General features: G+C 43.7%; 49 protein-coding genes (2 of these 49 cut by a window edge). 26 read left to right on the top strand and 23 right to left on the bottom strand.

The genetic code is table 11. The annotated features are described in order from the left end of the window. Both ACOOE0_RS10715 and ACOOE0_RS10710 read left to right on the top strand, forming a co-directional pair. A protein-coding gene (locus ACOOE0_RS10715; protein WP_420398922.1) for a Nif3-like dinuclear metal center hexameric protein crosses the window boundary here: on the top strand, nucleotides 1–817 show its 3' portion. 278 nt of this gene lie to the left of the window's left edge; 817 of the gene's 1,095 nt are visible here — the last part of the coding sequence; its start codon lies beyond the left edge, outside the window; the stop codon is at nucleotides 815–817. A gap of 3 nt (nucleotides 818–820) precedes the next feature. After that, nucleotides 821–1,600, top strand: a complete 780-nt coding sequence (locus ACOOE0_RS10710; RefSeq protein WP_420398921.1) for a zinc ribbon domain-containing protein — start codon at nucleotides 821–823, stop codon at nucleotides 1,598–1,600. A 34-nt stretch (nucleotides 1,601–1,634) separates the two neighbouring features. Here ACOOE0_RS10710 and ACOOE0_RS10705 read toward each other — a convergent pair whose 3' ends face one another. Together ACOOE0_RS10705 and ACOOE0_RS10700 are read right to left on the bottom strand one after the other, a co-directional pair. After that, entirely contained in the window at nucleotides 1,635–2,993 is a 1,359-nt protein-coding gene (locus ACOOE0_RS10705) for an FAD-dependent oxidoreductase (protein ID WP_420398920.1), read from the bottom strand. 270 nt (nucleotides 2,994–3,263) lie between these two features. Beyond that, nucleotides 3,264–3,812, bottom strand: coding sequence for a ClpP family protease (locus ACOOE0_RS10700; RefSeq protein WP_420398919.1), 549 nt, complete (start codon nucleotides 3,810–3,812; stop codon nucleotides 3,264–3,266). 450 nt (nucleotides 3,813–4,262) lie between these two features. Here ACOOE0_RS10700 and ACOOE0_RS10695 point away from each other — a divergent pair, with 450 nt between their 5' ends. The 3 genes from ACOOE0_RS10695 (at nucleotide 4,263) to ACOOE0_RS10685 (ending at nucleotide 14,893) form a co-directional block, all read left to right on the top strand. After that, the gene (locus tag ACOOE0_RS10695; RefSeq protein WP_420398918.1) at nucleotides 4,263–11,723 is read left to right on the top strand and encodes a Calx-beta domain-containing protein; all 7,461 of its coding nucleotides are present in this window, start codon (nucleotides 4,263–4,265) and stop codon (nucleotides 11,721–11,723) included. A gap of 279 nt (nucleotides 11,724–12,002) precedes the next feature. Then, nucleotides 12,003–12,911 carry a type IX secretion system membrane protein PorP/SprF gene (locus ACOOE0_RS10690; protein ID WP_420398917.1) on the top strand — a complete coding sequence of 303 codons (909 nt, stop codon included), beginning with the start codon at nucleotides 12,003–12,005 and terminating at the stop codon, nucleotides 12,909–12,911. A gap of 11 nt (nucleotides 12,912–12,922) precedes the next feature. Continuing rightward, entirely contained in the window at nucleotides 12,923–14,893 is a 1,971-nt protein-coding gene (locus tag ACOOE0_RS10685; RefSeq protein WP_420398916.1) for an OmpA family protein, read from the top strand. Nucleotides 14,894–14,952: 59 nt separating this feature from the next. Here the strand turns inward: ACOOE0_RS10685 and ACOOE0_RS10680 are convergent, their stop codons facing one another. Genes ACOOE0_RS10680 through ACOOE0_RS10670 form a run of 3 tightly spaced genes read right to left on the bottom strand, consistent with a single transcriptional unit; the run spans nucleotide 14,953 to nucleotide 16,621 of the window. Beyond that, a complete protein-coding gene (locus ACOOE0_RS10680) occupies nucleotides 14,953–15,780 on the bottom strand; it encodes a mechanosensitive ion channel family protein (protein ID WP_420398915.1) in 828 nt (275 codons plus the stop codon). 24 nt (nucleotides 15,781–15,804) lie between these two features. Then, a complete protein-coding gene (locus ACOOE0_RS10675) occupies nucleotides 15,805–15,993 on the bottom strand; it encodes a hypothetical protein (RefSeq protein WP_420398914.1) in 189 nt (62 codons plus the stop codon). Between the two features lies 1 nt (nucleotide 15,994). After that, a complete protein-coding gene (locus tag ACOOE0_RS10670) occupies nucleotides 15,995–16,621 on the bottom strand; it encodes an RNA polymerase sigma factor (RefSeq protein ID WP_420398913.1) in 627 nt (208 codons plus the stop codon). Between the two features lie 101 nt (nucleotides 16,622–16,722). On the opposite strand from ACOOE0_RS10670, the gene ACOOE0_RS10665 reads away from it, so the two are divergent. Beyond that, nucleotides 16,723–17,397 (top strand): hypothetical protein, encoded by a 675-nt coding sequence (locus tag ACOOE0_RS10665; protein ID WP_420398912.1) that lies wholly within the window; start codon nucleotides 16,723–16,725, stop codon nucleotides 17,395–17,397. Nucleotides 17,398–17,408: 11 nt separating this feature from the next. Here the strand turns inward: ACOOE0_RS10665 and ACOOE0_RS10660 are convergent, their stop codons facing one another. Further along, nucleotides 17,409–18,557, bottom strand: a complete 1,149-nt coding sequence (locus tag ACOOE0_RS10660; protein ID WP_420398911.1) for an MFS transporter — start codon at nucleotides 18,555–18,557, stop codon at nucleotides 17,409–17,411. 111 nt (nucleotides 18,558–18,668) lie between these two features. Between ACOOE0_RS10660 and ACOOE0_RS10655 the strand changes: the two genes are divergently transcribed. Continuing rightward, on the top strand, nucleotides 18,669–19,535 hold the full coding sequence (locus tag ACOOE0_RS10655; protein WP_420398910.1) for a helix-turn-helix domain-containing protein: 867 nt from the start codon (nucleotides 18,669–18,671) through the stop codon (nucleotides 19,533–19,535). Here ACOOE0_RS10655 and kynU read toward each other — a convergent pair. Both kynU and ACOOE0_RS10645 read right to left on the bottom strand, forming a co-directional pair. After that, on the bottom strand, nucleotides 19,524–20,792 hold the full coding sequence (gene kynU / locus ACOOE0_RS10650) for a kynureninase (protein ID WP_420398909.1): 1,269 nt from the start codon (nucleotides 20,790–20,792) through the stop codon (nucleotides 19,524–19,526). The genes ACOOE0_RS10655 and kynU overlap by 12 nt on opposite strands. A gap of 49 nt (nucleotides 20,793–20,841) precedes the next feature. Next, on the bottom strand, nucleotides 20,842–21,306 hold the full coding sequence (locus tag ACOOE0_RS10645; protein WP_420398908.1) for a GNAT family N-acetyltransferase: 465 nt from the start codon (nucleotides 21,304–21,306) through the stop codon (nucleotides 20,842–20,844). Between the two features lie 68 nt (nucleotides 21,307–21,374). Here ACOOE0_RS10645 and ACOOE0_RS10640 point away from each other — a divergent pair, with 68 nt between their 5' ends. Continuing rightward, nucleotides 21,375–22,016 carry an O-methyltransferase gene (locus ACOOE0_RS10640; RefSeq protein WP_420398907.1) on the top strand — a complete coding sequence of 214 codons (642 nt, stop codon included), beginning with the start codon at nucleotides 21,375–21,377 and terminating at the stop codon, nucleotides 22,014–22,016. Here the strand turns inward: ACOOE0_RS10640 and ACOOE0_RS10635 are convergent. The 6 genes from ACOOE0_RS10635 to ACOOE0_RS10610 form a co-directional block, all read right to left on the bottom strand. Beyond that, nucleotides 21,994–22,551, bottom strand: coding sequence for a phosphatase PAP2 family protein (locus ACOOE0_RS10635; RefSeq protein WP_420398906.1), 558 nt, complete (start codon nucleotides 22,549–22,551; stop codon nucleotides 21,994–21,996). The genes ACOOE0_RS10640 and ACOOE0_RS10635 overlap by 23 nt on opposite strands. Nucleotides 22,552–22,554: 3 nt before the next feature. After that, nucleotides 22,555–22,833, bottom strand: coding sequence for a Sec-independent protein translocase subunit TatA/TatB (locus ACOOE0_RS10630; RefSeq protein WP_420398905.1), 279 nt, complete (start codon nucleotides 22,831–22,833; stop codon nucleotides 22,555–22,557). 85 nt (nucleotides 22,834–22,918) lie between these two features. Then, nucleotides 22,919–25,231 (bottom strand): M1 family metallopeptidase, encoded by a 2,313-nt coding sequence (locus ACOOE0_RS10625; protein ID WP_420398904.1) that lies wholly within the window; start codon nucleotides 25,229–25,231, stop codon nucleotides 22,919–22,921. Nucleotides 25,232–25,293: 62 nt separating this feature from the next. Then, nucleotides 25,294–25,740 (bottom strand): DUF6702 family protein, encoded by a 447-nt coding sequence (locus ACOOE0_RS10620; protein WP_420398903.1) that lies wholly within the window; start codon nucleotides 25,738–25,740, stop codon nucleotides 25,294–25,296. Between the two features lie 187 nt (nucleotides 25,741–25,927). Beyond that, nucleotides 25,928–26,725, bottom strand: coding sequence for a hypothetical protein (locus ACOOE0_RS10615; protein ID WP_420398902.1), 798 nt, complete (start codon nucleotides 26,723–26,725; stop codon nucleotides 25,928–25,930). After that, nucleotides 26,715–27,455, bottom strand: a complete 741-nt coding sequence (locus ACOOE0_RS10610; protein ID WP_420398901.1) for a hypothetical protein — start codon at nucleotides 27,453–27,455, stop codon at nucleotides 26,715–26,717. Before ACOOE0_RS10610 ends, ACOOE0_RS10615 begins: the two co-directional genes overlap by 11 nt. A gap of 214 nt (nucleotides 27,456–27,669) precedes the next feature. On the opposite strand from ACOOE0_RS10610, the gene ACOOE0_RS10605 reads away from it, so the two are divergent. The 8 genes from ACOOE0_RS10605 (at nucleotide 27,670) to ACOOE0_RS10570 (ending at nucleotide 40,313) form a co-directional block, all read left to right on the top strand. Beyond that, nucleotides 27,670–29,751, top strand: coding sequence for a hypothetical protein (locus tag ACOOE0_RS10605; protein WP_420398900.1), 2,082 nt, complete (start codon nucleotides 27,670–27,672; stop codon nucleotides 29,749–29,751). 5 nt (nucleotides 29,752–29,756) lie between these two features. After that, nucleotides 29,757–30,923 carry a gliding motility-associated C-terminal domain-containing protein gene (locus ACOOE0_RS10600; RefSeq protein WP_420398899.1) on the top strand — a complete coding sequence of 389 codons (1,167 nt, stop codon included), beginning with the start codon at nucleotides 29,757–29,759 and terminating at the stop codon, nucleotides 30,921–30,923. Nucleotides 30,924–31,083: 160 nt separating this feature from the next. Continuing rightward, on the top strand, nucleotides 31,084–36,579 hold the full coding sequence (locus ACOOE0_RS10595) for a beta strand repeat-containing protein (protein ID WP_420398898.1): 5,496 nt from the start codon (nucleotides 31,084–31,086) through the stop codon (nucleotides 36,577–36,579). Nucleotides 36,580–36,589: 10 nt separating this feature from the next. Next, nucleotides 36,590–37,240: a hypothetical protein gene (locus tag ACOOE0_RS10590; RefSeq protein WP_420398897.1), complete on the top strand. Its 651-nt coding sequence runs from the start codon at nucleotides 36,590–36,592 to the stop codon at nucleotides 37,238–37,240. Nucleotides 37,241–37,243: 3 nt separating this feature from the next. Beyond that, complete coding sequence (locus ACOOE0_RS10585; RefSeq protein WP_420398896.1) at nucleotides 37,244–38,419, top strand: gliding motility-associated C-terminal domain-containing protein; 1,176 nt, start codon at nucleotides 37,244–37,246, stop codon at nucleotides 38,417–38,419. A 72-nt stretch (nucleotides 38,420–38,491) separates the two neighbouring features. After that, nucleotides 38,492–39,226 (top strand): M15 family metallopeptidase, encoded by a 735-nt coding sequence (locus ACOOE0_RS10580; RefSeq protein ID WP_420398895.1) that lies wholly within the window; start codon nucleotides 38,492–38,494, stop codon nucleotides 39,224–39,226. A 40-nt stretch (nucleotides 39,227–39,266) separates the two neighbouring features. Next, nucleotides 39,267–40,031 (top strand): M48 family metalloprotease, encoded by a 765-nt coding sequence (locus ACOOE0_RS10575; RefSeq protein ID WP_420398894.1) that lies wholly within the window; start codon nucleotides 39,267–39,269, stop codon nucleotides 40,029–40,031. A gap of 114 nt (nucleotides 40,032–40,145) precedes the next feature. After that, nucleotides 40,146–40,313: a DUF6747 family protein gene (locus ACOOE0_RS10570; RefSeq protein ID WP_313790998.1), complete on the top strand. Its 168-nt coding sequence runs from the start codon at nucleotides 40,146–40,148 to the stop codon at nucleotides 40,311–40,313. A gap of 94 nt (nucleotides 40,314–40,407) precedes the next feature. Here ACOOE0_RS10570 and ACOOE0_RS10565 read toward each other — a convergent pair whose 3' ends face one another. Further along, nucleotides 40,408–40,800 (bottom strand): ankyrin repeat domain-containing protein, encoded by a 393-nt coding sequence (locus ACOOE0_RS10565; protein WP_420398893.1) that lies wholly within the window; start codon nucleotides 40,798–40,800, stop codon nucleotides 40,408–40,410. A 207-nt stretch (nucleotides 40,801–41,007) separates the two neighbouring features. Here ACOOE0_RS10565 and gpmI point away from each other — a divergent pair, with 207 nt between their 5' ends. The 4 genes from gpmI (at nucleotide 41,008) to ACOOE0_RS10545 (ending at nucleotide 44,739) form a co-directional block, all read left to right on the top strand. Then, nucleotides 41,008–42,525 (top strand): 2,3-bisphosphoglycerate-independent phosphoglycerate mutase, encoded by a 1,518-nt coding sequence (gene gpmI / locus ACOOE0_RS10560; RefSeq protein WP_420398892.1) that lies wholly within the window; start codon nucleotides 41,008–41,010, stop codon nucleotides 42,523–42,525. A gap of 67 nt (nucleotides 42,526–42,592) precedes the next feature. After that, nucleotides 42,593–43,411, top strand: a complete 819-nt coding sequence (gene map, locus ACOOE0_RS10555; protein WP_420398891.1) for a type I methionyl aminopeptidase — start codon at nucleotides 42,593–42,595, stop codon at nucleotides 43,409–43,411. 72 nt (nucleotides 43,412–43,483) lie between these two features. Then, nucleotides 43,484–43,858: a GxxExxY protein gene (locus ACOOE0_RS10550; RefSeq protein ID WP_420398890.1), complete on the top strand. Its 375-nt coding sequence runs from the start codon at nucleotides 43,484–43,486 to the stop codon at nucleotides 43,856–43,858. A gap of 113 nt (nucleotides 43,859–43,971) precedes the next feature. Further along, the gene (locus ACOOE0_RS10545) at nucleotides 43,972–44,739 is read left to right on the top strand and encodes a class I SAM-dependent methyltransferase (RefSeq protein WP_420398889.1); all 768 of its coding nucleotides are present in this window, start codon (nucleotides 43,972–43,974) and stop codon (nucleotides 44,737–44,739) included. On the opposite strand, the gene ACOOE0_RS10540 is transcribed toward ACOOE0_RS10545, so the two are convergent. The 8 genes from ACOOE0_RS10540 to ACOOE0_RS10505 form a co-directional block, all read right to left on the bottom strand. Then, nucleotides 44,736–45,737: an FAD:protein FMN transferase gene (locus ACOOE0_RS10540; protein ID WP_420398888.1), complete on the bottom strand. Its 1,002-nt coding sequence runs from the start codon at nucleotides 45,735–45,737 to the stop codon at nucleotides 44,736–44,738. The genes ACOOE0_RS10545 and ACOOE0_RS10540 overlap by 4 nt on opposite strands. 3 nt (nucleotides 45,738–45,740) lie before the next feature. Then, nucleotides 45,741–46,106, bottom strand: a complete 366-nt coding sequence (locus tag ACOOE0_RS10535) for a Na(+)-translocating NADH-quinone reductase subunit F (RefSeq protein ID WP_420398887.1) — start codon at nucleotides 46,104–46,106, stop codon at nucleotides 45,741–45,743. Between the two features lie 82 nt (nucleotides 46,107–46,188). Further along, nucleotides 46,189–47,499, bottom strand: coding sequence for an NADH:ubiquinone reductase (Na(+)-transporting) subunit F (gene nqrF / locus ACOOE0_RS10530; RefSeq protein ID WP_420398886.1), 1,311 nt, complete (start codon nucleotides 47,497–47,499; stop codon nucleotides 46,189–46,191). Nucleotides 47,500–47,501: 2 nt separating this feature from the next. Next, nucleotides 47,502–48,242, bottom strand: coding sequence for an NADH:ubiquinone reductase (Na(+)-transporting) subunit E (gene nqrE, locus ACOOE0_RS10525; protein WP_420398885.1), 741 nt, complete (start codon nucleotides 48,240–48,242; stop codon nucleotides 47,502–47,504). Nucleotides 48,243–48,252: 10 nt separating this feature from the next. Next, a complete protein-coding gene (locus tag ACOOE0_RS10520; protein ID WP_138838421.1) occupies nucleotides 48,253–48,900 on the bottom strand; it encodes an NADH:ubiquinone reductase (Na(+)-transporting) subunit D in 648 nt (215 codons plus the stop codon). 1 nt (nucleotide 48,901) lies between these two features. After that, nucleotides 48,902–49,651, bottom strand: a complete 750-nt coding sequence (locus ACOOE0_RS10515) for a Na(+)-translocating NADH-quinone reductase subunit C (protein ID WP_420398884.1) — start codon at nucleotides 49,649–49,651, stop codon at nucleotides 48,902–48,904. A 2-nt stretch (nucleotides 49,652–49,653) separates the two neighbouring features. Continuing rightward, nucleotides 49,654–50,922: an NADH:ubiquinone reductase (Na(+)-transporting) subunit B gene (locus ACOOE0_RS10510; protein WP_420398883.1), complete on the bottom strand. Its 1,269-nt coding sequence runs from the start codon at nucleotides 50,920–50,922 to the stop codon at nucleotides 49,654–49,656. A gap of 2 nt (nucleotides 50,923–50,924) precedes the next feature. Beyond that, nucleotides 50,925–52,277 (bottom strand): Na(+)-translocating NADH-quinone reductase subunit A, encoded by a 1,353-nt coding sequence (locus ACOOE0_RS10505; RefSeq protein WP_420398882.1) that lies wholly within the window; start codon nucleotides 52,275–52,277, stop codon nucleotides 50,925–50,927. A 153-nt stretch (nucleotides 52,278–52,430) separates the two neighbouring features. On the opposite strand from ACOOE0_RS10505, the gene ACOOE0_RS10500 reads away from it, so the two are divergent. The 6 genes from ACOOE0_RS10500 to ACOOE0_RS10475 form a co-directional block, all read left to right on the top strand. Beyond that, nucleotides 52,431–53,675 carry a DUF5103 domain-containing protein gene (locus ACOOE0_RS10500; RefSeq protein ID WP_420398881.1) on the top strand — a complete coding sequence of 415 codons (1,245 nt, stop codon included), beginning with the start codon at nucleotides 52,431–52,433 and terminating at the stop codon, nucleotides 53,673–53,675. A gap of 30 nt (nucleotides 53,676–53,705) precedes the next feature. After that, a complete protein-coding gene (locus tag ACOOE0_RS10495; RefSeq protein ID WP_420398880.1) occupies nucleotides 53,706–54,887 on the top strand; it encodes a DUF3667 domain-containing protein in 1,182 nt (393 codons plus the stop codon). A 4-nt stretch (nucleotides 54,888–54,891) separates the two neighbouring features. Beyond that, complete coding sequence (gene apaG / locus ACOOE0_RS10490) at nucleotides 54,892–55,278, top strand: Co2+/Mg2+ efflux protein ApaG (protein WP_138838430.1); 387 nt, start codon at nucleotides 54,892–54,894, stop codon at nucleotides 55,276–55,278. A 61-nt stretch (nucleotides 55,279–55,339) separates the two neighbouring features. Continuing rightward, nucleotides 55,340–55,717, top strand: a complete 378-nt coding sequence (locus ACOOE0_RS10485) for a four helix bundle protein (RefSeq protein ID WP_420398879.1) — start codon at nucleotides 55,340–55,342, stop codon at nucleotides 55,715–55,717. A gap of 69 nt (nucleotides 55,718–55,786) precedes the next feature. Next, nucleotides 55,787–57,415 (top strand): L-glutamate gamma-semialdehyde dehydrogenase, encoded by a 1,629-nt coding sequence (gene pruA, locus ACOOE0_RS10480; protein ID WP_420398878.1) that lies wholly within the window; start codon nucleotides 55,787–55,789, stop codon nucleotides 57,413–57,415. Between the two features lie 13 nt (nucleotides 57,416–57,428). Then, nucleotides 57,429–57,671: the beginning of an arylamine N-acetyltransferase family protein gene (locus ACOOE0_RS10475; protein ID WP_420398877.1), read on the top strand. Its footprint extends 525 nt past the window's final position; only the first 243 of its 768 coding nucleotides appear in the window; it begins with the start codon at nucleotides 57,429–57,431; its stop codon lies beyond the right edge, outside the window.

Here is a 57,671-nt window from a genome sequence, read left to right as displayed (position 1 = left end):
TGCCATCTACAGCATGCATACGGCATTGGACAACAGTAAAATGGGAGTCAATGCCAAAATTTGCGAGGTGCTTGGTATCCAAAACCCAAAAATCCTGATTCCGAAACAAGGAACCATCAAAAAACTGACCACATATGCCCCTGTGGAAGCTGTGGAAACGGTTAAATCCGCTTTGTTCAAGGCAGGGGCGGGTGAAATTGGAAATTATAGCAATTGCAGTTTCAGTACGGAAGGTACCGGAAGCTTTAAACCAGGTGATGCAACCAACCCTTCTGTGGGGAGTATTGGCCAAGTACATAATGAAAAAGAGGTGCAAATCCATGTAATTTTCTCATTTGAAAAGGAAAAAGCCATCCTAAATGCCTTGTTTGCCAACCATCCCTATGAAGAAGTTGCCTATGAGATCACTACCCTTCAGAACGTAAATCAGGATATTGGTATGGGTATGGTGGGTACGCTGGAAAATGAGATGGAGGAAACCGCATTTCTTCAGCACTTGAAGGAAAAAATGAATGCATCCATGGTCCGGCATTCCGAGTTGTTGGGCAAAAAGGTGAAAAAAGTGGCTGTTTTAGGAGGCAGTGGAGCATTTGCCATTAAAGCGGCATTAAAGTCTGGAGCTGACATATTTGTGAGCTCGGACATCAAATATCACGAGTTTTATCAGGCCGAAAAGCGATTGGTCATTGCCGATATTGGGCACTTTGAAACTGAGCAGTTTACAAAAGATTTATTGGTTGATTATCTTATCAAAAAAATTCCTAATTTTGCAATCTCTTTATCGGAGAGCATTACAAATCCCATCAAGTATTTATAATATATGGCGAACAAAAGTGAAAACACCGTGGAAGAAAAGTTAAGAGCTTTATATGATCTACAACTTATCGATTCCAGGGTTGATGAAATACGCAATGTTAGGGGCGAACTTCCTTTGGAGGTGCAAGACTTGGAAGATGAGGTACTGGGGCTTAAAACCAGAATGGACAAGCTAAAGACCGACGTTGAAACCGTAAATTTTGAGATTGCGGCCAAGAAAAATCTCATTGAGGAGTCCAAAGCATTGATCAAAAAATATGCTGAACAACAAAAGAATGTTCGCAACAGCCGTGAGTTTAACTCTTTGAGCAAAGAGGTAGAGTTTCAGGAATTGGAAATTCAATTGGCTGAAAAGAACATCAAAGAATTTAAGGCCCAAATAGAGCAGAAAAAAGAGGTCATTTCCGAAACCAAGGAAAAATTGACGGAAAGAGAAGGTCACCTAAAGCATAAAAAAGGTGAGTTGGACGCTATTTTGGCCGAAACTGAAAAAGAAGAAAAAGCACTATTAAAGAAGTCCGAGGAATTTGAGGAGAAAATCGAAGAGCGCTTGATTCAGGCCTACAAGAGAATCCGCCACAATGTGAAAAACGGTTTGGCTGTTGTTCCTGTTGAAAGGGGCGCTTCCGGCGGTTCTTTCTTTACCATCCCTCCCCAAGTTCAGGTAGAGATTGCTTCCAGAAAGAAAATCATTACCGATGAGCATAGTGGAAGAATCTTGGTAGATCCATTATTGGCCGAGGAAGAGCAAGCAAGAATGCAAGAATTGTTTGCCAAAATCTAATTTGGACCATAAAGTAAAAAAACTAAGCCACCTTTTAGGTGGCTTTTTTATTGTTGAGCAGTTTCAAAATCTCTTTTTCAACCTCTTCAGAATCCCACTTGGATTCGATATCGGGAAGTTTCATTACCTCTTGCATGATTTTTTCTTGCTCGTCCCCTATGGCCAGGGCTTCTGCATAAGGCCTATCCGAAAAGGTAACCCTACTATACACCGGAATCCATCTATCAGGGTGCTTGGCCGCAAAATGTTTTTCAATTTTCTTTTGCAATAAGAACATGGGATCGGCAGTTTTACTGCTCATTTCCATGAAATTTCGGTAACTGAGCTCGGCAATGGCATCGGCATTGGGTTTGCGTATTTTTTGATACTCCCCAAAAATGCGGTCCCAATCATCACCATACTGGCCCATGAGCTCGTCCAACTGATAAATATCTTCAAATCCAGCGTTCATACCCTGTCCATAAAAAGGAACTATGGCATGTGCCGAATCCCCAACTAGGGCAACCTTGTTCCAATAGGTCCAAGGATAACATTTCATGGTAACCATGGCACTGGTGGGATTCTTAAAGAAATCCTGGGTAAGATTCTCTATTTCCTTCTGAACATTGGGAAAGTAGGTTTTGAAAAAAGTTTTCGCATCTTCCTCCGTTTTTATTTTATCAAAGGAGACCTCTCCCTCAAAAGGTAGGAACAGCGTACAGGTGAAACTCCCATCAATATTGGGCAAGGCAATGAGCATAAACTGGCCTCTTGGCCAAATATGGAATGAGTTTTTACCCAATTTATGGGTACCATCTGGATTGGGTGGGATGGTAAGCTCCTTATAGCCCACATCAATAAAATCCTGTGAGTAATCGAACCTACTACGGCGTTGCATTTTATGCCTAACCCGTGAAAAGGCCCCGTCACATCCAAAAATCAGGTCAAATTGATACTCCTTCCAAGCACTTTTAACGGTTTCCCCGGTATATATCTTAGCTTCAGGAAGATCCACATCCCACACTTTTTCGTTGAATCGAAACTCTGTCCCTGCCTCTTCCGCCAAATCGATCATTCTTCTATTGAGAATCCCTCTGGATATGGACCAGATGGCTTCCCCATCTTTGCCGTAATTCTGGTAATACACTGGCTTGTCGTAAACATGCATGGCCCTTTTGTCCATGGGAATGGCTATTTCCCTAATACTTTCTTCGAGCCCCACCTTGCGGAGCGACTTCCAGCCCCTATTGCTCATGGCCAAATTAATGGACCTTCCCGAGAATTCTATAGTTCTGATATCCGGTCTACGGTCAAATACCGTAACCGAATGTCCTTTTTTTCTTAAAAATATAGCTAAGAGGGAACCCACCAATCCTGAACCGATGATGGCAATATTTTTTGGAGTCTGTGTCATATGCCCGTGGGCCTATTCTAGTTAAGCTATAAAAGTACGGAAAATAGGCAGTATTTCATGCCGTATTGTCTCTTAGACGCCAGTGCCACCTAATGTGCACAGGTCTTTTTCTTGAAGAAAAATTTATGGTGAAAAGTTTTTTTTGGGTAGGGATAAACTTTTGGCACCATAGTTGCCGTATATATATTAAATATTCCGCTTCGGCGTCTCTATATATAAAAAGTCCTTCACAATTTATTGCGAAGGACTTTTTCCCTTTTAAGAAGAGTTTTATTCCAAAATGCCGTCCACTATTCCGTATTCCAGGGATTCATCGGCTCCCATCCAATAGTCGCGATCAAAATCTTTCATCACCTTGTCATAGTCCTGTCCACAGTTATCCGCTAGAATTTTAGCACCCAATTCCTTGGTCTTGATAATCTCCTTGGCCTGTATTTCTATATTGGAAGCTTGCCCTTGGGCACCGCCGCTAGGTTGGTGGATCATGACCCTGGCGTGAGGTTGGATAAATCGCCTTCCCTTCTCTCCTACCGAAAGTAAAATGGATCCCATGGAAGCTGCCAATCCTGAACATACGGTTGACACTGGACTTTTAATTTGTTTTATGGTATCATAAATAGCAAAACCTGAGGTTACATACCCACCAGGGCTATTGATAATCAGTTGAATTTCATCATTGTTTTGAAGATCCAAATACAACAAGCGATCAATAACATGTTTTGCCGAATCATCATCTACCATTCCCCATAAAAACACCTTGCGCTCATCCAATAATTTCTCTTGGATCAATTCACTAACCTTACCTTTTTTTGAACTCATTCTTTGTGTTTTGTAAAGTTCCAAAATTAATCAAATTATAAGTACCAAAATCCTTAACCCTAGGAAATATCCATAGCTAAACGGATTCCCATCCATGGGCTAAAAATGCCGGCAAAAGGGTTCCTCATCGATAATTTGCATACGTTTACCGATAAAACTAACGATATAAGTACCTGATTGACAGTTATCTATGATTTTGTCACCTTATCGAAAAACGGGTCGTACATCGATTTATCCAACACCTATATCGTGTAACTTTCCTATTCCAGTACATCCTGCATTTCTTTGAAACGAATTATGAACCCAAATCTTAATAATTCCAATCCAACAGTGAAAACCTTAACCTACAGCGATTTACTTCAAATCACATTTTTAGTGACCCAATCCTAGCAGGTTAAGCTTTCATAAAGTTTGGACGATCAAATAAGTGATCATCTCAAATCTAAACCTATGAAGAGCAAAACTACTTCTACAGTTAAACCGGTAATTGTTTCTTTCTTACTCTTGTTCTCGTTCAGCATGATGGGGCAGGTTAAAAAGGCATTTACCCCAAGGTATTCAGAAACCATTAAGGGTGATGTGACGATCATCGCCAATAATGTGCTTTCACGTCATGCTACAAATGCGTACAACGGAACGGATGGTAACCACGATTTCTCAAACAATGTTTTTGTAGATATCGATTCGGATGCCTCCACCTTTAATTCCAGTAGCGCCAATTTTTCGAATCCGGAACCAAGCCTTAGCTGTTTGAATTTCAAAAAGGTCTTGTTGTATTGGGCAGCAGCTGACAAAGAATATTCTGTTGATGACAATACAGGTAATGGCGGTGCTGAACCCGTTTGGAATTACAACCAGGTAAAGCTCATGCTACCTGGTCAATCTTCGTACAGCACGATTACGGCTGATGAAGTTATATATAGAGGAAGAGATGAGCATTTCGTAAACGACCCATACATCTGTGTAAAGGATATTACATCAGACGTATCAGGTTTGGCCAATCCTTATGGAAATTTCCAGGTAGCCAATGTGAAAGCTACTGAAGGAGATTTATACTCACATACAGGATCGCATACAGGTACCTCGGGAGGATGGCAAATTGTGTTTGTCTATGAAAACCCGAGCATGATTGGAAAAAACATCACCCTTTTTGATGGCTATGTGCACATTACACAAACACAAGGAGAGGTGGAATTTGATTTTAATGGGTTCCAAACAGTTCCTACCGGAAACGTAAATGCAGATATTGTTCTTGGATCTTTTGAAGGGGACAGGGATATCTCTGGTGACCAGTTGCAAATCTTCGATACCAACAGCACTTGGTCCAACATCTCCACTCCAATTAGAGATAGCAACAACTTCTTTAATAGTCGCATTACCATAGATGGGACAGATTTCACGGATAGAAATCCAGCGAGTACAAACACCCTAGGTTTTGACGCTGCCGTTTTTGATTTACAGAACACAGGTAATAAGTTTATAGACAACAACCAAACATCAGCTACCCTTAAAATTACCTCGGACCAAGAAAGTTATGGTCTTTATTTGCTTGGATTAAGTGTTGAGGTTTATGAACCCAGCCTTGGGGCCTTGAACTTTACTTCCTCAACTTCAGGTACAGGTTTTAACCCAGGTGACAACGTTCAAATGACACTTAGCGTTGAAAATTCGGGTAATGATGATATCCAAAACTTGGAAATTTATACCACCCTTCCACAAGAGGTGGATTTTGTGAATACAGAATCTTTGCCCGCTGGAGTAACATACAATTTTAATACTTCCACAAGGGAGTTGCGCTTTTTTGTTCCTGATGGCAATACCGATGTAGGAGATCCATTGTATACTTTGGATTTCAATGTTCAGATCAAGGACCAATGTCATTTCTTGGAAACTGCATGTTCCGCAAACTTCGCCATGCAAGCCACGGCAACCTTTAGTGGGGTAACCAATACCAATCCAGTGGTGGCCCAAAGTTCGGGAACACTGGATAGTTGTGGTATCGGTAACTTTGACCCTACTGTGGTGGACATCAATGAACCCAATCAGGTAAACTGGTCAACAGCGGCCAATGCATTGGATACTACAGTTTCTTGCGATGATTCTGATGCGTTGAATGCAGCCCAAAACCTTGAACCAGCTACTGAATTTTGCAATTTTACTTTGAACAAGGTTGCAGGTAGCTTTGTTGCCGACCCAAGTTGTCCTGGGGAAGGAACATACACCAATACTTGGACTTTTACAGATGCCTGCGGAAGAACCAGTGATACATTTACACAAGTCATTACGGTGGAAGATAACGCTGCACCAACCTTTGTGGAGACATTGCCAACAGATACCACTGTTTCCTGTGATAGCGTACCGGTTGCAGATGTATTAACCGCTACCGACAACTGTGACAATAGCGTTGCAGTAACCTTTGATGAACAAATTACAGACGGTGATTCCTGTCCTTCCGATTATATCATAACAAGAACTTGGTCTGTGGAGGACTGTGCTGGAAACACTACTGAGCATGTACAGACAATTACTGTTGAGGACATTACTGCGCCTACCTTCGTGGAAACGCTTCCTTCGGACACAGTTGCTGCTTACAATGCGATTCCAAGTGCAGAAACACTCACTGCAAATGACAATTGTGATACAAATGCCGGTGTAAGTTTTTCTGAAACTTATATTGGAGATAATACAAGTACTACCTACACCATTGTTAGGACATGGACTGCGTCCGATTGTACAGGGAATTCCATTGATCATACCCAACAAATTTTTGTTACTGAAAATGGAGATCCCGTTGGTTTGTACATCAATGATATTACGGTGGATGAAGATGCCGGAAATGCCACTTTGGAAGTATTCCATGTAGGTGAAGTAATTGGAGGTTTTACGGTAAATCATACTACTGCTGATGGAACAGCTGTAGAATCCTTGGATTACAGCCTAACTTCTGGCACATTGAATTTCAATGGAACGCATGGGGAATTGGTTTCAATTTCAGTTCCAATAAATGATGACAACATTATTGAAGCAACAGAAGCTTTCACCGTCCAATTGTCTAATGGTAGCAATACACCAGCTATTAATGACAACTCTGGAGAGATTACCATCAACGACAACGACGGGGGTGCGGGCAACGGGGTGTCCGTTGCGGGCTTCAGCGTAAACGAGGACGCCGGTACGGCAGACTTCGTACTGTCATTGAACGCAAACGTACAGGGAGGGTTCAACGTGGACTTTGACGTTGCCGACGGCACCGCCATCGCAGGCAGCGACTATACCGTGGCATCCGCCACCGGGAACATCGCATTTGCCGGTAACGCGGGCGAGCAGCACAGCGTGACCGTCACCATACTTGACGATACACTGATAGAGAACAGCGAGGACCTGTCCATAACGATATCCAACCTTTCAACGGGGCTTATAGGTATTTTGAACGCAAATGCCACAGGTACCATAAATGACAACGACGGCGGTGCGGGCAACGGGGTGTCCGTTGCGGGCTTCAGCGTGGACGAGGACGCCGGTACGGCAGACTTCGTGCTCTCGCTCAACGCCGACGTACAGGGAGGGTTCAACGTGGACTTTGACGTTGCCGACGGTACGGCCATCGCAGGTAGCGACTATACCGTGGCATCCGCCACCGGGAACATCGCATTTGCCGGTAACGCGGGCGAACAGCACAGCGTGACCGTGACCATACTTGACGACAGCCTTATCGAGAACAGTGAGGACCTGACCATAACGATCTCCAACCTTTCGACCGGGCTCATCTCCATCATCGATGGGAATGCAACGGGAACGATAGGTGACAACGACGGCGGGGCCGGGAACGGGGTGTCCGTTGCGGGCTTCAGCGTGGACGAGGACGCAGGTACCGCTGACTTCGTACTGTCGCTCAACGCCGACGTACAGGGAGGGTTCAACGTGGACTTTGCCGTTGCCGATGGCACCGCCATTGCGGGCAGCGACTATACCGTGGCATCCGCCACCGGGAACATCGCATTTGCCGGTAACGCGGGCGAGCAGCACAGCGTGACCGTCACCATACTTGACGATACACTGATAGAGAACAGCGAGGACCTGACCATAACGATCTCCAACCTTTCAACCGGGCTCATAGGTATTTTGAACGCCAACGCCGTTGGTACAATAAACGACAACGACGGCGGTGCGGGCAACGGGGTATCCGTTGCTGGGTTCAACGTGGACGAGGACGCCGGTACGGCAGACTTTGTACTGTCGCTCAACGCCGACGTTCAGGGAGGATTTGACCTGGACTTTGCCGTTGCCGACGGTACCGCCATCGCAGGTTCCGACTATACCGTGGCATCCGCCACCGGGAACATAACATTTGCAGGTAACGCGGGCGAGCAGCACAGCGTGACCGTCACCATACTTGACGACAGCCTTATCGAGAACAGCGAGGACCTGTCCATCGCACTTTCAAACCTTTCAACGGGACTTATAGGTATTTTGAACGCCAATGCCGTTGGTACGATAAACGACAACGACGGCGGGGCCGGGAACGGGGTGTCCGTTGCGGGCTTCAGCGTGGACGAGGACGCGGGTACCGCTGATTTTGTACTGTCGCTCAACGCCGACGTGCAGGGAGGGTTCAACGTGGACTTTGCCGTTGCCGACGGCACCGCCATCGCAGGTAGCGACTATACCGTGGCATCCGCCACCGGGAACATCGCATTTGCCGGTAACGCGGGCGAGCAGCACAGCGTGACCGTCACCATACTTGACGACAGCCTTATCGAGAACAGCGAGGACCTGTCCATAACGATATCCAACCTTTCAACGGGGCTTATAGGTATTTTGAACGCAAATGCCACAGGTACCATAAATGACAACGACGGAGGGGCCGGGAACGGGGTGTCCGTTGCGGGCTTCAGCGTGGACGAGGACGCAGGTACCGCTGATTTTGTTCTGTCACTGAACGCCGACGTACAGGGAGGGTTCAACGTGGACTTTGACGTTGCCGACGGTACGGCCATCGCAGGTAGCGACTATACCGTGGCATCCGCCACCGGGAACATCGCATTTGCCGGTAACGCGGGCGAACAGCACAGCGTGACCGTGACCATACTTGACGACAGCCTTATCGAGAACAGTGAGGACCTGACCATAACGATCTCCAACCTTTCGACCGGGCTCATCTCCATCATCGATGGGAATGCAACGGGAACGATAGGTGACAACGACGGCGGGGCCGGGAACGGGGTGTCCGTTGCGGGCTTCAGCGTGGACGAGGACGCAGGTACCGCTGACTTCGTACTGTCGCTCAACGCCGACGTACAGGGAGGGTTCAACGTGGACTTTGCCGTTGCCGATGGCACCGCCATTGCGGGCAGCGACTATACCGTGGCATCCGCCACCGGGAACATCGCATTTGCCGGTAACGCGGGCGAGCAGCACAGCGTGACCGTCACCATACTTGACGATACACTGATAGAGAACAGCGAGGACCTGACCATAACGATCTCCAACCTTTCAACCGGGCTCATCTCCATCATCGATGGGAATGCAACGGGAACGATAGGTGACAACGACGGGGGTGCAGGCAACGGGGTTCAATTCGATATCACCAACATCAACATTGATGAAGATGCCGGAACAGTTTCAGTACCCGTAAGCCTTAATGTAGACGTACAGGACGAATTTACCGTGGAGTTTTATACCACCAATGGTTCGGCTCAAGATGCATTTGATTACACTGGTATTCCCCAGAACACTCAGGTATTGACCTTTGGGGCAGCCAACAGTAACAATCAAAACATAATCATTCCGATTATTGATGATATCATTATTGAAAGTACGGAAGACTTCCAGGTAGTCTTGACCAATATTTCAACCACATTGGTCAATATCCTGGCTAACGATACCGCTACGGTTAACATTATCGATAATGATGGAAATGAAGGTTATCCAACTGATATTACGCTTGAAGCTTGTGATACGATTCCAACAGCAGAAGTAATTACCGTAAACAGTACCTGTGCAACTACGGTGGATTTCAACGAGTCCATTACAGGACAGGATGATGGCTGCGCCATGGATTATACCATTACGCGAACATGGACTTTTACAGATTGTGTTGGAAACGTACGTGAACACGTGCAAGTGATCACGGTGATAGATACCCAAGCACCATCATTTGTTGAAGTACTTCCGACGGATATTACAGTTTCTTGTGATAATATTCCAGTTGCTGATGTCCTAACGGCCATTGATAGCTGTGATCCAAATATCACTGTAGTATTTGACGAGCAAATCACGGATACTGATTCTTGTGAATCCAATTATATCATCACAAGAACCTGGGATGCAGCAGATTGTGCGGGTAACCCAATAAGCCATACGCAGGTTATCACTGTGGAGGACACAACTGCTCCTACATTTGTTGAAGCCTTGCCAATGGATGTAACTGTTTCCTGTGATGCTATTCCAACAGCAGAAATCTTGACAGCTACGGACAATTGTGACCCAAATATCACCGTAGTGTTCGATGAGCAAATCACTGATTCTGATTCTTGTGGTTCTGATTACATCATTACAAGAACATGGAGTACGGCTGATTGTGCAGGTAATCCTGTAAGTCATACCCAAGTTATCACGGTGGAGGATACTACTGCTCCTACATTTGTGGAAACATTGCCTCTGGATATAACTGTGTCGTGCGACAATGTTCCGACTGCAGAAATCTTGACAGCTATGGACAATTGTGATCCAAGTATCACCGTAGTGTTCGATGAGCAAATCACGGATTCTGATTCTTGTGGTTCCGACTACATCATCACTAGAACATGGAGTACGGCTGATTGTGCAGGTAATCCTGTAAGTCACACCCAGGAAATCACGGTTGAGGACACTCAGGCTCCACAATTTGTGGAAAACTTGCCACAAAGCATGACTGCAATGTGTAACGAGGTTCCTGATGCTATTGTTCTAACTGCGATTGACAATTGTGATACAACTACTGCGGTGACTTTCGATGAGATAATTACCAATGATTCCAATTGTGCAACTGGCTATACCGTTACCCGAACTTGGTCTACGGAAGATTGTGCGGGGAATGTCAATACCCACACCCAGGTTATCACGATAGAACCTACTGGTCCTATCACCTCAAGTGCTTACGAGGAGGAAATCAACCTAATTTGTGGTGATGAGATTCCAGAAGTTCCGCAATTGACCTTTATGGGTGGATGTGGTAACTATCAAGTAGAATTCTCTGAAGAGACCGTTAGTTTGGCAGATACTGAAGACTTCATGATTACCAGAACTTGGGACGTAACTGACTCCTGTGGTAATACTGCCTCTTTTGAGCAAGTGATTTTTGTTATGCAACCTCAACCTGAGGAAGTAGAAATCAACATTTGCGTTGAGGATGATGCCATTAACTTGATTAACTATTTACCAGAATCCTTTGATACCAATGGGGTGTTTGAGTTGATCAGTGGTAATGTTGTCTTGGATGGAAGCATCTTTAATCCAGCCAACCTGGAAGTTGGAGAATACCTGATCAGCTATAGTTCTACTGAAGGAACCTGCAAGTATTATGTAGACTTCACCATCATTGTAAACAGTGATTGTGTGCCTTGTGGTAGAGATGAGATCATTGTATCCAAAACGGTTACTGCCAATGGAGACAATATCAATGATATGTTCACCATTACTGGAGTAGAATATTGTAATTACTCTTTTGAGCTGATGATTTTCAACCGCTGGGGAGATAAAGTATACGAATCCAAGAACTATCAGAATGACTGGGGTGGTTTTGCTCCGAGCAATGCCTTTGGAAATTCCGGTATGCTTCCTTCAGGTACGTACTACTATATCATCAACGTGATAAATACAGATATTAAACCACTGAACGGATACATTTATCTGGGAACTGGTGCAAACTAAACAAACTGCAACTACTTTGAAAGGTCAGCCACACAGGCTGGCCTTTTTTTGTATCGATAATCGAACTATTTCTTAGACCAAAGCCCTTTTGTAAATCAGGTCATTTGCCGCATTCGTCCACAGAAAAATGCACTTCATCGAACCCTTTGTTTCAGGCCGATTATTCAAGTTCATTCAACGGCTATATTACTCAATAACACCCATTTGCCGTTGCTTTGATATAGAATTTAAACCCAAATTCCAGTCTGGGCAACCGGGCAAAACCTTAACCGAAACAATATGAAAACGCTTCGCAAGATTACCCTGTCATTGATGGCAATTGTTGGATCCAGCGCTATGGCCCAACAGCTTCCTCAGTTTACACAATATATGTTCAACACCATCTCTGTAAATCCCGCTTATGCAGGTAGCCGAGAGAGTATGAACATGACCGCCCTTCACAGGAACCAATGGGCTGGACTGGACGGGAATCCGACCACAAGTACATTCTCCTTCCACACTCCCATGAACAATGAACGTGTGGGATTGGGGATTTCCTATATCACGGACCAATTGGGTTTTGAGAGCACCAACTATGTGTATGGGGATTTTAGTTATACCATTCCCGTTACAGCCGAAGCAAAACTTTCTTTTGGATTAAAAGCCGGATTCACCAACTACCGTTTGGAAAATCCTGATTATAACGATCCCTTCTTCAATGCCAACTTTAACAGTTGGAAACCCAATTTTGGGGCTGGGGTTTATTTGAGTACCAATAGATGGTATGCGGGTATTTCCTCTCCTCGAATTTTGAACACGGATTTGAACGAAGGGGAGTTTGAAGCCTTGGAGCGTAATAGCTACTATGCTATTGGAGGTTTGGTTATTGATATCTCAGCTGATGTTAAATTACGTCCTGCATTTATCACCAAATTTACCAATGGAGCACCATCTACTTATGATATTACCAATAGCTTTCTACTGTATGAAAAAGTATGGTTGGGAGCTTCTTACCGATTCAATGATGCGTCCAATTTTGGAGCGTTTTTGGACTACCAGATTTCCAACAATTTTAGAATTGGCTATGCTTACGACCTTCCAACTTCTACCATTAGACCCTACACGGGTGGAACCCATGAAGTCATTTTGATCTTTGAACCAAGACTTTCTAAGAAAACCAATCTTTATAAGTCACCAAGATATTTTTAAAATCAATTCCAATGAAGCGCCACAACCTCATATCAGTTTTATTCATTGCCTTTTTTGGAGTGGTTTCCATGACCGCACAATCCACAGTCCAAAAGAGAGCGGACCAATTGTTCTATAAATTTGCTTACGCAAAGGCCATTCCCGAGTACGAAAAAATGGTCACTGGGAAAAACGCTGTACATGCCTATCAGCGGTTGGCCGAATGTTATTTGATGCTTCGGGATTTTGAAAAGGCTTTGCCCTATTTCAAAAGGTTTATCAACGAGCCCGAGACCCCGACCAACTATTACTTTAAGTATGCCATGGCGCTTAAAAGCTCCGGTCAGGAGAAAGAGGCTGTAAAATGGCTTAAACGCTATAGAAAATTCCATAAAAACGATGCACGTGTCAAACAGTTTTTAAAGGATGGAAACCTGGCTTCTGTGGTCTTCAACAGTAGGGAAAGATACGAAGTGGAGCCAGTACATTTTAATACGCGATACAGCGAATTTGGCGCCTTTGTCCATGACGGGCAGTTGTATTTCAGCTCCAGTAGAAAAGAGGTCGCTTCAGAAGATATTTACGGATGGAACAACGAATCCTGGTTGGATATTTTCCATGTTACCGAAGGAAGTACCATGGATGTTCCCAGAAAGTTTCAAGGCGAAATCAACTCCAAGTTCCACGAAAGTTCCTTGGTTTTTTCCACCGATTACAAAAACGATACCATTGTCTACTTTACGCGAAACAGCTACTTCCAAAATAAAGAAAGCTTTTTCACCAAGAAAAAGGAAGACAAGAACATAGAAAAACTAAACAACCTAAAAATCTACAAAGGGGAAAAAGTGGATGGTGTCTGGAAGGTTACCCGAAACCTTAAGACCAATGCCGACCACTACTCTACCGGTCACCCTACCGTAAACACTGATAGAACGCTATTGTACTTTGCTTCCGACAGACCCGGTGGCTATGGGGGTACCGACATTTATTACTGTAAAATACACCCAAGGGGTGGTGTGGGACTCCCAGTAAACGCTGGCCCCATAATCAATACCCCTGGGAACGAAATGTTTCCGTACATCAATAATGAAGGGCAGTTGTTCTTCTCTTCCGATGGACATGTAGGCTTTGGACAATTGGATGTCTTTGCTGCTATTTCGGACGAGGAAGGAAACATAAAGGATGTGATCAATTTAGGAAAGCCCCTAAATAGTGAAAAAGACGATTTTGGATACTACGCCATGGATAACGGTGTGGATGGATATGTAAGCTCCAACCGTAAAGGAGGCAAAGGAAGCGATGATATTTATCGTTTTAAGTTTATTCCTTCTTTGATGCTGGAGGGAACAGTCACGGATGCTATCAACCTTCAGCCGTTGGACAGTGTTGCCATCTCTTTGTACGATCAAAATACTGGGGAGTTGGTTCAAAAAACGATGACCAATGATCAAGGGCGTTATGAAATGTTTGTGAATCGTGGTCAAAATTACCTGATAGAAGCGGTTCGGAAAACGCACCCCCATAAGCACGTGTATTTTAGCACGCAAACGGTACAGCGCGTTACCAAAACAGTAGTTCAGAATATTGAACTGGAACCTGTAATGGATGTGAAGGTTTTGGCAGGACTCAATAAAATCTATTTTGACTTTAATAAAAGTAATATTAGACCTGATGCAGCCCGTGAATTGGATAAAGTGGTCAAGCTTATGTCGGAAACCTACCCTGAAATGGTTATCCGATTGGAATCGCATACCGATCCCGTGGGAAGCCACAATTACAATGACAAACTATCAGAACGAAGGGCTAAATCCACCTACGAGTATCTCATTGCCCACGGTATACCAAGACACCGAATTATCTCTTATAAAGGATTTGGAAAACGAAAATTGATCAACGATTGTAACGGTTTGGAAGACTGTGATCAAGAACAACTGGAATTGAACCGAAGAACCGAATTTCCGGTGGTTCAACTCAACAATAACTATTTGGCAAAATCAAAATAAATAGTAGAGGGATTCTTTTAAAAAGCCGCCCAAGAAGTAATTCTGGGCGGCTTTTTGTTTTAAGATTTTATCTCCACTTTACTCTCCACAACATCCTTAATGGGAATCACAAATTTTCCGTCTTTGGTTACCAAAGTCAAGCTGTTGTTTTCAATAGCTTCTACCGTTCCTGAGTGCTTGCCAATCACCAGTTTGTCGCCCACGGCAAATGTCCTACGGGTGTAAAAGGAACGTAACAAATCTGTGATCACATCGCGTGACCCCAAGCCCAAACCAATGGCAAAAGCCAATAGAAATGCGCCCAAGATCATGGTAACGTTGTTAGTAATAATCGTGGTATCTATTCCCGCCTGGTTCAAGGCCGTAATGGAAATAAATATCACAATGATGTAAAACAACATATTACTCACCAAGTTAGATCCCCCAAACTCTAGGGAGTCAAAGATTTTCTTGACCGTTTTCTTAATGAAGTTCCCAATGTAGAGCCCAATCATCATAAGAGCGAGTGCGCTGAACAATCTTGGTAAATAGCGTAGCAGATTGCCAATTTCGGTGGAGATGATCTCCCAGCTTAAAATATCCGCGGCCACAATCAAGAAGACCAATAACAATACCCATTTAACAAAGCCTAGGATTATCTTAAGGATATCAATTTTAAAATCCCCCTTGCCAAACAGTTCCATGTCGTTGATCTTATCGCTCAGGACATTTACCTTGGCCAACTTTAATATTTTGCCCAGGACAAAGAGTATGATTCTGGTTACGATCCAACCAATCAGCAGAATGATCAGTGCCCCAATAATCTTGGGGAGGGCCAATGCTATATCCCTGCCCATTGCAGCCAAGGAATCAAAGGTCAGGTTCTTCCATTCGTTCAGTGTTTCCATATCTTTAGTTTTATAGTGCAGTTATCAATTATTTCCCAAGGTTTTAAAAAGTTTTCGCAAAGCGGATCCCACATTGAACGAGAAGAGCGAGGCCATATCCATGATTAATTTGGCAGCCGCTATATCGTTCATTACTTTTTTCTTCATGCCTGGTGGAACTTCCCGTAACGAAGCTTCCAGTTCCTTAAACGGATTTCTAATTTTCTTTGCCATGTTACAAGGTTTTATAGATTTCCATTAATTTTTCTTTTGCTCTTTTTAACCGCATTTTTACGGCACTCTCCCCTATTTCCATAAGGTTTACCAAATCTTTAATGGAGGCTCCATCCTGATACTTCAGTAACAAGATGGACTTATCCTCTGGCGAAACCAATTCCAAGGCTTTTTTCAATTTCTTGGTCTTCATTTCAAAAAGGCTGTCATCGGGTATTTCCGCTGTCAATTTGTATTCCGAGTCCTCCACAGGCACGGATTTATCGCTCATCTTTCGCTGCTTGTTCCTATTCACATAGTTCACACAGAAATTATAGGTAAAGGAGTACAGCCAAGTGGAAAACTTGGATTTCCCTTTGAACATCTTCAGTTTTATGAACAATTGCAGGAACACATCCTGGGTCAAATCTTCAGCCTCATCTTCCGATCTGGCAAATCCGTAGCATTTGTTGTAGACCATTTTTGCATACCGGTCGTACAACTTGCCAAAGAGCAACGGATTGTTGTTGGCAACAATTTTCTGCACCAGTTCCTCATCCGTCAGATGGGCATATGGGTCATCTGTTTCCAATGAATTCTTATCAATGTAATGTATAAGAGTTAGAAACAGTCTTCTGATAAAAGTCACTGGACGAGGTTTGTTCGGGTTCTTTTTATGAAGTTTTCCCTTTTAGGGAATATCTCACCAAGATAATTGAAATTGACCTTATATTTATGGAAAATTAGCAGATGAAATACTACTTCTTTTTAGCCTTGATTAGCTTTACATTGATTTCAGCTTGTAAAACTGAACCCAAAGCTGAGCCCACTCCTGAAAAAGAACTGTCAATTCCAGAAAAAATAGCCCAAGCACATGGATACGATGCTTGGAAATCCGTGAAGGAAATCACGTTTACATTTAATGTGGATAAGGATACCACCCATTTTGAACGTACCTGGGTCTGGGAGCCTAAAACCAATAAGGTCACTTCAATTTCCTCGGACACTTTAGTTTACAATCGAAAATCCATGGATAGCGTTGCCCTTGAACGCAATAGCGGTTTTATCAATGACAGATTCTGGATTTTGGCGCCGTTCAATCTAATTTGGGATGCCAACAATTATACTTCGGAACACAAAGAAGGTCAAAAGGCACCTATTAGTGGAGAATCCATGCAGAAGCTGACCATAGTATATGGCAACGAAGGTGGGTATACCCCTGGAGATGCCTATGATTTTTATTTTAAGGACGACTTTGTTTTGCGTGAATGGGTATTTAGAAAAGCCAACCAAGCAGAACCTTCCATGACCACTACTTGGGAGGATTATGTGACTATGGAAGGACTGAAATTAGCCCAAGATCATAGAAAATCAGAAGAAGAATTCAGCTTGAATTTTACCAATCTATCCGTAATCAAAGAGTAATTCCAGGATTTCTAAGCTCTCTTTTTCTGAAGGAACAAGCTAGTTCCCAAAACCAGTAGAATGCAGCCCAAAAGACCATAGAAACTATGGGTTAGGGAAGTGCTTTCCGCCACAAAGCCCAAAACAACGGGTCCCATTAAAAAACCTGAGTATCCGGTACCAGCGATAAAGGAAACTCCTTGTGCCGATTCCACCCCCTTAACGTTACCCCCAATTCTGAAAAGCTCAGGGACTATAACAGAAAACCCAAGACCGCTCAAGGCAAAGCCCACAATGGCCAAAAGGGTATGTTCCGATAACACCAACAGATACCCTAAAAGCGCCACCGAAGCTCCCAACACCACAATTTTAATGGAACCTATCCGAGCGCTGATGCCATCCCCCAAAAACCTTCCTAGGGTCATGGCAACGGAAAAGGCCAAAAATCCCGAGCCGATAAGTGCTTCCGGAGCCAGCGTTATCTCTTTTAAATAAAGTCCACTCCAATCCACAATAGCACCTTCACTACCAAAAGCAACAAAACTTATCAGTCCCAGTAAAAGCAGGGGTTTGAACAATTTTAAATTGAAGGCCTCTTTTTCCTGTGGAGCTGCCTTAATGTTTATATAATGGCGGAAAAAGTACAAATTGATCAAAAACGCAACACCCACGGTTATGCCCATATGAAGTGCCGGGTTCCCGATAATGGGAATTAAGAAACTACCCAAGCCCACAACAACGCCGCCCAAACTAAAAAATCCATGGGCCGCCGACATAAAATTCTGCTTATCCTCCTTTTCAATCTCAGTGACCAGGGTATTCATGGCAATATCTGTAAGTCCATTGGCTGCCCCAAAAAGAAATAGGGTTACCGCCAATGTAATGTAATTGGGTGCCAATAGTGGGAATATGGCCGTTATACTACCCAACAACACTCCTACCCAAGTTGCTTTTCCCACTCCAAGTTTATTGATGATTTTGGGCGCCAAGGGAAAAATGGCAAAAACTCCCAATGACAGGCAAAACAAGGCAATCCCTAAATCGGCCTTGTTGATGTCCAATTTTTCTTTTACCGTCGGGATATAAATGGCCCAGGTACCAAACCAAATGTTAAGGGTGGTAAAAACCCAAGCTGGTGCAAAGTATCTGGGATTGGAAAAAATAAGTTGAAGTGATTTCATATGGCAAAATAACCGAACCCCAGCGGAACTTTATAGCTGAAAACATTCCAATACTTGTCTGTTTTATTCCCAAACTGGATATAAACAAGATTTTATTGGTAGTTTTACAGCATGAAACCCATGTTGGAATCCATTAATGTCTCCCACAACACTTCCTTAAAGGTAGCTACGTATAACAATTCCAGTTATTGTGAGTCGGCTGGTTGGCATGTGCATCCGGAATACGAATTGGTCTATGTGAAAAATGGAGCCGGTTGTTTGCATATTGGTTCCAACAAAAGCCATTATACCCATGGGACGCTTGTATTTTTAGCAGGAAATATTCCCCATGCTGACTTTGGCAACAAGGATAATGAAGATAACATAGAGGTGGTCATCCAGTTTAGAAAGGAGTTTTTGGATGAAAAAATCAAAGTATTCCCAGAATTTGATGCCATCAAAAAGCTTATTGAAAAATCCGGTCATGTCCTTGTCTTCAGCCAGCAGTGCAAGGATGAATTACAATCCAAATTTGAAGCCTTTGCCCATCAAGACAATCAAGGTAGATTGATCAATCTGTTGTCTATCCTAAGTGATCTGTCCAAGGAAAAAACCTATAAAACCCTATTGGACACATTTTCAATCAACGAGTTTAAAAGTGACGAGATTAGGCGGTTGGAACACGTCTTTGAGTATGTAAACACCAACTATCATAAAGAAATTTCCGTGCTTGAAATTTCAGCGCAACTGGGTTTCACTCCCAATTCCTTTAGCCGTTTTTTTAGAAAAATGACCCAAAGACGGTTTCTGGATTTTGTCAATGAGTATCGGATAACCAAAGCGGTGGAACTTTTCAATGAGGACAATTCAACCATTGCCGAGGTCATGTACCAATGCGGGTTCACGGACCCTTCTTACTTTAGCAAGCAATTTAGGAGATATCAAGGCTTATCGCCTTCCGTATACGTAAAGCGCAGGTACTCTACCTCACTTGCTTAAAATCCCTTCCTTTAATATTTGTCCAAAATTGTACATATCAGTGTACGAGCAATACAAAGGAGCGGGAGCCAATCGGATCACATTGGGTTCTCTCCAATCCGTAATGACCCCATTCTTCATCAGAAAATCAAAGAGAGGGCGCCCTTCTCCATGCAGAAAAACGGAAAGTTGACATCCTCTATCTTCAGGAGTAATGATTTCAAAGGTACTTTCCACCTCTTTATCTATTTCTTTTAGAACAAATTCCAGAAAGGCCACTATCTTTTTTTGTTTTTGCACCAAAGCATCCATGCCCACCTCATCAAACAACTCCAGCGAAGCCAAATAGGGTGCTACAGAAAGAATTGGAGGATTACTTAACTGCCAGGCGTCTGCCGTATCTATCGGGTCAAATTCCGGTTGCATCAAAAAGCGGGTTTCCTTTTTGGTGCCCCACCACCCTTCAAAACGCGGTATATCCTTTTGTCCCAGATAACTCTCATTCACATAGATTCCAGAAGCATTTCCTGGGCCACTGTTCATATATTTATAACTGCACCAAGCCGCGAAATCTGCACCCCAATCATGCAGGCTAAGCTTTACGTTACCTACACCATGGGCCAAATCCCATCCCACTTTTGCACCTACTTTTTTTCCAGCTTTGGTAATGGCTTCCATATCCAAGACTTGGCCATTGTAATAATTGACCCCTCCCATTAAGACCAAGGACAACTCCTCTCCTACCTCATTGATCTTATCAAGAATGTCCTCCGTTCTCCAAAAATGTTCGCCATCCCTTTTTTTAACCTCCACAATCACATCTTCAGGATTAAAACCGTGGTACCTAGCCTGACTTTGTAGCATGTATTGATCGGACGGAAAGGCCTTCTCCTCACACAAAATCTTTATTCTATTTCCAGTGGGTCTATAGAAGGATACCATTAACAGGTGCAGATTCACTGTAAGAGTGTTCATTACGGAAACCTCCTCTTTTTTGGCGCCAACAATTTTGGACAAGCCTTCCGCCAAGCGCTCATGATAGTCCCACCATGGCTTTTCAGCATAAAAATGACCCTCCACAGCCATTTCCTTCCAGTCTTTCATGACGTCATCCACAAATTTCTGGCTACGTTTAGGCTGAAGTCCCAAAGAATTGCCAGTAAAATAGATTACATCCTTTCCATTGTGCTGGGGATAGTGGAACTCCTCCCTATACTTGGCCAGGGGGTCTTGGGCGTCCAACTGTTGTGCAAATTCCAAGGAATGCTGAAAAGTCATACGTATTGTTTGGGTTAAATATGGAAATTAAATATCGTTTTCTCTAGTCTTATTCCAGTCGCATTTCACTAATGTGTTTTTTGAAGCCCACTTTTTCATAGGCTTTTACGGCTGGAATGTTATCCTCGTAAACCGTCAAGCGCATTTCAGCAAGTCCTTTGGAATCGGCCCATTGCTTGAGTGATTCAACTATTCTTGCATTCAGGCCTTTGCCCCTAAAATTGGGGTGGGTATACATAAAGCCCAAGTAAGCATAGAACTCATGATCCAGATAATGTCTTGCTCTTTTGGTAATGGCATACCCAGAGGCCACAATTTCTCTTTCATGTTCAATCACTAGAACACAGGCGTCATCATTATCAATCATAGCCTTGATATCATAATAGCTAACAGGATCCTCCCTGATGGTGATATCAAAAGGTCTTTCTGCCTTGATCAATTGCTGCTCAAAATCCAACAGAATGGGCAAATCCTCCATTCTGGCATTTCTAGTTGTAAAATTGGATGAAACCATATGTTCTAGTTCGAGATAAACGGTATATCCAATGTACTTCTTTTCTCTATTTTTGCGAAAATTTACGCATGCATTTTTTATCCCCCTTATTGGAAAGCTATATTGCAGAAAACACGGAGTCGGAACCAGCAATTTTAACGGAGCTCACCCGTGAAACCCACCTAAAGGTTATTCAACCCCGAATGATCACCGGTCACTTTCAAGGGAGGGTACTGAGCATGCTCTCCAAAATTATTTCACCCAAATTCATATTGGAAATAGGAACCTATACAGGGTATTCTGCCATTTGTTTGGCCGAGGGACTCCAAAAGTCGGGCGAGTTGCACACCATTGAAGTCAATGAGGAACTGCACGGCATGCAGCGGAAGTACTTTGATAAAAGTGGTTTTGGAGCACAGATCAAGCAGCATATTGGAGATGCCCTGGACATTGTTCCAAAGTTGGATCATCAATTTGATTTGGTGTTCATCGATGCCCAAAAAGTCCAGTATGATGCCTTTTTTGAAGCCGTCATTGAAAAAACCAAGGCGGGAAGTATCATTTTAAGCGATAATGTGCTCTGGTCTGGTAAAGTAGTGGAACCTTTGATTCCTTCGGATAAGGCTACGGCTTCATTGTTGGCCTATAATCAGAAATTAAAGCAAGATCCAAGAGTTGAAACCGTTTTGCTCCCTATACGTGATGGGCTTACGATGTGCCGGGTACTATAGCTCGGTGTAGTCGATGGAAAAGTAAACCCGAAATCACTCCAACTGCTGCTCCAACCAAAACATCCAAAGGATAATGCACCCCAACATAAATACGGCTGGTGGTGAACAGTAGGGGCCAAATAAAAAATAAACCTGCCCATTTTATCTTGTTTCTAAGCAGCAAATAGACCAAAAGGGCAATGGCAAAGGAGCTGGAAGCATGACCCGAAAAAAAACTATAACCCGAAGGGGTATCCAAGATGCGGATAAAGGAATTTATTTCTGCATCATCACAGGGGCGCAGTCTTTTAAAACCAATTTTGGTCCAATGGGTAATTAAGGTGATGAAAAATGCCAAGGCCACTACCGCAGTAATTCTGGAAAAGGCCTGCCTTTTAGGAAACTTCAGTAAAAACAGGGCAAGAAACAACAGGAATAAGGGAGTCCACACTGAAATCTTGGTCACGGTTGACCAAAAAGGATCCCAAAATTCGACACCAAGCCCGTTAAGATAAATGAAAACATCCTGATCCCATTGTAGGAGCCGGTCCAACATGGATTATTTGGTGCTTCTTTTGACAGCTCCAGTTACCTCATCCACATTTTTCTTTACTTCATTCAGTTCGTTTCGGATGTCTTTGGTGAAGTCGGTATCAATACCTTGGCTCTCGGCGCTCTTTTGGATTTCGCGCTTAATATCGTCCGTGGCGTCCCGTAACTGTCGCATTCCCTTACCCAGGCCTTTGGCAATACCCGGTATTTTATCGGCACCAAAAACCATGACCACAATAAAAAGGATAAAAAAGATTTCTCCGCCGCTGATGAATAGAAAATGCATAGGACAAATATAATGAGAACTTGCTTGGAAACTAAAAAAAGCCCTGTGATTTCACAGGGCTTTTAACACTTGATCTAGGGTTTAACTACCCTTTGATATTTTGTTTGAACTTATCGAAATCGGATTTTTCCTCTTTCTTGGGCCAAGAATTGTTGGCCGTATCGATATCTGCGGTTTCCGCTTTGGGGTCAACCACAATACCTACCAATTCCTTTTGGGAAGACAATACACGTTTCACCTCTGCATCGTTCTTTCTCCATATTTCCGGTGGATAGGTCACGTTTTCCTTAGTTCCATCGGCATAGGTATATTCAACAATCAAAGGCATTGGAATCCCTCCCGGCTTGTCAAAAGTAATCTCATAGAAATACTTGGGTTCCTGGACCTGGGTCCTTTCCTCAGCACTCAAGTTATCCATCATAAATTCCTTCAAGTTCTGGGAAACCTCTGTAGGTGCCTTTCCTTTGAGGTCGGGATTGTAATCCTCACTATCCTCTTCCGCCAAATAAACCAATGGAGGTAAATCGGCTTCTGTGATATTTCTATCCGCCATATACTTTTCCATTTGTTTGGTAGGCTTGTCTGAAACATAGTATTTTTTCACCCCTTTTACCCCGATATCAACATAATCGGTAGTATAGAACCAAGATCTCCAGTACCAATCCAAGTCCACTGCTGATGCATCTTCCATGGTTCTAAAGAAATCCTCTGGGGTAGGATGCTTGAATTTCCAACGCTGGGCATAGGTTTTAAATGCATGATCGAACAATTCGGGGCCCATAACGGTTTCCCTAAGAATGTTCAAAGCAGTAGCTGGTTTACCATAGGCGTTTGGCCCCAGCTGATATACATTCTCTGGATTGGACATAATGGGTGAAATGTGACTTTGGTCACCAGCCATATAAGGGACAATTTTCGCTGCCTCGCCTCTTCTAGAAGGGTATTTTGAGTTGGGAGCGATGACATCTGGGTAATTTTTCCCAAATTCCTGCTCGGTCAAATATTGCATGAAAGTATCCAAACCTTCATCCATCCATCCCCACTGACGCTCATCAGAGTTTACGATCATAGGGAAGTAGTTGTGCCCCACCTCATGGATGATCACACTGATCATACCGTACTTGGTTCTGTCGGAATACGTACCATCCTCGTTGGGACGTCCATAGTTCCAGCAAATCATAGGGTATTCCATACCTTGGTTTTTGGCATGTACCGAGATAGCCTTATGGTAAGGGTAATCAAAAGTATGTTTTGAATAGGTTTTCAAAGTTTGTACCACAGCTTTGGTGGACTGCTCCTCCCAAAGTGGGTTTCCTTCTTTAGGATATAGGGAAACAGCCATTACATCTTTTCCACCAATTTTTACGGCCTGCATGTCCCAAACAAATTTTCTTGAGGTCGCAAAACCATAATCCCGTACATTGGTTGCTTTGAACTTCCAAGTCTTTTTCTTTTCCGAAAAGCCTTTTTCCGCCGCTTCAGCTTCTTCTTGGGTTACAATTAGGACAGGTTTATCATACGATTTCTTAGCCTGCTTATAACGTTTCATCATCTCTTTGGAGAATACCTGTTCCCTGTTTTGCAAAACTCCAGTGGCATCCAAGATATGATCTGACGGTACAGTAATGTTTACTTCATAGTTACCGAATGGAAGGGCAAATTCGCCACTTCCCCAAAACTGATGGTTTTGCCATCCTTCCACATCGCTATAAACAGCCATTCTTGGGAAAAACTGTGCAATAACATAGGCGCGGTTTCCGTCTTTTGCAAAGTATTCGAAGCCAGAACGCGCCCTGTTCACCGTATGGTCAGGAACATTATACCACCACTTGATGGAAAATGAAATCTGCTCCCCACTCTTAAGCGGTTGGGGAATGTTCAGACGCATCATGGTTTGGTTGATGGTATAGGACAATGGCTTGCCATTGGCATCCTTCACAAATTCAATATTGAAACCGCCATCGAAAGGCTCGGTGACATAGGTTTGGGCAAAATCCCCCGCCATATAGGCAAAGCTTACTCCGTTTCCATTTCTTAATGGAGACTTGGAATCTTTAGCCCGCACATTTTGATCTAGCTGCACCCATAGGAACTCCAAATCATCTGGAGAATTGTTGTAATAGGTAATAGTTTCTTCACCATAAATCTTGGCATTTTTATCGTCCAATTCAATGTCCATTACATAATCTGCTCTTTGCTGATAGTAATCAGGACCGGGAGCTCCGGAGGCTGAACGGTAGGTGTTTGGAGTGGAGAACTCTTCGTACAACTGTTTAAACTTGCTTTGGTTCACATGACCAGGCTCCCTTTGCTCTTTGGTTTCACCTTCTTCCTGTGCAAAGGCCATTGCACCAAAAAGAAACAGCATGGAAGCAAAACAATACTTGATTTTGTTCATTTTCTTATTGATTTTTAAAACGGTGAAAAATAGCTTTTTTTTAACGAACTGTTAAAAGGCAGTTATAAGTTTAACATTCCTTTATTATTCTCCTTGATCAACACAAAACTTTTTTTCGTTCCTTTCCATTTTACATGGACCACATTTTGCTGTTCTTCAAAAAGATCGGTAAGAACTTCATTCTGAATGGAGACTGATTTTAAGCTGGAAAAGTCCACATCTTCCAACTCCATGTAGCAGATTACGACATCATTGTCATATTCTTTTCCCAAAAAAGTGTAGGGGACGATTTCGCCATTTAGCGCTATGGCAAATTTTGCACGGAGGTATTTTTCAATATAGGCATCCGCTACGGGAGCCTCATTTTTTGTTGCCAGTTCTGCCTTGACCCCGTATCGTTCTTCCAGAACATCGTCCAGGTCATCAATAAAGATCCGACTGGTTATTTGGAACGATGCACTTTTTTCAGAGTATACCACATTGGTCACACTAAGGTAGAATTTGTGCATCGTGGTAAAGGAAAACAATAATAAAAGGGCTAACAAACCTAATACACTTCCTATTTTTTTAAGCTTTATCATAATGTAAAAGACTACATTTTCAACTTTTCGTTACAAGGAATTGAGGACTTAGAAATAAAAAACCTTCCCAAACCTCGTATTCAATTAACAAAAGTACAAATGGCATGCCAACCCTTTAGTCTAAATTATTGTTTCTACGATACGCTCTACTCTTTGAAACCATAAAATCCCAAATCTTCAATTTATCATGGGAGTCTACGGTGTGCTGAAAATCCTCATCCACCTCACAGAAATACATGAAATCATCCAGTTTTTCTACAGGAATCTTTAAGTTGGTGCTAATTAGGGAATCTGCATAAAAACCCTGTACCCGCTGGGTTCTGGCATAGGTTTTATCCACTTTGACCCTGTTCTTAAGCATCTTTGTTCGCCCCGTAATGGCATTGATGATTGGATCCAAGGGAGGAGTCAAAATCATTCCCACATTAAATTTTCCAAAAGAAGCCTGCTGCAATTTCCGTTCGCTCTGCGTGGGGATTTTTGCGTGCGCATTGGGCAGTCCCAAAGCTTCCGCACTTACATCTTTTTCCAGTTGGAGCTGATCTAAATCCTGGTTAAGGTCTCCGGATAAATCGTAAGGTCTCACCACAACTTCCTTCAGCTCGTTCACAAATTCCTCCAAGGGTACCGAGATAAAACTTGTATTGTAGACCACATCATTGACCACAATAAGTTTTCGCTGAAATTGGACCGCGGAGAATGCCAGCGTATCCTGAAGGGCCACAAGAATGGAAAAATTCCCGTCCATATCCGTAATAACAGCTCTTTGGGATGTAAGGTTCTGCACCACCACCCCTACAACATCCTCATTGGTGCTGTACACCCTTCCTCGAAGCTGTTTGGTACCCGTTTGCTGGGCATGTATCGAAAATGAAAAAACAACAAAAAGGAAAAGTAGAACTTTACTCCGCATCCAATTCGGCCAAATAGGTTTTACTATGGGTCACTAGGAAATCGATTAGCTGGAACTCATTTTCTTTGCGCAACAAGGTCTGCGAGGGAACTTTGTCATCACAGTAGACCAAAAAAGCATCGATTTTATCCTGAGGTAATTTCAAATCCACCACAAAAAACTCGTCTTCATAGACCTGTCTCAAAACCTCGCTTACCTTTAACGGCTCCCTTGTTTCACCCTCAAGTTTTTTGGCCTTGAACAAAGCTTTGAAAATGTTCACAAAGTTGATTCCATCCCGCATTCCTCTTACGGTTCTGGATTCGGCAATATTCTCAACCTCGGTAGATCGGTCTATTTCATATTCAAATTCTTTGAAATCCTCGTTTTTGACTTCCAAAAATTTCTCCTGATTTTCAGGAGTTACCACTACCCCTTCCAGCTCGGTAACTTTTTCCGTCACCTCAACTACGAGACGATTATTGTGTAAAATTTCAGGAGTGATCGTTACAACTTCCAGTTGATAATTCACTGCTGTAAAAACCAATTGGTCACCCTCCTTTACCAATATTACAAACTCCCCATCCTCATTGGTAATAGTAGCTGTTTCCGAAGTGGAATTGATCACGTTTTCGTTGGGTACATTTATCCCACGATAAATCACCTTGCCCCTTAGTACTTGTCTATTATCTTGAGCCAGTAAACTACCAGCGCAAGCAAGAAAAAATAAAATCAGTGTAAAGTTTTTCATAAGCATGGCCATTTAGCCGAAGTTAAAGAAAACCCTTGGCGGCCACATAAAAAAATATCACTGTTCTAAACTTTTGTTAATTCTCCAAAAATTCTACCGTAGTACTTATCCGTTCACCTTTGAACTGAGGTATTTTGACGGTAATTATTAGAATTCTCGGATCATAGGCCTAGTTTTGCCCATTAAGTCTAAATATCCTCAACCCTCAGACACCGTGAAAAAACAATTTTCAAGTTTGATCATTGGACTACTGATGATCAGTTCGCTACAAGCCCAAATCAAAATTGGGGAAAACCCTGAAGTTTTGCATCCGGCGTCCGTTCTGGAATTGGAAAGCACCTCCAGGGTCTTGGTCATTACCCGTATGACAACGGTCCAAATGGAAAGCATAACCCCATTGCAAGGTGCCATGGTCTACAACGTGGATACCGAGTGCGTGCATTTCTTCGACGGTACCCAGTGGATCAATCCCTGTGACCAGCCAGATGAGCAGACCTTTTCCGCGGACCCCATTGTAAATGCAAACCCTACCATTGTAATCACGGAAGATGGTACCAATTTCAATTTTGAAGTAGGCATGATTAGAGGCGAGAATATTGTTCCAACCTCTGTAAATGGGCAACTTCATATTCAACCACAATCCATTACTGGAGATAGGATTGCAGCAGAAGCCATTTCTTTTGATAAGCTGGGTCCTGGAACTACCACAGGCGAGTTGTTGCAATGGAGCGGAACACAATGGATTTTGGTGGATGAGTCGGCCTTAACCGTTACCGAAGTGGACGGTGTGGTTGGAAATGAAGTTACAGGACCAGCTGATGCCACCTTGGTGCTGTCTGGAACAGGGGATGCCTTAAACCCATTTTTGCTGGACGTTAATGCGGGAGGAATCAACACTGTAGAGCTTGCCGATAATGCCGTCAACTCATTAAAGATTGAAGATGGCCAAGTAAGCAATTTGGATTTGGCCACCGATGCGGTTACCAATGATAAAATGGCCAATGATGCGGTTGGGACGAATGAACTGCTGGACGACGGCGTGACAGCGGCCAAGATAAATGTGGATGTTGCTGGAACAGGGTTAAACCAAGCCGCGGACGGGTCACTTGAAGTTGACAATTCAGGAATTTCACCTGATTGGGCCAACATCACGAACATCCCGACAGGCTTCGCGGACGATACCGATGACGACACAACATATACCGCAGGGACAGGGCTCTCACTTACAGGGACAACTTTCTCCGTGGACAATGCGGGCATTGCACCCGATTGGGCCAACATCACCAACATCCCGGCAGGCTTCGCGGACGATACCGACGACGACACAACGTACACTGCAGGGACAGGGCTCTCACTTACAGGGACAACTTTCTCCGTGGACAATGCGGGCATTGCACCCGATTGGGCCAACATCACCAACATCCCGGCAGGCTTCGCGGACGATACCGACGACGACACAACGTACACTGCAGGGACGGGGCTCTCTCTTACAGGGACAACTTTCTCCGTGGACAATGCGGGCATTGCACCCGATTGGGCCAACATCACGAACATCCCGGCGGGCTTCGCGGACGATACCGACGACGACACAACGTACACTGCAGGGACGGGGCTCTCACTTACAGGGACAACTTTCTCCGTGGACAATGCGGGCGTCGCACCCGATTGGGCCAACATCACGAACATCCCGGCGGGCTTCGCGGACGATACCGATGACGACACAACATATACCGCAGGGACAGGGCTCTCACTTACGGGGACAACTTTCTCCGTGGACAATGCGGGCGTCGCACCCGATTGGGCCAACATCACCAACATCCCGGCGGGCTTCGCGGACGATACCGATGACGACACAACATATACCGCAGGGACGGGGCTCACACTTACGGGGACCACATTCTCTGTGGATAATCTTTCTGGGGATGTCACGGGAGCCCCCAATGCCACATCCATAGCAAATGATGCTGTCACTTTGGCAAAACTTGACAACGGAACCACACAAGGTCAACTTATGGAGTGGAATGGAACTGATTGGGTTCTTAGTCAGCAAGTAACCTTAAGGGCACAAGTTGCATCTGGGACTGGAACAGCCGGAGCTTATATCGTTAATAATGCCGCCATAACTGCTACCTCAGTTATTCAACTCACCGTCCAGGAAAACACACCAGGAAATCCAATTATGATTCAATTGACCAATCAAGGTGTAGGGACTTTTTCTGTACAGGTCTACGAGTTTATAGCTGGAGTTCCTACAGCGACCAATGCAAATTGGCATTACGTGGTTTTAGCTCCTTAGAAAACATGAAAGTACTTATTAAAGCATCTTTACTGTTATTTTTAGTCTCTGGCTATGCCCAAAACGCCCTATATAACGGAGGCGATATCAAGATACACCCTAATGGCAGCATAGGATTTCATACCAACTTTATCAACGATGCTTCCTTTGATCAAAATATTGGGCTGACTGGTTTCTATGGAAACGGCGCTATTGAGGTTTCAGGCAATGTAGCCCCAAGTTTTTGGGATGCGGAGTTTTTTGTTCCCAGTAATGTCATGCTAAGAATCCCGGTGCATGTACAAAACAATACCAATTTTGTGGACGGTAATGTGGACTCGCCCTTGGATGATCAAACGGTGTATCTCAATTTTATGCAAAATGGTTTTTTTACCGGGGAACGGGATGGTGCAAAAATAAAGGGCTTTGCTGCCATAAATAACAGGGATTTTTTCTCATTTCCGATTGGTGATGAAAATCAATTACGGCCACTGACCCTGAATTCACAAGGTAGTACGCCTTTGGCACGGTGTGCTTATTTGTTTGAAAACCCCTCCAGTCCAACATCTCTTACATCCACCTTTGATGTAAACAGCAAAGTACCGGAAATTGGAACAGTGACGGACCAGGAGTTTTGGATTCTCCAAAGTGGCGTCCCCGCATCGGTAACCATTAGTTGGAATCCGAGAAGCGATTTAGCATCTATTCCCAATGCCAGTTTTGAGTCCATTATTGTGGTGGGCTGGAGTATAGCCTCAAATCGATGGGTTGTCATCGGAAATTCAGCTAAAGGCGGTGATATTACAAACGGTTTCATCACCTCCGAAGTCTTTAATCCTAACGATTTTAGAGCCATTACCTTCGGGACCATTCCATTACCTACAGATACATTCGCCGTGAACAATCCTACTTTGGGCAATTACTTCCTAAGTCCAAATGGGGATGGCATTAACGAATTTCTTGTGCTGGACAATATGTCTGAATCGCCAAACAATAGCCTTAGAATTTTCAATCGGTTTGGACAGAAGGTGTATGAAAAAATCAACTACGTAGACGAATTCATAGGAGAATCAAATACTGGAAATTTTTATCTAAGCCAGGATATTGGGCTTCCCGAAGGTGTTTACTTCTATCTGGTCACCTTGGATGATTTAGGTTTGGAATATCAAGGCTTTTTGTTTCTGGATCGTTAACCTGTAAGAATTATACTTCACATTACCTAGCCTAACAAGCTATATTTTAAGGGATTGTCCATTCAATTCCCATTTACAACAATCTTATCCACCTACACAACATTTTGTGGTTCTTCTCTACCGCCAACCTTATTTTTAGCGCGCTATCAAACAAGTTGTAATGGAATTGAGAAGAAGTTTACCCTTTTTTGCCCTATTTTTTTCTATCATCGCATTCGGCCAAGTCAAGGTGGGAGATAATCCCAATGCCATAAACCCAGCATCCATCATGGAACTGGAGAGCAGCGACAAGGCTCTGGTACTTACCAGGTTGACTTCGGCCCAAATGCAAAGCATTACTCCGCTTAACGGTGCTGTAATTTATAACATTGATACCTCCTGCGTGCATTATTTCAATGGAGGGCAGTGGATAAACCTTTGCAACTCATCCAATACCACAGGTTTTTCTTTTGTTGACAACGGAGATGGAACCATTACGCTCTCAGATGGCCTTGGAAATGACCTAACGTTCAACGGAGCGCCTGAAACCATTACTACCTTAGTTGACAACTTGGATGGCACATACACATTTACCAACGAATCCGGGACACAAACGGTCATCAATACAACAAATACAGATAGCCAAAACCTTAATACCGATGGAAATCCAGGAAATATTAGCATTGATAACGGAAACACCATAGCCATCAATGTTGATGATGCTGACGCAGACAGTCAAAATGAAATCCAAGATTTGCAATTTAATGCTGGTGTAATTTCATTAACCAACGATCCTGATGCCACCACTATTGACCTTAGTGGTTATGATACCGATGTGACCGATGACTTTTCAGGGGATTTCAATGATTTGACCAATGTACCGGCCAACCTTGATACGGATTCAACAGACGATTTCAGTGGAAGCTTCAACGACCTTACGGATGTGCCCGCTAATTTGGATACGGACTCAACGGATGATTTCAGTGGAAGTTTCAACGACCTTACGGACGTGCCCGCGAACCTCGACACTGACTCTACCGACGACTTTGACGGGGAGTGGTCCTCCCTCAACAATGTGCCCGCAGGCTTTGCCGACGACATCGACAACGATACGCAGCTGACCGATGCACAGGTGGCAACCGCCGTTAACAACGAGTTCCCCAACCTGGACACGGACTCCACGGACGACTTCGACGGGGAATGGTCCTCCCTCAACAATGTGCCAGCAGGATTTGCAGATGACATCGACAACGATACACAGCTGACAGATGCACAGGTGGCAACGGCAGTGAACAACGAGTTCCCGAACCTCGATACCGATGTGACCGATGACTTTTCAGGGGATTTCAATGATTTGACCAATGTACCTGCCAATCTGGATACGGATTCCACTGATGATTTCAGTGGAAGCTTCAACGACCTTACCGACGTGCCCGCCAATCTTGATACGGACTCAACCGACGACTTTGACGGGGAATGGTCCTCCCTCAACAATGTGCCAGCAGGATTTGCAGATGACATCGACAACGATACACAGCTGACAGATGTACAGGTGGCAACGGCAGTGAACAACGAGTTCCCGAACCTCGATACCGATGTGACCGATGACTTTTCAGGGGATTTCAATGATTTGACCAATGTACCCGTCAATCTGGATACGGACTCCACGGACGACTTCGACGGGGAGTGGGCCTCACTCAACAATGTGCCAGCAGGATTTGCCGATGACATAGACAACGATACGCAGCTGACCGATGCACAGGTGGCAACGGCAGTGAACAACGAGTTCCCCAACCTGGACACCGATGTGACGGACGACTTTTCAGGGGATTTCAATGATTTGACCAATGTACCGGCCAATCTCGATACCGACTCAACGGACGATTTCGACGGGGAGTGGTCCTCTTTGAACAATGTGCCAGCAGGATTTGCCGACGACATAGACAACGATACACAGCTGACAGATTCACAGGTGGCAACGGCAGTGAACAACGAGTTCCCCAACCTGGACACCGATGTGACCGATGACTTTTCAGGCAGCTTCAACGACCTTACGGACGTTCCGGCCAATCTGGACACGGACTCCACCGACGACTTTGACGGGGAGTGGGCCTCTTTGAACAATGTGCCAGCAGGATTTGCCGACGACATCGACAACGATACACAGCTGACAGATTCACAGGTGGCAACGGCAGTGAACAACGAGTTCCCCAACCTGGACACCGATGTGACCGATGACTTTTCAGGCAGCTTCAACGACCTTACGGACGTTCCGGCCAATCTGGACACGGACTCCACCGACGACTTTGACGGGGAGTGGGCCTCTTTGAACAATGTGCCAGCAGGATTTGCCGACGACATCGACAACGATACACAGCTGACAGATGCACAGGTGGCAACGGCAGTGAACAACGAGTTCCCCAACCTGGACACCGATGTGACGGATGACTTTTCAGGGGATTTCAATGATTTGACAAATGTACCCGTCAATCTTGATACGGACTCAACGGACGATTTCAGTGGAAGCTTCAACGACCTTACAGATGTGCCCGCGAACCTCGATACGGACTCAACCGACGACTTTTCAGGGGATTTCAATGATTTGATCAATGTACCGGCCAACCTCGATACGGACTCCACCGACGACTTTGACGGGGAGTGGGCCTCTTTGAACAATGTGCCAGCAGGATTTGCCGACGACATCGACAACGATACACAGCTGACAGATGCACAGGTGGCAACGGCCGTCAACAACGAGTTCCCCAACCTCGATACCGACGTGACCGATGACTTTTCAGGCAGCTTTAATGACCTGACGGATGTGCCCGCAAACCTGGACACGGACTCCACGGACGACTTTGACGGGGAGTGGGCCTCTTTGAACAATGTGCCAGCAGGATTTGCCGACGACATAGACAACGATACACAGCTGACCGATGCACAGGTGGCTACCGCAGTGAACAACGAGTTCCCGAACTTGGACACCGATGTGACCGATGACTTTTCAGGGGATTTCAATGATCTGACCAATGTACCTGCCAATCTGGATATGGATTCCACCGATGATTTCAGTGGAAGCTTCAACGACCTTACCGACGTGCCCGCGAACCTCGATACGGACTCCACTGACGATTTTGACGGGGAGTGGAGCTCCCTGAACAACGTGCCCGCAGGCTTCGCCGATGACATCGACAACGATACACAGCTCACCGATGCACAGGTGGCAACGGCGGTCAACAACGAGTTCCCCAACCTGGACACCGATGTGACCGATGACTTTTCAGGTAGCTTCAACGACCTTACGGACGTGCCCGTCAATCTTGATACGGACTCAACGGATGATTTCAGCGGTAGCTTCAACGACCTTACCGATGTGCCCGCCAACCTTGATACGGACTCAACGGACGATTTCGACGGGGAATGGTCCTCCCTGAACAACGTGCCAGCAGGATTTGCCGACGACATAGACAACGATACACAGCTGACAGATTCACAGGTGGCAACGGCAGTGAACAACGAGTTCCCCAACCTGGACACCGATGTGACCGATGACTTTTCAGGCAGCTTCAACGACCTTACGGACGTTCCGGCCAATCTGGACACGGACTCCACCGACGACTTTGACGGGGAGTGGGCCTCTTTGAACAATGTGCCAGCAGGATTTGCCGACGACATCGACAACGATACACAGCTGACAGATTCACAGGTGGCAACGGCAGTGAACAACGAGTTCCCCAACCTGGACACCGATGTGACGGATGACTTTTCAGGGGATTTCAACGATTTGACCAATGTACCGGCAAATCTTGATACGGACTCAACGGACGACTTTGACGGGGAGTGGACCTCGCTCAACAACGTGCCAGCGGGGTTTGCCGACGACATCGACAACGATACCCAGCTGACCGATGCACAGGTAGCGACCGCAGTGAACAACGAGTTCCCCAATCTCGATACCGATGTGACCGATGACTTTTCAGGGGATTTCAATGATCTGACCAATGTACCTGTCAATCTGGACACGGATTCAACCGACGACTTTGACGGGGAATGGAGCTCCCTGAACAACGTGCCCGCAGGCTTTGCCGACGACATCGACAACGATACACAGCTGACCGATGCGCAGGTGGCAACGGCAGTGAACAACGAGTTCCCCAATCTCGATACCGATGTGACCGACGACTTTTCAGGGGATTTCAATGATTTGACCAATGTACCGGCCAATCTGGACACGGACTCAACGGACGACTTTGACGGGGAATGGTCCTCTTTGAACAATGTGCCAGCAGGATTTGCCGACGACATAGACAACGATACGCAGCTGACCGATGCACAGGTGGCAACGGCAGTGAACAACGAGTTCCCCAACCTGGACACCGATGTGACCGACGACTTTTCAGGGGATTTCAATGATCTGACCAATGTACCCGTCAATCTTGATACGGACTCAACGGATGATTTCAGTGGAAGTTTCAACGACCTTACGGACGTGCCCGCGAACCTCGACACTGACTCTACCGACGACTTTGACGGGGAGTGGTCCTCCCTCAACAATGTGCCCTCAGGCTTTGCCGACGACATCGACAACGATACACAGCTGACCGATGCACAGGTGGCAACGGCGGTGAACAACGAGTTCCCCAACCTCGATACCGATGTGACCGACGACTTTTCAGGCAGCTTCAACGATCTTACGGATGTGCCCGCCAATCTGGACACGGACTCAACCGACGACTTTGACGGGGAGTGGGCCTCTTTGAACAACGTTCCCTCGGGCTTTGCCGACGACATCGACAACGACACACAGCTGACCGATGCACAGGTGGCAACGGCAGTGAACAACGAGTTCCCCAACCTGGATACCGATGTGACCGATGACTTTTCAGGGGATTTCAACGATTTGACCAACGTACCTGCCAATCTGGATACGGATTCCACCGATGATTTCAGTGGAAGTTTCAACGACCTTACGGACGTGCCCGCGAACCTCGACACTGACTCAACGGACGACTTTGACGGGGAGTGGGCCTCTTTGAACAACGTTCCCGCGGGCTTTGCCGACAACATAGACAACGATACACAGCTGACCGATGCACAGGTGGCAACGGCAGTGAACAACGAGTTCCCCAACCTGGACACCGATGTGACCGATGATTTTGACGGAGATTGGTCATCACTTTCCAATATCCCAGCAGATATAGCAGATGGAGACGATGACACCGTTACCACCCTTTCCCAAAACACAACAACTGGTGTTATAACATATACCAACGAAGCTACAGCGAACCAAACAGCCAATGTTGTTGGCGCTGAGGCTGACAATAGCATTACTGTGGGAGCCAATGGTGGCGCATATTACGAGAGTCCTATAAAAGCTTTCGGCAAAATAGCTGCAAACGGAAGTGTTACGAGGGCCACATCGGGAATTACAGTTACCAAACTCACAGGAAATGGATATTACAGGGTCAACCTACCTTCTGGACTGGTAAGCGACGCCAACTATATTATTCAATTGGCACAGCCGAGTCGGGATGGTTCCGGAAATGACGACCCTGGAATTTCTTATCGTGCACAGACCAGTTCCAGCTTCGAAGTAATTGTAGGGGATAATGACAACGGGGGTACAGATAGAAATAGATTCAATTCAGAATTTATGTTTACCATTCTAGATCTGTAAAAGAAGAACAATGAAAGGCATTTTTACCACCATATTGTTATTCTTCCTTTTGGGTCTAAGTGCTCAAACGCCAACCGCTGGGGACCTGGTAGCCATCCATAATGTCACCACTTTGGAGATGAACAGTATTTCCAATCCAGAAGAAGGTTCCATGGTCTATAATACCACAACGAGTAGTATGCATTTTTATAGCAATTCCGCCTGGGTGGAAGTTCCGAATGTGGCCAATAGCTATGTGGGTGCTTTTCAAATTACGGGAGCGGGTAACCAAACCATAACGGGAATACCCTTCCAGCCTACCAGCCTAACTTTTTCTGCCCATGCGAATGTGGAAAGCTTTAACCTAAATTCCGACAACGGAGTTGGAAACAATAACCGGACCCTTGCCAATGCCTATGGTTCCATGAACGGATTTGCCAGAAATGACGGTGGGACCATTGCTGAACAGGTCATTTATGTTGGCGGAAGCGGGAATTCCATAAACGACATCTCAAGATATGCTTCCAATTCCCACTCAATAGCACTGCGTTACAGTGATCAAAACGGAAATAACCTGGGAATTACATCAGCCACCGTAACAAGTTTTAACACGGACGGATTCACCCTAAACACAGACAGTTTTGCTGACGGAATCGTTGTCATATTTCAAGCATTTAGATAATCCATGATCATCATAAGACAATATATAAAACGATTACTTTTAAGCTCCCTAATGGTAGTTCCAACCCTTTTTTGGGGACAGACGGCCTTTCATAATTTTGGCAATATTCAGTTTCACGGTACCTCATCGGTCGGTTTTCATTTGGATGTAATCAACGATGGCGCTTTTGATAATAACATAGGGCTTACAGGGTTTTATAGCGGAAACCTGTTGACCGTTTCGGGCTCAAGTAACCCTATTTTCCAGGACATAGAAATTGTTGCTGACAATGGGTTGCTGCTGGAGACCTGGCTAGGGGTAACAGGAAATGTCAATTTTGTGGTAGGAGATGTTTTAACCTCCAAATCCAACTCTGCAAGCTATCTGAATTTTATAGACGATTCCTTTTATATGGGATCTGGTAATATGGCACATATCAATGGTTACGCAGGGGCAGCAAATAAGGAAACCATAACTTTTCCAGTTGGGGACGGGGAGTTTTTTCGATATTTGACCCTATCATCAGGTACAGCCAACACTTTGGCCAAATGTGCTTATTATCCCGAAGACCCCAATAATTCAGCATCATTGTCCCAACAATTCCCAACAGATAGTAAAGCCACTGAAGACCTCCAGGTCAGTACGCTGGAATTTTGGCGATTGGAAGGTAATCAACCTTCGGTAGTGACCCTTACCTGGGATACCAATAGTGCCGTGGAACTTTTGGCCGAAACGGTTGAAAGTTTGTTGGTCGTGGGATGGAACAAAACATCCAACCAATGGGAACGATTGGGCAATACTACCGTGTCCGGTAATATGCAAACAGGAAGTATCTCTTCAGAGACTTTTGTACCCAACGATTACGAAATCATTACGCTAGGTGGAACAGATGACCTTTTGGAACCGTTTACGGTTCTAGAACTTGACAATTACTTTATGACCCCAAATGATGATGGGGTAAACGATTTTCTTTTGATTGATGGTATTGAAAATGTTCCCAACAATGTCCTTAACATCTATAACCGTTACGGTGTGTTGGTGTATTCCAAACTAAACTACGCCAACGAATTTGACGGCAAATCAAATCGGAATGGAGTAATTAGCAAAGCTTCAGGACTTTCTGCAGGGGTTTATTTCTATGTCCTTACCGTAACCGATAATAAAGAGAAATACCAGGGGTATCTCTACATTTCCCAATAATAAAATTGAAAACAGAATTGGGATATATTCTGGCTTAAAAATACTTCTTAACTTGGTCAATAAATCAAATCCATGAAGCGAAGGACTTTTATTAAAAAAGCTTCCATTACAGGCTTGGCATGTGCCCTACCTCCATTGGTCCCCGTTTACTCCGATTCGGAATATTCCCTTGATGAATTAATCGGCAAAGCAGATATTGATCTTTACGGTAAAGGCATTAATTTAAGGGAAGAGGCCTATCATGCGTTCGTTGCAATGAAAAAAGCCGCCCTTAAGGCTGGATTTGATATTCAGATGGTTTCCAGCTATCGGGATTATTTTAGGCAGGAAGGCATATGGGAACGGAAATTTCTCCGCTACACAGAAGATGATGGTATGCAACCTTTGGATGCTATCGAGAAAATCATTGAGTATTCCACAATCCCTGGAACCAGTAGGCACCATTGGGGTACCGATATCGACATAATTGATGGTGGGGTAAAATCTTCCGGTGATGTTTTGGTTCCCCAAAAATTTGAAGCAGGAGGCCCATTTGAAGGGCTTAAACTTTGGCTGGATGAAAATTCCGAGGAGTTTGGTTTTTATCTTGTTTATACGGATGAACCCAAAAGACCTGGATTCAAGTACGAGCCATGGCATTATAGCTATGCTCCCATTTCAATTCCCATGTTGGAGGCCTATAGAAAAATCAACATTGTAAAAATGCTGCTAAGTCAGGATTTTATAGGGTGTGATTATTTTACTACTGGATTCTTGAGAAGTTATGTTCAGGATAACATATTAGGAATCAACCCAGAGCTTTTATAAGCTATTTTTTGTACTTTCATTTATCTAGAACACTAACACCATGAGAAGAGGAAGTTGGAAAATCCGAATCTTTATAGGATTGGCCATAGTTGCCTTTGCCTTTATCCAGCGTTGTAACAACAAACAGGAAAATCCATATACGGGAAGGGTACAGAATATAAACATGACCCCAGACCAGGAAATTGCGATTGGTCTTCAAAGCGCACCTGAAATGGCCCAACAACACGGTGGACTTTATCCAGACCAAAAGATGCAAGCCCTGGTAGATGCGGTGGGCAATAGATTGGTCCAAAATAGCATTGCCAGGGAAACACCATATCAATATGAATTTCATTTATTGGCAGATGACCGTACTATTAATGCATTTGCACTACCTGGCGGCCAATGCTTTATAACCTATGCCTTATTTTCCCAATTGACGGAGGCACAACTTGCCGGGGTTTTGGGGCATGAAATTGCTCATGTAATAGGAAGACATTCGGCGGAGCGTATTGCTGAAAGCAGTTTTTGGCAAACTTTGACCATGGGCGCCACCGTGGGTGCAGATATGGGAAATGTGGTAGGAAGTATTGGTCAAAATACACTACTGAAAAATGGAAGGGGAGATGAGTTGGAAAGTGATGAGTTGGGTGTCTTGTTTATGATTCAGGCGGGATACGACCCCTATGAGATGATCAGGGTCATGGAAATCCTGAAAGCGGCAGCTGGCCCTAACCGTGTTCCTGAATTTCAAAGTACCCATCCAGATCCTGAAAATCGGATTGAAAAGATTAAAGAAGCCATAAAAAAGTATTCAGGTCGATAGATTTACCTCATTTGTCGATTAAAAATGGGTGTTTCCAAGATTTGAATACCTTTGTAGTACCCAAATCAAACATGCTTTTCTTTAACCCATTTGTGCTATTAAACGAGAGGACATATGGGAACACTATTGCATTTTAAGCAGCTTTATTTTGAAGCATTCGATGACTGTAAGCCTAGTTATCTGGTATTATTTTTAAAAGGCTACGCGATTTTTTGCGCCATTTTGTTGTCAATGGCTCTATACGCATTCATGTTTAGAGTACTGACCGGCTTTGATTTTTAAGAACTTTCTCTTTTACAAGAACACTATAAGTAAATGAGCAAAAAGGCCCGTCCACATGGACGGGCCTTTTTTTGGATGAATAAACCCCTTTCTTTTATTTCTTCATAGCATCTTTCAAAACTTTTAATGCCTCAACAGCATTGGAAAGTTCTGCATATTTCTTTGCCGTGTATCCTTTATCGCACTTCTTTCTAAGGTTGGCACCGTTGGCAATAAGTACTTCAAGAATTTCAGTTTGATTGTAACGGGCGGCAAAATGGATGGGCGCCATTCCCAATGACTTTTGATTCACATCCTCACCCAATTCAATAAGTTTCTTTACAGTTTCCACATCCCCTTTTACAATGGCCTTACAAAAAGAGTTGATTTCAGCTGTAATCACAGTGCTGTTCAAATGGTCTTCAACCATTGCGGAATTTTCGTTGGCGTTAACGCCTGCAACCATGACCATACAGGCCGCGGCTACGCTTAGGATTGCTTTTTTCATGATGAATAATTTTTGATTAATGAAATGATTAATATAAAAGTAGACTCTATATGGAATCAAATGTTACAGCATTAACACTTAAATAACTAAACTTTAACAACAGCCTTTTTTTTAACATAAATAATTAACAAATCCTCAGTTAGAAATCTTAACAAACACTAGGGTATCCAGCGCATTCATGCTATTTTTGGGGCTTAATCCAACAGCATGAACAAGAAGGTAATCCTAATGATTTTGGACGGATGGGGAAAGTCTCCAGACCCCAAAGTTTCGGCCATTGAACAAGCCAATACTCCATTTATAGATTCGCTTTACACCCAATATCCAAACTCCAATTTGCTTACGGACGGCATGAATGTGGGATTACCCGAAGGACAAATGGGCAATAGCGAAGTGGGACACATGAATTTGGGCGCTGGGCGAATCGTTTATCAAGATTTGGCCAAAATCAATAAGGCTGTAGCGGAGGACACCCTTAAGAACGAGGAAGTACTGCAAGCGGCATTTTCCTATGCCAAATCCAACAACAAACCGGTGCACTTTCTTGGTTTGGTAAGTGACGGAGGAGTACATAGTCATATAGACCATTTAAAAGCCCTGATCAATGCTGCGGATGAAAGTGGAGTTGCCAACTCCTATATCCATGCATTTATGGATGGAAGGGATGTTGACCCCAAAAGTGGTAAAGGATTTCTAGAGGATCTTCAACAGTTTTGTTCGGATAAGAAAGCCGAATTGGCTACGGTCATCGGAAGATATTATGCCATGGATCGGGATAAAAGATGGGAACGTGTTAAGTTGGCTTATGATGTCATGGTCAACAATGATGGAGAAAAAGTCCAGGACATTTCCGCCGCCATGGAAAAAAGTTATGATGAAGGCGTTACCGATGAATTCATTAAGCCGTTGGTTTTGACCGATTCCAATAGCAAGCCCGTGACCCAAATATCGGAAGGGGACGTTATTGTTTTTTTCAACTTCAGGACGGATCGGGGGCGTGAACTTACCCAAGTTTTAAGCCAGCAGGATTTTCATGAACACAACATGCACAAATTGAACCTGCACTATGTAACCCTGACCAATTACGATGATTCGTTCCAGGGAATCCACGTAGTGTACGACAAGGAGAATATCAAGGATACTCTTGGAGAGGTACTGGCCAATAACGGTAAAAAACAGATTCGAATTGCCGAGACCGAAAAGTATCCCCACGTAACTTTCTTTTTTAACGGTGGACGCGAAGAACCTTTTGATGGCGAAAACAGGATTTTATGTCCTTCGCCAAAAGTGGCCACTTACGATCTTCAACCCGAGATGAGTGCCTATGACATTAGGGATGCCATAATTCCTGAACTGAAAAAAGGAGAAACCGATTTTGTTTGCCTGAACTTTGCCAATCCAGATATGGTTGGCCATACAGGAATCATGGAGGCTGCGGTAAAAGCCTGCGAAACGGTAGATGAATGCGCCAGGGATGTGGTAACGGCAGGTCTTGAAAACGGATATTCTTCCATTGTTATTGCAGATCACGGAAACTGCGACACCATGATCAATCCCGATGGTAGTCCAAACACAGCCCATACGACCAATCCCGTGCCATTAATTTTGGTCGATTCGGAAATTACATCCATCAAAGATGGAGTGTTGGGTGATATTGCACCTACCATCTTGCACTTATTGGGTATCCCTAAACCGGATTTAATGACTCGGAATTCTTTGGTATAAATTTCCTTTTTACGCTCTAAGGACGTAAAACCCTTGTGTTTATTGATTTCCGATTATCTTTGCACCCATGGTAAAAATTAAGACTGCAGAGGAAATTGAATTGATGCGCGAGAGTGCATTGGTCGTTTCCAGGACTTTGGGTATGTTGGCCTCGGAAATCAAACCTGGAGCCAATCCTTTGGCTTTGGATAAAATGGCCGAAGAGTTTATTAGGGAACAAGGGGCAGAACCAGGTTTTTTAGGGATGTACGACTTTCCCAACACCTTGAATTGGAGCCCAAATGCCCAAGTGGTTCATGGTATTCCCAACAACGAACCCCTTAAAGAAGGTGATGTTATATCTGTGGATTGTGGCGCCCTTAAAAATGGGTATTATGGTGACCATGCCTACACCTTTGAAGTGGGAGAGGTTGCCGAGGCTACCAAAAAACTGCTGAAGGTTACCAAGGAGTCGCTATACGTTGGAATCCGGGAATTTAAGGAAGGAAACCGGGTAGGTGATGTTGGTTTTGCCATTCAGAAGTACTGTGAAAGTCATGGGTATGGTGTAGTACGCGAGTTGGTGGGACATGGTCTGGGTACAGAACTTCATGAAGATCCCCAAATGCCCAACTATGGCAAACGCGGAAGAGGCAAGAAATTTGTCAACGGAATGGTCGTGGCCATTGAACCCATGATCAATATGGGCACCCGAAGAATAAAACAACTCAAAGACGGCTGGACTATCTTGACCGCAGATGGAAAACCTAGTGCCCACTTTGAGCATGATGTGGCTTTGGTAGACGGTAAACCCGAGCTTCTGTCCACTTTTCAATATATCTACAAAGCGTTGGGAATTGAAAGTGACGAAGAAGAAGAATTTAGACATCAGAACCTCGTGCTATAAAAGAAGGGTTGGTTAAATCGCCTTCCCATTCCATAAAAATCAACCTCGTTAAAATCAATAAACTGTATTGATATGACAGAGGTATTATATAAGCATGAATCTTACTTCATTATCGGACTTTGTATGGACGTTCATAATGAACTGGGCAAAGGATTCAGCGAAAAAGTTTATGGGGACGCGTTGGAATTTGAATTGAATGAAAACGGTGTTCCCTATACCAGAGAGACTAAGTTCCACATCAATTATAAGGGTAAGATGCTACGGCATCAATATTTTGCTGACTTTGTTGTTGACAACAAGATAATTCTTGAGATAAAAGCAATAAACTCCTTGACCCAAAGCCACGTAAAACAAACTTTGAACTATTTAGCCGTTTCAAAAATGAAACTTGGTTTGTTAGTCAACTTTGGAGAAGATAGTTTAATCTATCGAAGAGTTATCCTTTAATTATTCGTGTAAATTTGCGGAATTCGTGTCCAATAGCGTTAAGTTTGACACGAATTCCACGAATTTGCACTGATGGTTTTACCTACCTGAAGGTTCAATAAATAAAGCTACCATTGTCTAAAATATTTAAGTTCTTTCTTAACCTCATCCCAAGACCATGGCTCATTAAACTGAGCTATTGGGTGCGACCACTTATCGCACTTTTTTTAAGAGGAAGCACCTATACCGACCCCATTGATGGCAAAAGTTTTAGGAAGTTTCTTCCCTATGGTTATGAGAGTCCGAGGGAAAATGTGCTCTCCCCCTCTACCCTTTCCTTGGAAAGGCATCGTCTGTTGTGGTTATTTTTGAAAAACCGCACGGACTTTTTTAGTAAAGATTTGAGCCTGTTGCATTTTGCTCCTGAACAAGCTTTTTACAAACGGTTTAAAAAGCTTACCAATGTTACTTACACGACCACCGATTTAAATTCTCCTTTGGCAGATGTGAAAGCCGATATCTGCAAGCTCCCGTTTGAAAATGACACTTTTGACGTAATTCTTTGCAATCATGTGCTCGAACATATTCCGGACGATACCAAAGCCATGCAGGAACTGTACCGTGTTTTGAAACCTGGAGGTTGGGGTGTTTTTCAAATTCCGCAGGATTTGGGCAGAGAACATACTTTTGAAGACAATTCCATAACAGATAAAAAAGAACGTGCAAGAATTTTTGGTCAGTACGATCATGTCCGCATCTACGGAAGGGATTATTTTGATAAACTTCGAAAAATTGGTTTTACTGTAGAAGAAGTTGATTTGACCCAAGATTATTCTCCAGAAGAAATTGAAAAGTATAGACTTGCCAAAGGGGAAATTGTTCCCTTTGTGAGGAAGGCCTAATTTCTTATCAATTCATTAAATCCTGGAGTCATAAACTCCTTGGTTTCCCCATTGTCATCCAAAAAGATGATATATGCTTCCAAGTCATCCTCAGTTTCCAATAGTTTTTTTGAATCCACCAAATCCATGGCCATAAATGCGGTAGCATAGGCATCAGCTTCTGCACAATTATTAGCCACCACGCTAGCCGCCAATACACTGGAATTTTTGGTAAATCCAGTTTTTGGGTTGATGGTATGAACGTACTTTTCCCCTGTTATCGGATCCACACGGAATTTGCGGTAATTTCCCGAGGAGGCCATGGCCTTATTTTCCAAGGAAACAATCAACTTTAGTTGCCGCCCCACCTCTACTTGGGGGTCGTCAATACCTACGGACCATTTTTTGCCTGAAACCACATTGGTTCCCTTGGTCAGTACTTCTCCCCCAACTTCTACCAAATAGTTTTCGATTCCCTTTGCATCTAGCAATGCCCCCAAACGGTCTATGGCATATCCTTTGGCCACCGCGTTGAAATCAAAGCGGATGGAAGGGTGCATTTTGGAAATGGTTCCATCCTTATTTAGCTGCACCTTTTCCCAACCCACATAAGCCAGAAGGCTGTCCACCTTTAAGCTGTCCAAATCCATTTGTTCCCCAGGACCAAAACCCCAAGCATTGGCCAACACCCCTACCGTGGGATCAAAATACCCATCAGACGCTTTATGAACAGCACTGGATGTTTTAAAAACATCTTGAAACATCTCATCCACGATGATTGTGGAATCTCCCTCATTGATCCTGGAAATGTCCGAAGAGGGGATATAGGTAGACATGGACTGATTCAACACCTGGAAAACCGAGTCAATCTCTTTTTGATAATCCAATTCCCCATCCGATATATATAGGATTGAATAGGAGGTCCCCAAAGCAGCTCCCGCGGCCTGATTTTTCACCCAGGATTTGGGAGTGCATCCGACCAAAAACAATATACCAATACCAACAACGAATTGTTTCATCTCTTAAATCTCTATTAAACCTTGATAGTCGACTATATAGTCCTCATTTAGATAAACCGGCAGTTCTTGATTTGCGGCATTGGAAAGGCCAACACCCGCAAAATAGCATCTAGCCTCAAACTTAGTGGCCTGATCTTTTACTTTGCGCATCAACTCCCGATCATACTCCCTAGGGTTCTTCGGGTATTCTGTATTGCGAACCACAATAAAATGAAGAATCTTGTTCTTTAAGCATACATACTGCGGATTTTTCTTGGGTTTGCTGTTTATAGCCATAAATTCAAACCCATCTGCCTCCAATTCCCTGCCTACAATATTCATGGCCAAATTGTGCAATTCCTGCTCCGTAAGTCTTCTCCGTTCTCCCATATAAAAAAACCGATGCTTATCGCATCGGTTAGGTTATAATTACCTCTCGACTGCGCTCGAGGTGACATTGTTTTATACGTGATTATCCACCGAAGTCATCGAATCTGATGTTCTCATCAGGAATTCCGAAATCCTCTCCCATTTTTTGAACGGCTTTGTTCATCAATGGGGGACCACAGAAGTACAACTCAATATCTTCTGGAGCGTCATGGTGATCCAAGTAATTATCGATTACACAGTTGTGGATAAATCCAACAAAACCATCACCTTCCTCATCATTGATATCTTTTTTGACTTTCCAGTTGTCCTCTTCCAAAGGTTCCGAAAGCGCCATATAGAACTTAAAGTTAGGGAAGTTTCGCTCCAAATCCTTAAAATGCTCTATATAGAAAAGCTCTCTTTTGGAACGACCACCATACCAGTAGGTAACCTTTCTATTGGTTTTCAATGTCTTGAACAGGTGGTATAAGTGCGAACGCATTGGTGCCATACCTGCACCACCTCCCACGTACAACATCTCAGCTTCTGATTCATTGATGAAGAACTCACCAAATGGACCTGAAATAGTCACGGGATCACCTGGTTTTAGGTTGAAAATATAAGATGATGCCACCCCAGGGTTTACATCCATCCAACCATTTTTGGAACGATCCCATGGCGGTGTTGCAATACGCACATTCAACATGATTTCCCGTCCCTCAGCTGGGTAAGAGGCCATGGAATAGGCACGCTCCACAGTTTCCGGGTTTTTCATGACCAAGGGCCACAAATTAAACTTATCCCATTCGTTTTGGAACTTATCAGGGGTTTCGTGCTCCTCTGGGTGAGCCGTTATATCAATATCGGCATATTTTACTTCACAAGGGGGAATCTCAATCTGGATGTACCCTCCTGCCTTGTAGTTCATATCTTCTGGAATCTCCACCACAAACTCCTTGATAAAGGAAGCCACGTTGTAGTTACGCACCACTTTAGCGGGCCATTTCTTGATACCAAAAACTTCCTCGGGAATGGTGATTTCCATATCCTGCTTCACCTTCACCTGACAGGCCAAACGAGCCCCATGGTTCAACTCTTTCTTAGAGAAATGAGGTGTTTCCGTAGGTAGTGCTTCACCTCCACCAGAAAGCACATGGCACTCACATTGGATACAGGTACCTCCACCTCCACATGCAGATGGTAAAAATACTTTCTGATTTCCCAAGGTGGTCAACAAGGAACTTCCCGAAGCTACTTCTATTTGCTTCTCTCCATTGATGGTAATCGTTACTGGCCCCGAGGGAGACAATTTCTCTTTGGTGAACAGCAAAAGGGCCACCAAGAGCAACAATAAAATTAGAAATGCTACAACCGTGATTAGAATGGTACCTCCTGTGCTTGTGGCTAAAATCATCTTTATTTGTTTACAACGTCGTTATAGGAGACTGCTTTTTCTTCGTTTTCAATCTCTTTTTCAATTTCTTTTTCTTCAACACTTTCAACGGTGGTATTTTCCGTTGGTTCCGGAGCTTCGTTATCCCCAGTCAACATGCCACCAAAGCTTTGGAATCCAATGCCCATCAATCCTGTAATGATAAAGGTAATACCCAGACCACGTAGGGGCGCAGGTACATTGGAATATCTGATTTTCTCACGGATAGCGGCAATGGCCAAAATAGCCAAGAACCAACCTATTCCTGAACTAACCCCATAATTGAAGGCCAATCCCAAGCTTGGAATCTCTCTGGCCTGCATAAAAAGGGAACCACCCAAGATGGCACAGTTTACCGCAATCAAAGGCAAGAAAATACCTAAGGAGTTATACAGGGCCGGTGAAAACTTTTCCACTACGATCTCTACCAATTGCACCATGGTTGCGATGGTAGCAATAAAGAGGATGAATGACAAAAAGCTCAAGTTGTAGTCCGCATACTCGGGGCCCAACCAAACCAATGCCCCATCGCGAAGCAAATACTGATCCAACAGCCAGTTCAGGGGAACAGTTACAGCCAATACAAAGATGACCGCTGCACCCAATCCTACCGCGGTGGATACTTTTTTGGATACGGCCAAATAGGAACACATTCCCAAAAAGACCGCAAACACCATATTATCTATGAAGATTGACTTAAAAAAAAGTTCTAAATGCTCTAACATGTTATCCTATTTATGCTTCTTCAATTAATGCTTTGTTTCTGGAACGTTGTACCCAGATAATAATTCCAACCACAATCAATGCAGCAGGTGGTATGATCATGAATCCGTTGTTTTCATAACCTGTGGCATACAATCCCGTTTTTGCAATGGGATCTCCCAATACTGGAATCCCGAAAAGCGTTCCTGAACCCAATAATTCGCGGAAAAACCCAACAATGATCAGTATTACACCATATCCCAAAGCATTTCCTATTCCATCCAGAAAAGACTTCCAAGGTCCGTTACCCAGAGCAAAGGCCTCAAAACGACCCATGATAATACAGTTGGTAATGATCAATCCCACAAATACAGCCAAAGTCTTGCTCAGTTCATAAGCGAAAGCCTTCAGCACTTGATCCACTACGATTACCAAGGTGGCCACAACAATCAACTGTACTATAATCCTGATTTTGGACGGGATTATGTTTCTGAGCAAAGAGATGACCACGTTTCCTACCCCCAGTACAAACAGTACGGAGATGGCCATCACCACAGACGCTTTCAACTCTGCCGTAATTGCCAATGCGGAACATATACCCAATACCTGAATGGTGATGGGGTTGTTATCCGCCAAAGGGTCTAAAATTAGATTTGCATCTTTTTTTGAAAGTAGCGCCATATTACTTGGTTCTAATTGTTTCTAAATAAGGTTTGTACAATTTCAAGGTCTCCTTGATCATTGCAGTTACGCCGTTACCTGTAATGGTAGCTCCGGCCAGTGCATCCACTTCATTATCCTCTTTATCATTGTTCAGGGGGTCGTTGTTTCCTTTGACCACGGAAATACCCGCGTATCGGTTTCCGTCCAAAACAGACTCACCCACAAAGTCGTCCATGAAATAGCGAAGCTTAATATTGGCTCCCAATCCAGGTGTTTCACCTTTATGGTCGAAAACCACACCTTGCACCACCATATTTTCGTCCAAGGAAATAAAGCCCCAAATAGCATCCCAAAGTCCTTTACCGTACATGGGGATGATGTAATATTGTTTTCCGTCTTTTTCACCAATGAACAAAGGCAATTCAGCTTCATCACCATTTTTTATGATGTTGAGCTGCTTCTTCATATCTATAAGATAGGATTCCTCCTTCTCCTTGGCCTCTGAACCCACAACCACCAATTGTTGTTTGATGTATTTGGAAAACTCATCCTCCACAATATTAGTTGGAATGAAATTCACGCTTCCTTCGCCTTCATTTTGGTTGACACCCATGGCATACAGGATGTTCTGCTGCTTTTCAAAGCGTTCGTTCTCATCTATCCTAGGGCGCAGACCTGAGGCCAAAAATGCCAACAGGGATCCCACAACGACCACCATTACGGCAGCAAAAATTACAGTATAGGTGTTTTTTTCTGTATTGATTGCCATAATTAAACTGTTTCCGTTTTTAATGCTTCAACCTCTCCTGATACTTTGGGATAAATGGTTGCGTTCTTCAATCTTTTCAATCTTCTCTTGACGTTTCCTCTTACCACATAGTGATCAATGGTAGGAGCAAATACGTTCATTAATAGGATGGCCAAGAAAACGCCTTCTGGATATCCAGGGTTGAAAACCCGAATCATAACAGACATAAATCCAATGAGGAATCCATAAATCCATTTTCCCCTGTTGGTCTGTGAACCAGTAACCGGATCTGTTGCCATAAATACAATACCAAAGGCCAGACCTCCTACCAACAGATGTTGCCAGTATTCAAAGCTCATCAAACTATAGAACTTGCTGTATTCCGGAATCCACTCCGCAGCAACTATTCCATTGAAAATCAATCCCATTGCCAAGGAACCTATTACAGCACTCAACATAATCCTCCAAGAGGCTATTTTTGAGAATACCAGGAACAATCCGCCCAAAAGAATGAGCAAAGTGGATGTTTCACCAACCGAACCGGGAATAAATCCGAAGAACATATCCGCTAAATCGTATTTCTGGGATAAATCCGTGGTATTGCCCTGCGCCAGGAATCCAAGTACGGTTTCCCCAGAAATCGCATCCGCAGTACCAGCGCTGTCCACGGCACCATGCACCCAAACCTTATCCCCACTCATCCAGGTTGGATAGGCAAAGAACAAGAAGGCTCTGATGGTCAAGGCCGGATTCAAAATATTCATTCCGGTACCTCCAAAAACTTCTTTCCCAATGACCACACCAAAAACAACGGCAACGGCCAACATCCAAAGGGGTAAGTCCACAGGAACGATCAATGGCACCAACATACCGGTAACCAAATAACCTTCCTCAATTTCGTGCCCTTTGATAACGCAGAAAATGAATTCAACAGTAAGTCCCACTACATAGGAGACCACAACCAAGGGCAATATTTTCCAGAATCCCAAAATGAAGTTGTCCCAGGTCCAAAAACCTGAACCAAAAAAGCCACCTGTAACGGCATCAATCTCCCCAAGGGCCAAGTAATGTTGGTATCCTGTATTGAACATCCCAAAAATCAAACAAGGGATAAGCGACATCACCACCGTATTCATGGTACGTTTTAAGTCGTCCGCACCTTTTACGTGGGTTCCATGATGTGTGATTTCATTTGGTGTGAACAAGAACGTGTGAAATCCGCTAAAAACAGGAAACCACTTTTTATCCTGATTTTTTACTCTGAACGTATGTAATTTTTCTTTCAATCCCATTTTTATCCGATTTCTTGATGTAATAAATCCAATCCTTCCCTAATAATTTGCTGGTGCGGTTGTTTGGAGATACAGATGAACTCCGTCAAGGCAAAATCTTCAGGGGCTACCTCGTACAATCCCAATTGCTCCATTTCATCCAAATCCTTTACCATACAAGCTTTTAAAAGCTGTAGGGGATAGATATCCATTGGAAAAACTTCTTCATACTGCCCAGTTACCACAAAAGCTCTATGCTCTCCATTGGTATTGGTATTGAGGTCGTATTTCTTTTTGGGCTGCATCCAAGAGAAGGTCAACGCCCTTGTTGTAGATACTTTATTGAATACGGGTTTGTTCCATCCAAAGAATTCATAGTCATCGCCTTCAGGGATGGCCGTAACGGTGTTATTGTAAAAACCAAGGTGGCCTTCCGGATGGGTTTTAGATCCTGTCAACACATCTCCGTTGATCAGCCTGTATTTATCTTGATTCACCCCACTTGCGTATAAGAAGGTCGAAATCTCTGCTCCTATTTTAGTGGTGTAGTATTTAGGCGCCTTTATGATGGAACCGGCCAATGCCACGGTTCGCTCTGCATTGAATTTTCCAGTCAATAACAATTCCCCAATGATAATCAAATCCTGAGGGGATACCGTCCAAACCACTTCTCCTTTATTAATTGGATCAATCTTATTGATTTGTGTCCCAACAAGACCAGCTGGGTGTGGGCCGGAGATTTTATGAACGCTCACCCCATCCAGTTGGGCCAACGGAGAATTCCCAGATTTTCCTACGGAAACATGAATCTTTCCAGGGGTCAATTTCCCCAAGGCCGCAATGGCCGCTTGAAGCTGTTCTTCCTTACCTGCTAAAACATAGTCTGCCTCTGCCGCCAAGGGCGCTGTGGTATATCCTGATATAAAAATGGCTTTGGGTGTAGCATCTGGGTCGGCAATGATATCATATGGGCGCTGCTTCACAAAAGGCCAAGCACCCGATTGCAACAAAAATGCCTTGATGGTTTCTGCATCGGCACCCGCAAAATCCAACGGTTTATGCTTTACGAATTCCTGGGTTTTGTCAGCCAGAATCTTTAGGCTCAAAATCCTTCTCCTTGCTCCACGGACAATTTCTACCAATTCCCCACTAACTGGAGAGACAAATTGCATTTCCTCCTTGTTCTTGTTGTAGAAAAGAGGTTCCCCTGCTTTGATCTCAGCACCTTGCTTGATATGCATCTTAGGGGTTATTCCGTGAAAATCATCTAGGTTTAGGGCGTAAACGTTGCTTAAAACGGCTTTGGAAGTAGTCTGTTCTGCTGCCCCGACAAGGTTGATGTCCAACCCTTTCTTAATCCGGATGTCTTTAGACATATTGTTGTAGACCTTAGTGTTATGAAAAATCGCAGGCAAATTTAGCATTAAAAGGATAGTTTTCATAATAATTGACCATAAAAATGGGATTACATCGAGCTAAATTTGCTAGGCACACTTTTTGTTTACCTTTACCCAAAATTTGGGCCTAATATGCGCTTATTGATTAAACAATTGTGCTGTTGTTTTTTTGTTACCGGAGTTTTTGCACAGGTGCAAGAAGAAGTAAATCCACCCTCCCACATAAAATCGGTTGTCTTTATAGGCCCAACGGAGGATCAATTCCCTGTTATTCAGCTTGGTGAAAAAATGACATTGGAGTTTGACGACCTCACAGCCAGCGAACAAGATTACTACTACAAGATCGTACACTGTGATTACGACTGGACACCTTCGCAATTGCTAAAATCGCAATACCTCAACGGAACCGACAACCAACGCATTATTGATTACGAGAACAGTTATAACACCCTACAACCCTATTCCAATTATAGACTTACCATACCCAACCAAAACGTTGGGCTCAAAGTAAGTGGCAACTACCTTCTTGAGATTTACAATATGTACGGGGAACTCCAATTTTCCCGCAGGTTTCTGGTTTACAAGGATTTAGTTAGGGTTGGGGGCACCATAAAACGTTCCCGGGATTTCCAGTTTTTGAATACCAAACAAGTAGTTCAGTTTCGTATCAACACCGCTGGATTCCCAGTTGTCAATCCCAAAAAGGAGGTCAAGGTTGCCATAATCCAAAATCATTTTTGGCCCACGGCGATTTACAATATTCAACCACAATTTACCCTGGGAACTGAGTTGGTTTATAAATACGACCAGGAAACAAGTTTTTATGGGGGCAACGAATTTTTGAATTTTGACACCAAAGATTTACGATCTCCCACTTTTGCTATTTCCAAGGTAGAATTTAAAGATCTGTACCACCATTATCTTTTCACCAACGAATTCAGGCATGATCTGCCGTACACCTATTTCCCGGATATCAATGGGGATTTTGTGATCCGCACGCTTCAGGGTGATGATGTTTCCAGGGAGGCGGAATACTCCAAAGTCCATTTTAGCCTACCCTACTCCAATGACATTGGTTTGGACAAGGTCTACGTCTTCGGGAAGTTCAACAACTATGCCTTGGAAGAGGAAAATTTGATGACCTTCAACTCCGATAATGGAAAAATGGAACTAACCCTACCCATAAAGCAAGGATTTTACAATTATAAATATGTGGTGGAACGGGAGGATGGAGTTGTGGACCTTAACTATGTGGGAGGCAACTTTCATTTCACGGAAAACAATTACCTCATTTTGGTCTATTATCGGGATTTTGGTGACATGCACGACAGCATCATAGGAATAGGCTCTGTAAATTCCAGAACAATCAGCAATTAATTATCTTTAGCCCATAACCTCCATCAGGAAATGGGAAACAAACCAAGCTTAATTTCCAAAGGCCGGTATGAGCTGAAATTTAGGGGCAACAAATGCTTAAACTGCGGACACCCCCTTGACATCAGTGATAAATACTGCCCAAATTGTTCACAAGCCAATAGCACCAAAAAGTTGGTTCTAAGGGATTTTTGGGATGAATTTTTCTCCAGTTTGATCAATTACGATTCCAAACTGATCAAAACTCTTTATGCGATGTTGCTAAAACCTGGCACCATCACCAAAGATTATGTCAACGGGAAGCGAATTACCTACACCAATCCCTTTAGATTTCTTTTGAGCTTGGCCTTTCTTTATCTTCTGCTGTTCTCCTATGACAACAATTTTTCCAACTTGGATGACCTTGACCTGAAAAACAAATTTCAAAAAACAAGCCCCATAAGTTATGCTTACAAGGAATCGGATAGTTCGGATGTAAAAAAGCAAACCGAAGAAGCGCTAGGGCATCTGGACTCCCTTAGAAATTTGGAAAGAATCCCAATTCCAGGAATGCAAAATATGGACTCATTGGGGTATCTCATAAATCAAGAGATAAAAGAAGAAGCCAGAAAAGATTCTTTAATGCGAGCCAATCCAAGAAAGTACTTTCAAGAACTCCAAAGTGGAGATTCAGGCAGTTTTGTGGAAAGAATGGTATTCTTCTTTACGTATTTGCGAAAAGACTCTGTAAGAACCTTTGAGGATGCGCAAAATAAATTTGGTGCCAAACATACATGGAAAAACAAAATGGCCTTCAATGGATCCAAGAGTTCATTGAAAGCAATTGAGCAGCCAGGCACCTACTTAAACAACACCATAGCAAAGCTGCCGTTCGTAATATTCTTTTTCCTTCCCCTGTTCACTGTCTTCATTTGGATGGCATACATCAGAAAAAAATACACCTACACCGATCATCTGATCTTTAGTTTTCACAACCAGTCATTATTATTTATCTTGCTCATCCTTAGCCTAATAATTGATACTATTTTCAATACGGCCAGTGCAGGAATCTTTTTGCTGATTTTCGGATTTTACCTGTACAAAGCCATGAGACGGTTCTACGGCCAAGGAAGGATAAAGACAATTATTAAATACGTTTTTCTGAACACTATTTTTGCCTTTTTGGCACTGTTTGTGTTGTTAGGTTTGTTGACAGGAAGCGTCTTTACATATTAGAATTATGTTTACTCAGATTACCAAAGGAATTAAAGTATCGGTGCAAACCACCTTCGAAGGCACATTTTTTAAGAACTATAAAATGCACTACGCCTTTGGATATACCATTACGATTGAAAATCAAAGTCAGGATACCGTGCAGCTTACGGCTAGGCACTGGGACATTTTTGATGCCTTAAAGGAAATGGAGACTGTGGATGGTGAAGGGGTCGTAGGTAAAAAACCCGTCATTAAGCCCGGTAAGTCCCACACCTATAGTTCCGGTTGTCTTTTGGCGTCCCCTATTGGTGCCATGCGCGGGTATTATCACATGGTAAATTTCACTTCTACGGAAGAATTTGAGGTGGAGATACCTACCTTCAAATTTTCCGCTCCTTTTGCGATCAATTAATTAAATTGCACATTATCGATTATTAATTATTTCTTTTCTATGTTCCCAAATCTTATTGATAATGCCAAGCTATACTTCCTTTGAACAATTGGAGTGTTGGCAAAAGTGCAGAAAGGTCAGAATATGGGTTGATTCGTTCCTTAAGGCCAAAATTGACAAAAAGGATTACGATTTAGTCCAAAATCTTAGAAGAGCAGCACGTTCCACCACTAGAAACATTGCAGAAGGTTTCGGAAGATTCCATTATAAAGAGAACATTCAATTTTGTAGAATAAGTAGGGGTTCTTTGTTCGAAATCAAAGAAGATTTAATTATTTGTATGGATGAAAATAAAGTGACGAAACAGGAAATCCAACAGGGAATGATTCTTATATCCCAGGCCATTTACTCTTTAAATGGGTATATCAAATACCTCAACTTGCAATCCAACAATCAATAATTTATAATCCAATAATCATCTATTCTTTTACTACCTTTGGTGGAATTTTTAAATCGTAAAAATACCACTATGGGAAAAGGTTTTTTTCAGGTTCCAACAGCATATAACGAACCTATAAAAAGTTATGCTCCAGGCACTCCGGAAAGAGAGGAAGTGCTACAACAGTATGATGCCTATTATAGCGGAAACGTTGATGTTCCCTTATATATAGGTGCCGAAGAAATAAGGACCGGAAACACCCAAACCATGTCTCCACCACATGAGCACGCACACGTTGTGGGCCATTACCACATTGCCGATAAAAAACATGTGGAGCAAGCCATCTCCAACGGTTTGGAAGCCAGAGAAAAATGGGCCAACTTGACTTGGGAGCAACGTGCTGCCATTTTCTTGAAAGCGGCCGATTTGGTTGCTGGACCTTATCGTGCAAAAATCAATGCGGCCACCATGATGGCACAATCCAAAACCATCCATCAGGCGGAGATTGATGCTGCCTGCGAGTTCATCGATTTCCTGCGTTTCAATGTGGAATACATGTCTCAAATTTATGCGGAGCAGCCAGAGTCTGCAGATGGTATCTGGAACCGCGTTGAATATAGGCCTTTGGAAGGATTTGTATATGCCATTACCCCCTTCAATTTTACGGCCATTGCAGGTAACCTGCCAGCCAGTGCTGCCATGATGGGAAATGTTGTGCTTTGGAAACCTAGCGACAGTCAAGTGTTCTCTGCCAAGGTAATCATGGATGTATTCAAGGAGGCCGGGCTTCCGGATGGGGTTATAAATATGGTAATGGGAGACCCCATTATGGTTACAGAAACCGTACTTTCCAACCCAGATTTTTCTGGACTCCATTTTACAGGTTCCACTTTTGTTTTCAAGGAATTGTGGAAACAAATTGGGAATAATATTCATACCTATAAAACCTACCCAAGAATAGTTGGGGAAACTGGTGGAAAAGACTTTATATTGGCACACCCAACGGCCAAACCGGAACAAGTAGCTACCGCAATCATAAGGGGCGCTTTTGAATTCCAGGGTCAAAAATGTAGTGCTGCGTCCAGGGTGTATCTCCCAAAATCTACAGCCAATGAGATATTGGAATTGGTAAAAACCGATATAGCATCCTTCAACAAGCCAGGTTCACCCGCAGATATGAGCAATTTTATCACCGCTGTGATTCATGAAGGTTCATTTGACAAGCTGGCCAAATACATCGATCAAGCCAAAGCGGATAAAGATGCCGAGATCATTGCCGGTGGTGGATATGATAAATCCAACGGATATTTTGTGGAACCCACGGTTATCTTGACCCAAGACCCAAAATATACAACCATGTGCACAGAGCTATTTGGCCCTGTTGTGACCATATACATTTATAAGGATGCGGATTGGAGTGAAACTTTGAAGTTGGTAGACAGTACCTCGGAGTATGCATTGACAGGAGCGGTATTATCCACAGATCGTTATGCCATTGACGAAGCGACCAAGGCATTGCAAAATTGCGCAGGAAACTTCTACATCAATGACAAACCAACTGGGGCCGTTGTAGGACAACAACCATTTGGCGGTGCAAGAGCTTCGGGAACCAATGACAAAGCTGGTTCTGCACAGAACTTATTGCGTTGGGTTTCTCCAAGATTGATCAAGGAAACTTTTGTAACCCCCGAGGATTACAGATATCCTTTTTTAGGGTAACACGAGTAAACTTATGGACGTTTCAGCCTATTTGAATAGAATCAACTATACAGCTAGCGTTGGAACCGACAAACAAACTTTGTTTGGACTTCAGAAGGCACACTTACTCAGTGTGCCTTTTGAAAATCTAGATATTCATTACAATGTCCCGATCACTTTAGAGACAGCATTTTTCTTTAAAAAGATAGTGCTCCAAAATCGTGGTGGTTTTTGTTATGAGCTGAATGGCCTTTTTTATGAGCTTCTCCATGCAATT

It is taken from the genome of Flagellimonas sp., from assembly GCF_965215805.1.
Taxonomy (GTDB): Bacteria; Bacteroidota; Bacteroidia; order Flavobacteriales; family Flavobacteriaceae; genus Flagellimonas.
The sequence above is the reverse complement of the archived record's forward strand: the minus strand, read 5'-3'. Positions and strand labels throughout refer to the sequence as shown.

What these genes read in the sequence shown, in the direction of transcription:
- ACOOE0_RS10710 (WP_420398921.1), top strand. Translation starts at nt 821, where the DNA reads ATGGCGAACAAAAGTGAAAACACCGTGGAAGAAAAGTTAAGAGCTTTA.
- ACOOE0_RS10705 (WP_420398920.1), bottom strand. Translation starts at nt 2,993, where the DNA reads ATGACACAGACTCCAAAAAATATTGCCATCATCGGTTCAGGATTGGTG.
- ACOOE0_RS10700 (WP_420398919.1), bottom strand. Translation starts at nt 3,812, where the DNA reads ATGAGTTCAAAAAAAGGTAAGGTTAGTGAATTGATCCAAGAGAAATTA.
- ACOOE0_RS10695 (WP_420398918.1), top strand. Translation starts at nt 4,263, where the DNA reads ATGAAGAGCAAAACTACTTCTACAGTTAAACCGGTAATTGTTTCTTTC.
- ACOOE0_RS10690 (WP_420398917.1), top strand. Translation starts at nt 12,003, where the DNA reads ATGAAAACGCTTCGCAAGATTACCCTGTCATTGATGGCAATTGTTGGA.
- ACOOE0_RS10685 (WP_420398916.1), top strand. Translation starts at nt 12,923, where the DNA reads ATGAAGCGCCACAACCTCATATCAGTTTTATTCATTGCCTTTTTTGGA.
- ACOOE0_RS10680 (WP_420398915.1), bottom strand. Translation starts at nt 15,780, where the DNA reads ATGGAAACACTGAACGAATGGAAGAACCTGACCTTTGATTCCTTGGCT.
- ACOOE0_RS10675 (WP_420398914.1), bottom strand. Translation starts at nt 15,993, where the DNA reads ATGGCAAAGAAAATTAGAAATCCGTTTAAGGAACTGGAAGCTTCGTTA.
- ACOOE0_RS10665 (WP_420398912.1), top strand. Translation starts at nt 16,723, where the DNA reads ATGAAATACTACTTCTTTTTAGCCTTGATTAGCTTTACATTGATTTCA.
- ACOOE0_RS10660 (WP_420398911.1), bottom strand. Translation starts at nt 18,557, where the DNA reads ATGAAATCACTTCAACTTATTTTTTCCAATCCCAGATACTTTGCACCA.
- ACOOE0_RS10655 (WP_420398910.1), top strand. Translation starts at nt 18,669, where the DNA reads ATGAAACCCATGTTGGAATCCATTAATGTCTCCCACAACACTTCCTTA.
- kynU (WP_420398909.1), bottom strand. Translation starts at nt 20,792, where the DNA reads ATGACTTTTCAGCATTCCTTGGAATTTGCACAACAGTTGGACGCCCAA.
- ACOOE0_RS10645 (WP_420398908.1), bottom strand. Translation starts at nt 21,306, where the DNA reads ATGGTTTCATCCAATTTTACAACTAGAAATGCCAGAATGGAGGATTTG.
- ACOOE0_RS10640 (WP_420398907.1), top strand. Translation starts at nt 21,375, where the DNA reads ATGCATTTTTTATCCCCCTTATTGGAAAGCTATATTGCAGAAAACACG.
- ACOOE0_RS10635 (WP_420398906.1), bottom strand. Translation starts at nt 22,551, where the DNA reads ATGTTGGACCGGCTCCTACAATGGGATCAGGATGTTTTCATTTATCTT.
- ACOOE0_RS10630 (WP_420398905.1), bottom strand. Translation starts at nt 22,833, where the DNA reads ATGCATTTTCTATTCATCAGCGGCGGAGAAATCTTTTTTATCCTTTTT.
- ACOOE0_RS10625 (WP_420398904.1), bottom strand. Translation starts at nt 25,231, where the DNA reads ATGAACAAAATCAAGTATTGTTTTGCTTCCATGCTGTTTCTTTTTGGT.
- ACOOE0_RS10620 (WP_420398903.1), bottom strand. Translation starts at nt 25,740, where the DNA reads ATGCACAAATTCTACCTTAGTGTGACCAATGTGGTATACTCTGAAAAA.
- ACOOE0_RS10615 (WP_420398902.1), bottom strand. Translation starts at nt 26,725, where the DNA reads ATGCGGAGTAAAGTTCTACTTTTCCTTTTTGTTGTTTTTTCATTTTCG.
- ACOOE0_RS10610 (WP_420398901.1), bottom strand. Translation starts at nt 27,455, where the DNA reads ATGAAAAACTTTACACTGATTTTATTTTTTCTTGCTTGCGCTGGTAGT.
- ACOOE0_RS10600 (WP_420398899.1), top strand. Translation starts at nt 29,757, where the DNA reads ATGAAAGTACTTATTAAAGCATCTTTACTGTTATTTTTAGTCTCTGGC.
- ACOOE0_RS10595 (WP_420398898.1), top strand. Translation starts at nt 31,084, where the DNA reads ATGGAATTGAGAAGAAGTTTACCCTTTTTTGCCCTATTTTTTTCTATC.
- ACOOE0_RS10590 (WP_420398897.1), top strand. Translation starts at nt 36,590, where the DNA reads ATGAAAGGCATTTTTACCACCATATTGTTATTCTTCCTTTTGGGTCTA.
- ACOOE0_RS10585 (WP_420398896.1), top strand. Translation starts at nt 37,244, where the DNA reads ATGATCATCATAAGACAATATATAAAACGATTACTTTTAAGCTCCCTA.
- ACOOE0_RS10580 (WP_420398895.1), top strand. Translation starts at nt 38,492, where the DNA reads ATGAAGCGAAGGACTTTTATTAAAAAAGCTTCCATTACAGGCTTGGCA.
- ACOOE0_RS10575 (WP_420398894.1), top strand. Translation starts at nt 39,267, where the DNA reads ATGAGAAGAGGAAGTTGGAAAATCCGAATCTTTATAGGATTGGCCATA.
- ACOOE0_RS10570 (WP_313790998.1), top strand. Translation starts at nt 40,146, where the DNA reads ATGGGAACACTATTGCATTTTAAGCAGCTTTATTTTGAAGCATTCGAT.
- ACOOE0_RS10565 (WP_420398893.1), bottom strand. Translation starts at nt 40,800, where the DNA reads ATGAAAAAAGCAATCCTAAGCGTAGCCGCGGCCTGTATGGTCATGGTT.
- gpmI (WP_420398892.1), top strand. Translation starts at nt 41,008, where the DNA reads ATGAACAAGAAGGTAATCCTAATGATTTTGGACGGATGGGGAAAGTCT.
- map (WP_420398891.1), top strand. Translation starts at nt 42,593, where the DNA reads ATGGTAAAAATTAAGACTGCAGAGGAAATTGAATTGATGCGCGAGAGT.
- ACOOE0_RS10550 (WP_420398890.1), top strand. Translation starts at nt 43,484, where the DNA reads ATGACAGAGGTATTATATAAGCATGAATCTTACTTCATTATCGGACTT.
- ACOOE0_RS10540 (WP_420398888.1), bottom strand. Translation starts at nt 45,737, where the DNA reads ATGAAACAATTCGTTGTTGGTATTGGTATATTGTTTTTGGTCGGATGC.
- ACOOE0_RS10535 (WP_420398887.1), bottom strand. Translation starts at nt 46,106, where the DNA reads ATGGGAGAACGGAGAAGACTTACGGAGCAGGAATTGCACAATTTGGCC.
- nqrF (WP_420398886.1), bottom strand. Translation starts at nt 47,499, where the DNA reads ATGATTTTAGCCACAAGCACAGGAGGTACCATTCTAATCACGGTTGTA.
- nqrE (WP_420398885.1), bottom strand. Translation starts at nt 48,242, where the DNA reads ATGTTAGAGCATTTAGAACTTTTTTTTAAGTCAATCTTCATAGATAAT.
- ACOOE0_RS10520 (WP_138838421.1), bottom strand. Translation starts at nt 48,900, where the DNA reads ATGGCGCTACTTTCAAAAAAAGATGCAAATCTAATTTTAGACCCTTTG.
- ACOOE0_RS10515 (WP_420398884.1), bottom strand. Translation starts at nt 49,651, where the DNA reads ATGGCAATCAATACAGAAAAAAACACCTATACTGTAATTTTTGCTGCC.
- ACOOE0_RS10510 (WP_420398883.1), bottom strand. Translation starts at nt 50,922, where the DNA reads ATGGGATTGAAAGAAAAATTACATACGTTCAGAGTAAAAAATCAGGAT.
- ACOOE0_RS10505 (WP_420398882.1), bottom strand. Translation starts at nt 52,277, where the DNA reads ATGTCTAAAGACATCCGGATTAAGAAAGGGTTGGACATCAACCTTGTC.
- ACOOE0_RS10500 (WP_420398881.1), top strand. Translation starts at nt 52,431, where the DNA reads ATGCGCTTATTGATTAAACAATTGTGCTGTTGTTTTTTTGTTACCGGA.
- ACOOE0_RS10495 (WP_420398880.1), top strand. Translation starts at nt 53,706, where the DNA reads ATGGGAAACAAACCAAGCTTAATTTCCAAAGGCCGGTATGAGCTGAAA.
- apaG (WP_138838430.1), top strand. Translation starts at nt 54,892, where the DNA reads ATGTTTACTCAGATTACCAAAGGAATTAAAGTATCGGTGCAAACCACC.
- ACOOE0_RS10485 (WP_420398879.1), top strand. Translation starts at nt 55,340, where the DNA reads ATGCCAAGCTATACTTCCTTTGAACAATTGGAGTGTTGGCAAAAGTGC.
- pruA (WP_420398878.1), top strand. Translation starts at nt 55,787, where the DNA reads ATGGGAAAAGGTTTTTTTCAGGTTCCAACAGCATATAACGAACCTATA.